Below are 46,910 nucleotides of genomic sequence, written 5' to 3'. Positions count from 1 at the left end.
TTGCCGGCCGCCCCCGCCCCGGGGGGGGGGGGCGGGGCGGCGGCGGGGGGGGGGGGGGGGGGGGGGTGTGCGGGCCGGGGGCGCTGCCCCCGGACCCCCGGGATTCGCCCCGGTCCCGCCCCTTTCCCTAAAGCGCTTGCCGCGCGGCTTGTTGTTTGGTTGCTCGCGCAGTTCCTCGCGCCCCTGACGGGGCGCTCCTGGTGGAGCGTTCCTGTTACCCAGACGTTGTCGGGTGGGTTGTCTTCGGTCGTGGTCGGCAGGGTAGCGTCGACTCCGTCATGAACCTTGCCTTCATTCCCAGCCCGGCGGCCGGTGAGATCCACCTCGGACCCCTCCCGCTGCGCGGCTACGCGCTCTGCATCATCATCGGCGTCTTCGTGGCCGTCTGGTACGGCAACAAGCGCTGGATCGCCCGCGGCGGCAAGCCCGGGACGGTTGCCGACATCGCCGTCTGGGCGGTGCCCTTCGGGCTCGTCGGCGGGCGGCTGTACCACGTCGTCACCGACTACCAGCTCTACTTCAGCGAAGGCAAGAACTGGGTCAACGCCTTCAAGATCTGGGAGGGCGGCCTCGGCATCTGGGGTGCCGTGGCGCTCGGTGCGGTGGGTGCCTGGATCGGGTGCCGCAGGCGCGGGATTCCGCTTCCCGCCTGGGCCGATGCCATGGCCCCCGCGCTCGTCATCGCGCAGGCCATCGGCCGCTGGGGCAACTGGTTCAACCAGGAGCTGTACGGCCGGGCGACCGACCTGCCCTGGGCGCTGAAGATCACCAAGGGCGACGAGCCGGGGCTCTACCACCCGACGTTCCTGTACGAGTCGCTGTGGTGCCTCGGTGTCGCCGCCGTGATCGTGTGGGCCGACCGCCGGTTCAAGCTCGGACACGGGCGGGTCTTCGCGCTGTACGTCGCCCTGTACTGCGCCGGGCGCGGCTGGATCGAGTACATGCGCATCGACGACGCGCACCACATCCTGGGGCTGCGCCTCAACGTGTGGACGGCGATCATCATCTTCGTCCTCGCCATCGTCTACTTCGTGCTGTCGTCGCGACTGCGCCCCGGCCGCGAGGAGATCGTGGAGCCGGACCGTGAGGGTGCGGAGGCGGCCGGTGCTGGTGCCGGTGCGGATGCGGCTGTCACGGCCGATGCGGAAACCGTGGAAGCCAAGGACGGGGCCAAGGACGCGGGCAAGGACGAGGGCGGTTCGCTCCTGACCAAGGAGAAGAAGGACGTCAAGGTCAAGAAGGCCCGGGCGTCCGAGGAAGCCGAGGAGACCAAGACCGTCGACCTGAAGAAGGGCGACGGCGAGGACGTCAAGGACGAGGCCGGTTCGGCCAAGAAGAGCTGACGTACCGCGCATCGCGTTCATCGCGTACATCGCGTACGAGGATGGGCCGTCGGGACCGCAGGGTTCCGGCGGCCCTTCCTCGTGCACGGGGGCGGTCAGCGGTTCCGGTTCGCGACCTCCAGCGTGCGGCGTGCGCCCGCCACCACCGCCGCGTCCACGAAGCGGCCGTCGGGCAGCATCAGCGCGCCCTCCGCGGTGGCCGCGGCCTTGAGGATCTGTTCGGCGTCCTCGATCTCCGCCGGGGTGGGGAGGTACATCCGCTCGATGACCGGGAGTTGGCGCGGGTGCAGGGCGGCGCGGCCGAAGAAGCCGAGGGCGCGGCCCCGGGCGCAGGACGCGGCGAGGCCTTCGAGGTCGGTGATGTCCGGGTGGACGGACTGGGCGGGGGCGGGCAGGCCCGCCGCCCTGGCCGCCACCACGATCCGGCTGCGGGCCCAGGTCAGGCCCTCCTCGTCCCGTACACCCAGGTCGGCACGGAGGTCCACCTCGCCGAGCGCGATGCCCGCGAGGCAGGGGTGGGCCGTGGCGATGTGGTGCGCGTGCTCGATGCCCAGGGCGGATTCCAGGAGGGCGTAGAGCGGGGTCTCGGGGGTGTGGTTGGCGATGCGGCGGATCTCGGCGGAGTCGGTGATCTTGGGCAGGCGCAGGCCCGTCAGGCCCGGGCAGGGGGCGAGGGCGTGCAGGTCGGCCTGGGCGTGGGGGGAGTCCAGGGCGTTCAGGCGGACGTGGACGGGAGTGGGGTGGGTGTCGGCGAGGAGGTCGGCGGTGGCCGCGCGGGCGTAGTCCTTGCGGTCGGGGGCGACCGAGTCCTCCAGGTCGACGATGACGACGTCGGCGCCGGAGGCGAGGGCCTTGGTGACCCGGTCGGGTCGGTCCCCGGGGACGTACAACCAGGTCAGGGGGGTGCTGGGCATCAGGCGGTGGCTCCGGATTCGCGCAGGGCGGTGAGGTCGGCGGGGGTCAGGCCGAGTTCGGTGAGGACCGCTTCGGTGTCGGCGTTGTGCGGGCGGCCCGTCCAGGCGATGGCGCCCGGGGTCTCGGACAGGCGGAAGAGGACGTTCTGCATGCGCAGCGGGCCGAGTTCCGGGTCGGGGACGGTGGTGATGGTGTCCAGGGCCGTGTACTGGGGGTCGGTCAGGACGTCGCGGATGTCCTGGATGGGGGCGACGGCCGCTTCGGCCTGCTCGAAGGCGGCGATCGCCTCGTCGCGGGTGTGACGGGCGATCCAGGAGCCGACCGCCTCGTCCAGGAGGTCGGTGTGCTCGGCGCGGCCGGTGCCCGTCGCGAACCAGGGCTCGGTGATCAGCTCCGGGCGGCCGACCAGGCGCATCACGCGTTCCGCGATGGACTGGGCGGAGGTGGAGACGGCGAGCCAACTGCCGTCCGCCGTGCGGTAGGTGTTGCGCGGGGCGTTGTTGCGGGAGCGGTTGCCGGTGCGCGGCTGGACGTAACCGAGCTGGTCGTACCAGAGGGACTGGGGGCCGAGGGCGAGGAGGATCGGCTCGATGATGGCCAGGTCGACGACTTGGCCGCGGTGCGTGGTGTCGCGGGCGCGCAGGGCCGTCATGACGGCGTACGAGGTGGCCAGGGCGGCGATGGAGTCGGCGAGGCCGAACGGGGGGAGCGTCGGGGGGCCGTCGGGCTCGCCCGTGTACGCGGCGAAGCCGCTCAGGGCCTCGGCGAGGGTGCCGAAGCCGGGGCGGCGGGCGTACGGGCCGTACTGACCGAAGCCGGTGACCCGGGCGAGGATCAGGCGGGGGTTGGCGGCGGAGAGTTCCGGCCAGCCGAGGTCCCATCTTTCGAGGGTGCCGGGGCGGAAGTTCTCGATGATCACGTCGGCGGTGGCGGCGAGGCGCAGGAGGGTGGTGCGGCCGTCGGGGTGGGAGAGGTCGAGGGTGATCGTGCGTTTGCCCCGGCCGAGGAGCTTCCACCAGAGGCCGATGCCGTCCTTGGCGGGGCCGTGGCCCCGGGAGGGGTCGGGGCGGGTGGGGTGTTCGACCTTGATGACCTCGGCGCCGAAGTCGGCCAGCAGGGTGGCGGCGAGGGGTCCGGCGAAGAGGGTGGCGAGGTCGAGGACGCGCAGGCCCGCGAGGGGTGGGGCGGGGTGCGGGGGTTCGGGGGCTCGGGTCACAGGGCATCGATCTCCTGGCGGTAGGGCATGGAGGTGGAGGCGCCGGGGCGTTGGACGGAGAGTGCGGCTGCGGCGGAGGCCCAGGGGAGGGCGTCGTGCAGGGGGCGGCCCTCGGCGAGGGCGACGGCCAGCGCGCCCACGAAGGTGTCGCCCGCGGCGGTGGTGTCGACCGGGGTGGCGGGGACGGCGGGGACGAAGAGGGGGTCGGGGGTGTCGCGGCTGACGTAGGCGCACCCGGCGGCCCCCAGGGTGACGACCACCGCCGGGACGTGCTCCAGGAGGGCGCGGGCGGCGAGCAGGGGGTCGTGCAGGCCGGTGAGGGCGGCGGCCTCGTGCTCGTTGGGGACCAGCAGGTCGGTGGCGGCGAAGAGTTCGGCCGGGATGGTGGTGGCGGGGGCCGGGGTCAGGATCGTACGGACGCCGTGGCGGCGGGCGGCCTCGGCGCCCTCGGTGACGGCGGACAGCGGGAGTTCGAGTTGGAGCAGCAGGGCGTGGGCCTGGGAGATGACGGTCTCGTCGCCGGGCGAGAGGCCGGTGACGGTGCCGTTGGCGCCCGGGATGACGACGATGGAGTTGCCGCCGTCGTCGTCCACGACGATGTGCGCGGTGCCGGAGGGGCCCTCGGAGGTGCGGAGGGAGTTCGTGTCCACGCCCGAGTGTTCGAGGGCGGCGCGGAGTTGCAGGCCGAAGGAGTCGGCGCCGACCGCGCCGATCATCGTGACGTCGGCCCCCGCGCGGGCGGCGGCGATCGCCTGGTTGGCGCCCTTGCCGCCGGGGACCGTGGTGAAGGACCGGCCGGACACCGTCTCGCCGCCGGCCGGGGCCTTGGCGACGTACACGACGAGATCCATGTTGGTGCTGCCCAGGACGGTGAGGGTGGGGACGGGCGGAGGGGTCATCTATCTCGTGGCCTCTCGGTGGGTGAGACGGGCGAGGGTGTCGAAACCGATGCCGTCGAGGTGGGGGAGGGAGGTGGCGAGGCGGTTGTGGAGGGGGGCCGTCCAGCGGGTGGGGACGGGCGTGGGGGAGACCAGGGCGGCGAGGGAGCCCGCGGTGGCTCCGTTGGAGTCGGTGTCCCAACCCCCGGACACCGCACGGCAGATGGAGTGCGTGAAGTCGCCGTCGGCGTGGGTGAGGGCGGCGGCCAGGAGCGCGGTGTTGGGCAGGACGTGCACCCAGTGGTGGTGGCCGAGGGCCGCGTGGAGGTGGTCGACGGCGGCGTCGAAGTCGTCGTGGCGTTCGGCGGTGTCGATGCCGAGGCGGACGGCGTCGGCGAGGCGCGAGCGGGGCGGTACGTGGGCGAGGCCGGTGCGCAGGGCGTGGTGGATGTCGACGGTGCCGGTGGCCGCTTCGGCGATCGCGGCGGCGACGAACATCGCTCCGTAGACGCCGTTGCCGGTGTGGGTGAGGGTCGCGTCGCGGTGGGCCTGGTCGGCGGCGGCGGTGGGGTCGCCGGGGTTGGTCCAGCCGTGCATGTCGGCGCGGATCGAGGCGCCGATCCACTCGCGGAACGGGTTGCGGTGGGTGGCCGTGTGCGGGGGTTCGATGCCGTCGAGGAGGTTGCGGTACGCGATGCGCTCGGCGGTGAAGGTGCGGCCCGCGGGGAGTTCGTCGAGCCAGAGGCGGGCGACGTCGTGGGTGGTGAAGTCGCGGGTGTGGCGTTGGAGGAGGAGCAGGTTGAGGAGGGCGTAGTTGAGGTCGTCGTCCTCGGGCATGCCGTCGATGTTCTCGGCGAGGGAGGTGGGGGCGGAGCGTTTGTTCCAGGGGTGGGCCCGGAGGAGGGCGTCGGGGACGCCGACGGCGGTGAAGTAGGTGGTGAGGGGCCAGTTGCCGGCGGCTTGGGCGAGGGTGCGGATGGCGGGGAGGGGGAGCTTTTCGACGGGTTTGCCGAGGAGGCAGCCGGTGGCTCTGCCGAGCCAGGCGTGGTGGAGGCGGGTGGGGTAGGAGGTGGGGGTGGGTGCGGGCTCTTGTGGCGGGTGGGGGGTGGTTGCTGTTGCCTGCGGCGCCTGCCCCTCCCCTTCCCCAAGCTCTCGGCTCCGCTCGAGCAGGGGAGACCCCATGCTTCCCGAAACCCTGAGGGGCTGTGGAGGGGTTTGTGCGGGTGTGTTGTGGCTGGGTGCGCAGTTCCCCGCGCCCCTGAGGGGCGTCGGGAGGGTGGCGAGTTCGTCGAGGAGGGATTCGGCGAGGGTGCGCAGGGTGGGTGGGGGGACGGTCGGGGAGGCGCCTGCGCGGTCCGGGGCCAGGTGGCCGCCCGCGGCAAGCCACCGGGTGCGGATGGAGCGTACGGAGGAGGGGTCGCGGCCGTCCTCCTCCGCCTGGCGGAGTTCGTGGCCGACGAGGTCCTCGGGCTGGACCCAGGTCAGGCGGAGCGGCCCGTTCATCGCGGGTCCGTGAGGAGGGCGAACGCCGACTCGTGGGCGCGGCGGCGGGTCAGGTCCCGGGTGTGGATCTCGACGGCCACCTCGGTGAGGGCGCGGGCCGGGGCGTGCAGGTCCAGGCGGCTCGCCTCCGCGACCTGCTTCGCCCAGTCGTCGGGGATGCCCCGGCCGCCGTCCAGGGCACCGGAGATCGCCCCCGCCATTGTCGCGATCGAGTCGCAGTCCCGGCCGTAGTTGACCGCGCCGAGCACCGCCGGGCGGTACGCGCCGTCCGCGACCAGCAGCATGCCGAGGGCGACCGGGAGTTCCTCGATGGCGTGCAGGCGGGAGGGGCGGCGGGCGCCCAGGGATGGGGCGCGGTAGTCCGGGCCGACCGTGTCGAAGGGGGCGACGGCGGCCCGGAGGAGGGGGATCGCGGACTCGAAGTCCCGTACGGACAGGGCGACTTCGGCGACCGCCTCGATGGCGGAGCGGGTGCCGTCCTGGGCGAGCGAGAGGCAGCTGTCGAGGACGGAGGCGGGGGTGGCGCCGGGGGTGCAGGCCGCCGCGACCGCCGCCGCGAAGACTCCGGCGGCCTCGCGTCCGTACGAGGACTGATGGGCGCCCGCGACGTCGAGTGCCTCCGCGTACGCGGCCTGCGGGTTCGCCGCGTTGACCAGGCCGACCGGGGCCATGTACATCGCCGCACCGCAGTTGACGATGTTGCCCGTGCCCGCCTCGCGGGGGTCGACATGGCCGTAGTGGAGGCGGGCGACGATCCACTTCTCGGCGAGGAAGACGCGCTGGAGGGGGAGCGCCTCCGACTCCAACTCCGGGATCCAGACCGGGTGTTGGATCATTTCCGGGACGAGGTGGTCGGCGACCGAGTAGGCGGTGAGGTGGTCGCGGGCCTTCGTGTAGACCCGGATCAGCGCGTGCGTCATCAAGGTGTCGTCCGTGACGTGGCCGTCGCCCTTGTGGTACGGGGCGATCGGGCGTGCGGTGCGCCAGTCGTCGCCGTACCAGGGGCCGACGATGCCCCGGACCGTGCCGCCGTGCCGCTCCTGGATCTGCTCCGGGGTCCAGCCCTCGACCGGCCCGCCCAGCGCGTCGCCGACGGCGGCTCCGACGAGGCTGCCGGTGATGCGGTCGCCGAGGGTGGGGGTGTCGGAAGGGATTCCGGTGGGGTCCGTGGGTGTCGTCATGGGGGAATCATCCCTTTTGGGGGGTTGGTTGGGGAGAGTGCGGCGGTCCGGCGAGTTGCGCGGCGAGGGCGACCAGGTCCGTGCCCGCCAGGCGGGGGAGGGCGCAGCCGACCAGGGTTCGGCAGGTCTCGCGCCAGGCGGTGGGGAGGAGCGCGCCTCCGCCGAGTGCTCCGGTCAGTGCTCCGGCCAGGGCGGGGGCCGAGTCCGCGACCCGGGAGAGGCAGGCGGCGGCCGGTACCGCCTCGGTGGCGTGGCCGTGGGCGGCGACGGTGAGGGCGAGGGCGACCGGGACGGTTTCGGCGGCGGCGATTCCGTAGCTGTAGACGTGGTCGACGATGAGGTGCTCCAGCGCCGGTACGAGGGCGAACGCGCCCTCCGCGTCGCGGGCCAGGCGCAGGGCGTGGTGCGCGTTGCGGGCGATCTCGGTGCCCGGGGGGAGCTGGGCGAGCGCGGCGCCCACCGCGTCGTCCACGCCGCCTCCGCCGAGGGCGGTCGCGACGGCCGCCGCCATGGCGCGGGCGCCGTGCACACCGTCGCCGTCCTGGGTGAACCGGGCGTCGTACGCGGCGAGTTCGGCGGCGGCGACGGGGTTGCCGGGGTGGACGACGGCGAGGACCGAGGCCCGGACGCAGGCGGCGTCGTCGAAGAAGTGGGGGTTGTCGTGGCCGGTGGCGGGGGGCCGCAGCCCGGCGGCGAGGTTGCCGAGTCCGGCGCGGACGGAGATGCGGGCGCGCAGGGGGAGGACGGCGGACTCGACCTCGGGGGCGCGGGCGCTGGCGGCGGCGACCTCGGCGGCGAGGGAGTTCCAGGCGCGGGTGAGGGCGCGGCGGGCGGCCGCGTCGGCCTCGGCGCGGTCCTCGATGCGGGGTACGCCTGCGCCGATGAGGGTCAGGGCGGTGAACGCGGCCCACTCGGCGTCGTCGGAGGGGCCCAGGCGGAGGGGCTCCGGGGGCTGGTTGAGGGCGATGGGGACGGGGAGGGTGGTGGTGGCGTTCAGCTCGGCGAAGGTGTCGAGTTCGCGGGTGAGGCGGCGGGTCCAGTCGGGCATGCGGGAGGCGCGGTGGCGGGCGGAGGGCCAGCCGGCGGCGTCGCCGGAGGCGAGGCCGAGGAGGAGGCCTTCGAGGTGGGTGGGGGGTGGTGTGTTGCGGGGCGGTGGTTGGTGCGGGGTGCCCAAGGGGGCGGGAGGTGGTTGTGGTGTGGTGCGGGACGGTGGGTGGTTGCTGTTGCCTGCGGCGCCTGCCCCTCCCCGCCCCTTCCCGAAAGCGCTCGCCGCGCGGCTGGGGATTGTCTGTGCGGGTGCGTCGTGGCTGGGCGCGCAGTTCCCCGCGCCCCTGAGGGCGGGGGACGTGTGGTTCCCCGTGCTCCTGAGGGACGTCAGCAGGTCTGCCACCTTCAGGACGTGGTGGCCTCGCATCGTGGGGAGGCACGTGCCGCGGGCCGGGGCGATGGCCGAGGCCCATTCCGGGGGGATGGCCGAGGCCCCGCCCAGCGCCCCGGCCAGTGCGCCCGCCACCGCTGCCGTGGTGTCCGCGTCGCGGCCCATGTTGACGGCCGTCAGGACCGAGGCGCGGAAGTCGCCCCGGGCTGCGGTGAACGCCCCGAAGGCGAGGCCCACCGCCTCGGGGGCCAGGTCGGTCCAGGGGTAGCCGCCGATGACGACCGCCGTGCGGACCGCGCGTTCGCCCCGGTCGGCCGCCGCCACCGCGCGGCGCAGCGAACGGGCGGTCCAGGAGTCCATGGGGATGACCGAGAGGGCCGCGGCGATGATCGAGGCGAGGCCGGAGCCGGTCATCGCGGCGGCCACGCCCGCCGCCACCGCCTGGCCGCCGTAGATGCCCTCGCCCTCGTGGCTGACCGTGCCGTCGATCGCGACCAGGCGGGCGGCCTCGGCGGGATCGCCCGCCGCGTACACGCCGAAGGGGGCGGCGCGCATGGCGAGCCCGTCGCTCCAGGCGTGCCGGTGCTGGGCGGAGATGGGGGCGGCGAGACCCCGGCGGAGGTTCTCCAGCGTGCCGCGTTCGCTGAAGCCCGCGCCCCGGAACGGGCCCTCGTCCAGGTCGGCGATCCAGTGGTGCCAGGCGCGTTCGACGTGGGAGACGGTGAGCGCGGAGCCGTGCTGGGCGAGGAGGAGGCCGGAGAAGATCGCGTACTCCGTGTCGTCCGTACCGGCGGGGTCGTCCGAGACGAAGCCTTCGATACGTCCCCAACGCCGCCGGATCTCCGAGGGCTTGAGGTTCTCCGCCGGAGCCCCGAGCGCATCGCCGACGGCCAGCCCCAGAAGCGCCCCCCGCGCCCGGTCGAGCGGGGAACGGGCGGGCGCCGCGGCCGGGGAGGGCGGGGGCGTCGCGGGGCGTGTGGTCAGGTCCATGCGAAATCTGTGCCACACCGGGGCCGTGCCGGGGCTCGGCCACGCCCCACGTGTCACCCGGTCGACCGCCGGGCGGGGGCGCGGCGGCCCGGGCTGGTGAGGGAAGGCTTGCCTTGGAAAGGGCGGGTCAACTCCCCCTCGTACCAAGTAAGTACGGCCTTCCTTGCTAGCGCGAGCTTTGAATCGTGCGTATTTTCGATCTCGTCGGGGCGCACCCCGACCGCAGGACCGAAGAGGGGCACGGGGAAGACGAGCATGGCGATCATCGAGACCGAAGCGACACTGCACGAGGCGCACCGCGACAACCACACCCACCGGGATGTGAACGGCGGCTGGCTGCGGCCCGCCGTGTTCGGGGCGATGGACGGGCTGGTGTCCAACCTGGCGCTGATGACCGGTGTGGCCGGTGGCGCCGTCTCGCAGCAGACGATCGTCATCACCGGGCTGGCGGGCCTCGCGGCCGGTGCCTTCTCCATGGCGGCGGGCGAGTACACCTCCGTCGCCTCCCAGCGGGAACTCGTCCAGGCCGAACTCGACGTCGAGCGCGAGGAGCTGAAGAAGCACCCCGCCGACGAGGAGCGGGAGTTGGCCGCGCTGTACGTGTCGCGCGGTGTCGAGCCCGAACTCGCCCGCGAGGTCGCCCGGCAGCTGTCCGTCGACCCCGAGCAGGCGCTGGAGATCCATGCGCGGGAGGAGCTGGGGATCGACCCCGACGATCTGCCGTCGCCGCTGGTGGCCGCCGTGTCGTCGTTCGGGGCGTTCGCGCTGGGTGCGCTGCTGCCCGTACTCCCGTATCTGCTGGGTGCGACCTCGCTGCTGCCCGCGGTGCTGCTGGCGCTGGTGGGGCTGTTCGGGTGCGGGGCCGTGGTGGCGCGGGTGACGGCGCGGACCTGGTGGTTCAGCGGGCTGCGTCAGCTCGCGCTCGGCGGGGCCGCCGCGGCGGTGACGTACGGGCTCGGTGCGCTCTTCGGGGCGGCGCTCTGACGCTGTCGCACGCCCCCGTTACGGGGTGGAAACCCCTGGTGGCAAGGGCTGCCGGGGGTTTCGTCGTACCGGGGGAGAGTGTGACGTACGCCCCGGCGCGAATCCGGGACTCTCCCCGTAGGATGTGGCTATATGCAAGGTGTCGCATAAGTAGTCGTTACTCATCGGTTTCGTCTAGTTGACCGCCGGGCATGAGCCGTAAGCGCCGCAGGCAACGAAGCTTGCTTCGCTACGGTCCGGAGAATGGCGATCTGTCCGCCTCCGCACCACATCCACCGCTCTGCGCGGTGTCCGCATGGTGGAATGAGCCTTCCGCTTCCCGAGAAGCCAGCCATCATGTAACCTGCACGAAATTTCGCGGAGGGCCAGTGTCGTCCCTCGGTATCTGCATATGCCACGACGACGACGGGAGTGCCGATGCGTACCCACGCCTGGTCGCCCATGGACGGTCGCCCCGCCCAGCAGGGGCTGTACGACCCCCGCAACGAGCACGACGCATGCGGCGTCGGCTTTGTCGCCACCCTTACCGGTGTGGCCTCCCATGAGCTGGTCGAGCAGGCGCTGACCGTACTGCGCAACCTCGAACACCGCGGTGCCACCGGCTCCGAGCCCGACTCCGGCGACGGTGCCGGAATCCTGCTCCAGGTCCCGGACGCCTTCCTCCGGGACGTGGTGGAATTCGAGCTTCCGGCAGCTGGGGCATATGCCGTCGGCATTGCGTTCCTGCCCTCCGACGACGCGCTCGCCGCCGACGCCGTCTCGCAGATCGAGACGATCGCGGGCGAAGAGGGCCTCACCGTCCTCGGGTGGCGTGAAGTCCCCGTCACCCCCGCCCTGTTGGGCAACGGCGCACGCGCCACCATGCCGACCTTCAAGCAGCTCTTCGTCTCGGACGGTGAGAGCACGGGCATCGTGCTCGACCGCAAGGCGTTCGTCCTGCGCAAGCGCGCCGAGCGTGAGGCCGGTGTGTACTTCCCGTCGCTCTCCGCGCGCACCCTCGTCTACAAGGGCATGCTCACCACCGGACAGCTGGAGCCGTTCTTCCCGGACCTCTCCGACCGCCGCTGCGCCACCACCGTGGCCCTCGTGCACTCCCGGTTCTCCACCAACACCTTCCCCAGCTGGCCGCTGGCCCACCCGTACCGGTTCGTCGCGCACAACGGCGAGATCAACACGGTCAAGGGCAACCGCAACTGGATGAAGGCCCGCGAGTCCCAGCTCGCCTCCGACCTCTTCGGTGCGGAGAAGCTCGACCGGATCTTCCCCGTCTGTACGCCGGACGCCTCCGACTCGGCGTCCTTCGACGAGGTGCTGGAACTCCTGCACCTGGGCGGCCGTTCGCTGCCGCACTCGGTGCTGATGATGGTCCCCGAGGCGTGGGAGAACCACGACTCCATGGACCCGGCCCGCCGCGCGTTCTACCAGTACCACGCCACGATGATGGAGCCCTGGGACGGCCCGGCCTGCGTCACCTTCACCGACGGCACCCAGGTCGGCGCGGTCCTCGACCGCAACGGCCTGCGCCCCGGCCGCTACTGGGTCACCGACGACGGCCTCGTCGTCCTGTCCTCCGAGGTCGGCGTCCTGGACATCGACCCCGCGAAGGTCGTCCGCAAGGGCCGCCTCCAGCCCGGCAAGATGTTCCTCGTCGACACCGCCGAGCGCCGCATCGTCGAGGACGACGAGATCAAGGCGGGCCTCGCCGCCGAGAACCCGTACCAGCAGTGGCTCGAAACCGGCGAGATCGAGCTCGAAGACCTCCCCGAGCGCGAGCACATCGTGCACACCCACGCCTCGGTCACCCGCCGCCAGCAGACCTTCGGCTACACCGAGGAAGAGCTGCGCATCATCCTCGCCCCCATGGCCCGCACCGGCGGCGAGCCGCTCGGCTCCATGGGCACGGACTCCCCGATCGCGGCCCTCTCCGAGCGCCCCCGGCTGCTCTTCGACTACTTCACCCAGCTCTTCGCGCAGGTCACCAACCCGCCGCTGGACGCCATCCGCGAGGAACTCGTCACCTCGCTGCGCTCCTCGCTGGGCCCGGCCGGCAACCTCCTGGAGCCGACCGCCGCGTCCTGCCGCTCGGTCACCCTCCCCTTCCCGGTGATCGACAACGACGAGCTGGCCAAGCTCATCCACATCAACGCCGACGGCGACATGCCCGGCATGAAGGCCGCGACCCTCTCCGGCCTGTACCGGGTGAGCGGCGGCGGCGACGCCCTGGCCGCCCGGATCGCGGAGATCCGCACCGAGGTCGACGCCGCCATCGAGGCGGGCGCACGCCTGATCGTGCTCTCCGACCGGCACTCCGACGCCGAGCACGCGCCGATCCCCTCGCTGCTGCTCACCTCGGCCGTCCACCACCACCTCATCCGCACCAAGCAGCGCACCCAGGTGGGCCTGCTGGTCGAGGCCGGAGACGTCCGCGAGGTGCACCACGTCGCGCTGCTCATCGGGTACGGGGCCGCGGCCGTCAACCCGTACCTCGCGATGGAGTCCGTCGAGGACCTGGTCCGCGCGGGCACCTTCATCGAGACGGACGACGCCGAGCAGGCCATCCGCAACCTGATTTACGCCCTCGGCAAGGGCGTCCTGAAGGTCATGTCCAAGATGGGCATCTCCACCGTCGCCTCCTACCGGGGCGCGCAGGTCTTCGAAGCGGTCGGCCTGGACGAGGAGTTCGTCGCCACGTACTTCAACGGCACCGCCACCAAGATCGGCGGCGCGGGCCTGGACGTCATCGCCAAGGAGGTCGCCGCCCGGCACGCCAAGGCGTACCCCGCCTCCGGCATCGCCGCCTCGCACCGCCGCCTGGAGATCGGCGGCGAGTACCAGTGGCGCCGCGAGGGTGAGCCGCACCTGTTCGACCCGGAGACGGTCTTCCGCCTCCAGCACGCCACCCGCAACCGGCGCTACGACATCTTCAAGCAGTACACGGACCGGGTGAACGAGCAGTCCGAGCGGCTGATGACACTGCGCGGCCTCTTCGGCTTCGCGGGCGACCGTGAGTCGATCTCCATCGACGAGGTCGAGCCCGCGTCCGAGATCGTCAAGCGCTTCTCCACCGGAGCCATGTCGTACGGCTCCATCTCGCAGGAGGCGCACGAGACCCTCGCCATCGCCATGAACCAGCTGGGCGGCAAGTCCAACACCGGTGAGGGCGGCGAGGACCCGGAGCGTCTGTACGACCCGGCGCGCCGCTCCTCCATCAAGCAGGTCGCCTCCGGCCGCTTCGGCGTCACCAGCGAGTACCTGGTCAACGCGGACGACATCCAGATCAAGATGGCGCAGGGCGCGAAGCCCGGCGAGGGCGGCCAGCTGCCCGGCCACAAGGTCTACCCGTGGGTCGCCAAGACGCGTCACTCGACGCCGGGCGTGGGCCTCATCTCCCCGCCGCCGCACCACGACATCTACTCCATCGAAGACCTCGCCCAGCTGATCCACGACCTCAAGAACGCCAACCCGCAGGCCCGCATCCACGTGAAGCTGGTCTCCGAGGTCGGCGTCGGCACGGTCGCGGCGGGCGTCTCCAAGGCCCACGCGGACGTCGTCCTGATCTCCGGCCACGACGGCGGAACGGGCGCCTCCCCGCTCACCTCGCTCAAGCACGCGGGCGGCCCCTGGGAGCTCGGCCTCGCCGAGACCCAGCAGACGCTGCTGCTCAACGGCCTGCGCGACCGCATCGTCGTGCAGACCGACGGCCAGCTGAAGACCGGCCGCGACGTCGTCATCGCCGCCCTGCTGGGCGCCGAGGAGTTCGGTTTCGCGACCGCGCCGCTCGTCGTCTCCGGCTGCGTCATGATGCGCGTCTGCCACCTCGACACCTGCCCCGTCGGCATCGCCACCCAGAACCCGGTGCTGCGCGAGCGCTTCTCCGGCAAGGCCGAGTACATCGTCAACTTCTTCCAGTACATCGCGGAGGAAGTCCGGGAGATCCTGGCCGAGCTGGGCTTCCGTACCCTCGAAGAGGCCGTCGGTCACGCCGAGTTGCTCAACACCGACCGGGCCGTGCAGCACTGGAAGGCGCAGGGCCTCGACCTGGCCCCCCTCTTCCACGTGCCCGAGCTGCCCGAGGGCGCGGTCCGCCACCAGGTCACCGTCCAGGACCACGCCCTGGAGAAGGCCCTGGACAACCAGCTGATCAAGCTGGCCGCCGACGCCCTGAGCGCCGACTCCGCCGAGGCCGCCCAGCCGGTCCGCGCGCAGATCGCCATCCGCAACATCAACCGCACCGTCGGTACGATGCTGGGCCACGAGGTGACCAAGAAGTTCGGCGGCGGCGGCCTGCCCGACGACACCATCGACATCACCTTCACCGGCTCGGCCGGCCAGTCCTTCGGCGCCTTCGTCCCCAGCGGCGTGACCCTGCGCCTGGAGGGCGACGCCAACGACTACGTCGGCAAGGGCCTCTCGGGCGGGCGGATCGTCGTCCGCCCGGACCGGGGCGCCGACCACCTCGCCGAGTACTCCACCATCGCGGGCAACACGATCGGCTACGGCGCCACCGGCGGCGAGCTGTTCCTGCGCGGCCGCACCGGCGAACGCTTCTGCGTCCGCAACTCCGGTGCGACGGTCGTCTCGGAGGGCGTGGGCGACCACGGCTGCGAGTACATGACCGGCGGCCACGCCGTCGTCCTCGGCGAGACGGGACGCAACTTCGCAGCCGGCATGTCCGGCGGCATCGCGTACGTCATCGACCTCGACCGCAACAACGTCAACGCGGGCAACCTGGGCGCGATCGAGGCCCCGTCCACCTCCGACCAGCAGTGGCTGCACGACGTCGTGCGCCGCCACCAGGAGGAGACCGGCTCGACCGTCGCGGCGAAGCTGCTGGCCGACTGGCCCGCAGCGGCAGCCCGCTTCAGCAAGATCATTCCTTCCACGTACAAGGCAGTGCTCGCCGCCAAGGACGCCGCTGAGACCGCCGGGCTCTCCGAGCAGGAGACCACCGAGAAGATGATGGAGGCGGCGACCAATGGCTGACCCCAAGGGCTTTCTGACCACCGGGCGCGAAGTCGCCCAGTCCCGCCCCGTCGAGGACCGGGTGAAGGACTGGAACGAGGTCTACGTTCCCAAGTCCCTGCTCCCCATCATCAGCAAGCAGGCCGGACGCTGCATGGACTGCGGCATCCCGTTCTGCCACAACGGCTGCCCGCTCGGGAACCTCATCCCCGAGTGGAACGACTACGCCTACCGCGAGGACTGGCGGGCCGCCTCCGAGCGCCTGCACGCCACGAACAACTTCCCGGAGTTCACCGGCCGCCTCTGCCCGGCCCCCTGCGAGTCGGCGTGCGTCCTCGGGATCAACCAGCCCGCCGTCACCATCAAGAACGTCGAAGTCACCATCATCGACAAAGCCTGGGACAGCGGCGACGTCACCCCGCAGCCCCCGGAGCGCCTCTCCGGCAAGACCGTCGCCGTCATCGGCTCCGGCCCCGCCGGTCTGGCCGCCGCCCAGCAGCTCACCCGGGCCGGCCACACGGTCGCCGTGTACGAGCGCGCCGACCGCATCGGCGGCCTGCTGCGCTACGGCATCCCCGAGTTCAAGATGGAGAAGTCGCACATCAACCGCCGCATCGAGCAGATGCGGGCGGAGGGCACCAAGTTCCGTACGGAGGTGGAGATCGGCCGCGACGTCGACGCGGCGAAGCTGCGCCGCCGCTACGACGCGGTGGTCGTCGCCGCCGGTGCGACGGTCTCCCGCGACCTCCCGGTCCCGGGCCGCTCCCTGAACGGCATCCACTTCGCGATGGAGTACCTCCCCCTCGCCAACAAGGTGCAGGAGGGCGACCTGACCGTGGCCCCCATCACCGCCGAGGGCAAGCACGTCGTGGTCATCGGCGGCGGCGACACGGGCGCGGACTGCGTGGGCACGGCCCACCGCCAGGGCGCCGCCTCGGTCACCCAGCTCGAAATCATGCCGAAGCCGGGCGAGGACCGTAACCCGGGCCAGCCCTGGCCGACCTTCCCCATGCTGTACAAGGTCACCTCCGCGCACGAGGAGGGCGGCGAGCGGGTCTACTCCGTCTCCACCACCCACTTCGAGGGCGACGAGGACGGCAACGTGCAGGAGCTGCACCTCATCGAGGTGGAGTTCAAGGACGGCAAGCTGGAGCAGAAGGCGGGCACCGAGCGGGTCATCCCGGCCCAGCTGGTCACCCTCGCGATGGGCTTCACGGGCACCGACCAGTCGAACGGCCTGGTCGAGCAGTTCGGGCTCGCCCTGGACGAGCGGGGCAACATCGCCCGTGACTCCCACTACGCCACCAACGTCGACGGCGTCTTCGTCGCCGGTGACGCGGGCCGCGGCCAGTCGCTCATCGTCTGGGCCATCGCCGAGGGCCGCTCGGCCGCCCGAGGCGTGGACCGCTACCTGACCGGGGTCAGCGCGCTCCCGGCCCCGGTGAAGCCGACGGACCGGGCGCTGACCGTCTGATCCCGGGGCACTGTGCGCCGCCGTTATGACCTGGCGTACGGTGTCCTGAGTACAAACCCCACATTCGTCCCGCCCAGCGTCGTGCGGAACTGAACGCGGCGCCTGCCCCACCTCGTCCCCGACCGGACAAGGGGCAGGCGCCGCGGCGCGTTCACGTACTGGGCGCGACCCACGTGACGAGCACGGCGGCGGCCACCGCCAGCACCCCGAAGAGGGCCAGCCAGCGCGCCCACTCCACCATCCGCCAGATGGCCCGCACCCTCCTGACCTCGCCCGCCAGCAGCTCATGGGCGACCATCACCCGCTGCCGTCCCGGCTTCCCGTCCACCGCCGAGACCATCAGCCACGACGCGGTGATCAGCGCGACGAACGCGGCGACGAGCAGACCGATGACCGTCCAGCGCCAGGTGCCGGGCAGTTTGCTCAGGTTCTCCTGCCCCTTCAGGACGAACACGGCCGTGAGCAGGCCGGTCAGCGAGGAGAGGAAGTTCCGGTAGCCGGTGGCCTGCTGCTGGGCGAGCCTCAGCTGCTGCTCGGGCTCCGCCGCCTCGGCGGCCCGGCGGGTGGCCCGCCGCAGCTGCTCCTCGGTGAAGCCGCCGCCCGGGTTCACCGCGGCAGCCCGGCGGTCGGTACCGCGATCGTCACCCAGGCCCCGCAGCCCGAGGTGATTCCGGCGGGGCGGCCCAGGTGCGGGGCGCGGCAGACGCAGAAGTGCGCCCACGGCTGGGCGGTGTCGGGTGCTTCCCGGCGGCGGTCGAAGCCGCCCTTGCCGGTCACCGACTGCCCCCAGGGCCAGCGGGCGGTGAAGGTGCAGCCGCAGACCGGGCAGGGGCCGGTGGCCTCGTACCGCTCCTGGCCGTCGGTGCGGTAGGTCCACGCGAAGGCGGTCTGCGGGGGGTGCGTGGCGGCGGATTCGTCGTAGTGGGTGGCGGGGGTCATGAGAACGGGCCTTCCTCCGAAGGGAGTTGGAACGAGAGCAGGTCGGCGTAGGAGGCGAGGCGGAGACGGACCTCGACGGGGAAGAGGCCGGTCTCCTCGGAGCAGAGGGCGATGTGGTCGGGGTCCACGGGCCCGGACAGGGCGGGGGCGCGGCCGGTCAGCTCGGCGGTCAGGAGGATCACGTCCCGCCAGTCGGGTTCGAGGGCGGCTTCGGCGGAGGTGGGCTCGCGGACGGTGACATGCAGGCCGAGGCGGTGGAAGGGGACGTACCGGTCGTACGTCCGGCCCAGCGACCACCCCAACCGGCCTGCCGTCAGGACGAGTTCGAGGGGGCCGAGCGTGCCGGGGCCGAGGAGGGTGCGGTCGAAGGCGGCGAGGTCGAGGGCGTCGGGCCGGAGGCCGGCGAGCGGGCCCAGGGTGTCGGGTGCGGGGAGCGGCGGCGGGTTCGGGAGATCGAGGGGAGTGTAGGGGAGGAGGGTGCGGATGCTCGCGGCGAGCGGGCGGCCGGTGTCCGCCGCGTGGGAGAGCAGGCGGGCGAGGGGGAGGACGCGATCGGTCTCGCAGAAGTCGTCTTCGGGGGCCAGGGCCGCCTCGATGTCCTTCGAAGGCGTCAACCGGCTGGTTCCCGCAGGGAGTTCCGGTGTGTCCAGCCCTAGGGCGGAGCTGGCCTGCGTGAAGAGCCCGACAGCCTCGCCCAGGGAGACCCTGTGGGAGGAGCTGAACCGGACGAGGTCGGCATGCGTGATCGTGAAATCGTTCGCGCTCCGCGACTTCTCGGCCAGGAATGCCAGGACCGGTGCCAGGCCCAGCCGTAGTTCCCCGCGCAGGACCTTCGTCGCCCGCGTCCACGCCTGCGGGGTGCTGTCGGCGACGATGCCGCAGCGGCCCAGCATGCGCAGGTCGCGTGCGAAGGTGCCGCGGTCCGGGAGGGTGCGGTCGTTCGTCCAGAAGTCGAGGATGATGTGCAGGGGGCGGAGGCGGCCTTGCGGAGCGGCGCCGAGGAAGTCCGCGACCCATTTGGAGGCGGTCCAGCGTGCCGCCTCCCTGGGAGGTGCCGGTACGTTCAGGCCGGTGCCCAGGAGCGCCTTGCGGGTCATAGCGGCCAGCCGTCCCAGCGGTTCGCACAGCTGTCCGGAGCCCCGGGCGAGATCGCGCAGCGAGGGTGCCTCGTGCCACCACGGGGATTCGCCGTTGAAGCCTTCGGACAGAAGACGCCGATCGATCGGGGCGCGGCCGGGGCGGCTCAGCGCGCCGACGTCGAGTCCGGGAGGGACGGAGAGGCCGAGGGGGGCGAGACGCAGATGAAGCTGGATGCGGAAGGTCGAATCGTGGTGCGGGGTGGCGAGCGTCTCGACGATGGGGAGCATGCCGGACGCCCACGACTGGTCGTCGTAGCTCATGCCGTCGAGCACCCACGCGGAGGCCTCGGGGGCCAGGCGCTCCGCCGCGAGTGAGTCGTCCAGGTGTGGCGGACTCGGCAGTGCCGGGTCCAGGCGACGCAACCGTTCCAGGAGCGACGCGGCCTCACCCAGCGTGAACCCGTAGTTCGCCGATGCCATGACGAGCGGTGCGTGGCGGGCGGGCCGCTCGTGTGCGGGGCGTTCACACATCAGCCGTTCGATGTCCCGGTAGTGCTGGTGCAGCTTGACCATGGCGAGGGTGGGGCGCAGCTCGCGTAGCGCGCGGATCTGGGCGGCGGCCGGAATCGGAACGCCCGCGACGGCGTACCTGCGCAGTGCGCGCAGGGCCGCACCGAGGGTGATTTCCGCGTCGGCGGCAGTCTCCAGCGCCGTGCAGGGAGTGTGGGGGAGGGAGCGGAACAGCAGGGCGTCGAGGGCTTCGGGCTCCGGGTAGCCCGCGAAACGGAAGCGTTCGGTGTCGTCCAGGTTCAGGTCCTGCTCCAGCAGGGTTCTCCGCCACAGACGCAGGAGGTGAAACCTGGGACCGTGGTGAGTGTGGGAGAGGAAGCGATCCCAACGGATGTCCCCCGCGTCCAGCGGGAAGCAGCCGGCGGAGGAGAGCGGTATCCGGTGGACGGCTGTGTCATCCTGCCCCCAGGTGTCTATCACGGCCGTTGCCGTCGGCAGCAGGGCAGCCGTCACCGCCAGGCCCAGCAGGGGCTCGTCGGACACGAGAGCCCACAACGACGGCATCCAGACCTCTTCCCACCCCGGGAGTTCCGTCCGTACCCCGTCTATCACCTCCATGAGGACAAGTTCCTTGTCGTACGAGAGCAGGCTGTTGCGATCCACGCTGGGCTGCGGCCGATGGCGTTCCCGGACATTGACCACACGGCCGTACGCGCCCAGGGTGTTGGGCACCAGAATTCCGTCGAGGAGCATCCGGCCGTCGCCCTGGACCAGCCAGGCGTCCTTGGTCACCTTCCACGGGGAACCGAACCAGTCGTCGGACGACATGAGTTCACCGGACTTCCATTCCCGGACCCACGCCAGGTCGGCCCAGGGGTTGTCCTCGGTGACCGTCACCTCGTAGTCGCTCACCTGAAGGTGGTCTTGCAAGGTCTCCGCCACCGACACCCGCTGTGTGACCTCCGCGCTCAGGTACAGCCGCACCCGCGTACCCCCCTGCCGCAGCAGCGACGGCTCCGGCGGCCGGAACTGGATCAGCCCCGACCCCGCCCGGATCTCCGCGCGGATGCTCTCCCGGGGCAGCGGACTGCCGTGCACGTCCACCGGGGTGCTCCAGACCACGACCTCCTCCGCGAGCATGAAGTAGCTGAACACCCCGATGCCGAAACGGCTGTTGAGCGGGATCACCTCGATCCCGGCCCGCCGCCAGTCCCGCCGTTCCTGGATGAACCGGGCGTCCTGCTCGTGCCGCTTCCCGGCCCGCGCGAACATCGACGTCAGCGCGGCCCGGTCCATGCCGATGCCGGTGTCCTCGCACTCGATGTACGGGCGGCCCCGCTCGTCCGCGCCCTGCGCGAACCGGATCGTCGGCTCTCCCCACGGCGGCGGCGCGCCGCCCCTGCTGCCGTACGCGTTGCGCATCGTCCGGTAGCGGCAGGCGTCCAGCGCGTTCTGGTACAGCTCCCGCACGGCCAGCATCCGGTCGCCGTACAGCTGGACGCCCATCAGCAGCGGCCGGATCTCCTCCTCCGCCAGGCGGAACCGCGCCAGCGGCGCCTCGTACCTGTCGTTCTGGTACGCGTCCCGCTCGGGCCGCAGTTCCGCCGTGCCCACCGCTCGCGGCACCCCGCGCAGCAGGGGCGGCACCGGCCCGGCCGCGTGCAGGGTCCGCACCGTGCTGTCGGCCCGGGCGGCCAGCTCCTCGACGGCGGCGTGCAGGGCCGGATGCGGGCAGGCGAAGTGCACGTCGAGCCGGTCGCCGTCCTCGTCCGGCGCATAGGCGAGTCCGGAGGACAGGGAGGCCAGCACCTCGGCGGGGCGCAGTGGACTGTGCGCGGCGAGGTGCTCGACCAGATCGCCGGACATCAGACGCGGATCGCCCGCCAACAGGCCTGCCGTCCACAGGAGTTGGGCGAGCTGCGGGCCCCGCCAGTACTGGCCGGGAACGGGCTGGGCGGTGTCCCAGCCGTCGGCGGGACGCCGGCGGGCGTCGTTGATGCGGGGGCTGTCGGCGGGCCGTACGGTCAGATGGCCCGCCACCTGCCTGATCTGGAGCCGAAGGCGCTGCCGCGGCCCTGTCCCGGCAGGGCACACCGCGTCGGCCGCGAGGCCGATCAGCTCCTCGACCTCCGGGTAGTCGCCGGTCTGCTCCCAGGGCAGGTCCCAGTCCGCGATGAACCGGTGCCGCAGCCAGTGGTCGGCGGCGCGTGCCGCGTCGTGCAGGCCGCGGGCCCGCAGGGTGTCGGCGGTGGCCGCGAGCTGGCCGTGCGCCCGGTGCACGTCCACCGCGTCGGCGTACACGTGCGCCAGACGGCCGGGCAGCGTGTGCGGGGCCGCGGCGGCGTACGCGGTGCGCAGGTCGTGCAGCACCAGCGTGACGATCCCCTCGTGCAGTGCGGGCGCGGCCAGCAGCACCGCCGTCTCGGCGGGCGACAGCCGGTCCGCTCCCTGTGGCGCGGCCCGTCCGACCAGTTCGCCGAGCCGGGCGTAGACCCGCTCGGCCACCGCCCCCGGGTTCGCGGCGTCCGTCCACGGGTCCTCGTGGCGGGCCTCGGAGTCCGCACCCAGCCGGACCACCTCCCCGACCAGGACACCCAGTGCGGCCACGGCCCGCTCCCGCTCCTCGGCCGTGCCCCGCGTGTGCCGCCACAGCGGACTGTCCCGTACGGCCGCCTCCCAGCGGGAGATCTGCTCCGAGCCCTCGCACAGCGCCGGCCGGTCGGCGGACTCCCGGTCCAGGTGGTGCACCAGGGACTGGAGTTCGGGCCGCTCGTGGGTCCGGCCGGAGAGTGAGCCGCGCAGCACCGTCTCTGTGTGCCGGGCGATCGCGTGGAAGGTCGTCGGCGGGGTGTGCGGGGCGAGGGCGTCCGCCAGGGCGCGGGCGAAGAAGCTGCCCGCGACGGGGTCGGCGTGCGCCGCCCGGCCCAGCCCCGCTCCGTACAGCCAGAACACCCCGGAGTGCCCCGACAGCACCGTCCGGGGCGGGCCGAGCCGCGGCCCCCGGGTGCGGCACATGTCGAGGAAGACGGCGACCGTCGTGCCCTCGGGCACCCCCGCGTCCAGCAGTCCGAGCGGGTCGGCGGCCAGCAGGGTGCCGGGGTCGAGCGGCAGGCTGCCGTCGGGGAGCGGGCGGCCGGGCTGGGCGTCCTCGGGCAGGAGGTAGTCCCGGCCGTCGATGTGCTCGCCGTGGCCGGTGAGGTAGATCAGCGCGGTGTCGCCCGCCGTGCAGGACGCGAGGAACGCGGACAGCCTCCCCAGCAGCTTGCCGCGCGTCACCGGCCGCAGGGCGGGGTCCGGGTGCCCCGGGTGGCAGGCGGTGACCTCGTACCGCGACTTCTCCAGCACCCGGCGCAGCAGGTCCACGTCCGTGTCGGCGAAGGGCAGCGGCGGGAAGGCGTCGGCGAGTTCCGGGCGGCCGGTCACGTCCGGTGTTGCGGTGATCCCGATCAGCAGGGCCCGCCGCCGTGCTCCGTCCCGTTCGCCCACCTCGCAGCCCCCTCGCCCCGGAGAAGTGGTGACGACATGGTTCCAGAAGAGGGCGTGGCGGGCGACCTGTTCGACAGGTCCGTACGGTGTGCCCCCAACCGCCCACCGTGCCCCCTGGCGCCCCCGCCCTCCCCCTCCCTACGATCGAGTAATCAGGGGGAATCACGGGGGAGTTGAGAGCATGGAGGCCCGCACATGACCGTGCCCGCGAGACGGATCGAGCGGTTCGTCACCTGGGTCATGAAGAACATCGACGTCGTCGTCGCGGCCGCCATCGCGCTCACCATCGGCCTCCTCGACATCTTCGGCGACGTCCTCACCGACGACGTGGTGTCCGGGGCGACGCTGCTCGTCCTCGGCGCGCTCGCCATCGGGTCGATCGTGGAGCGTGTACGGCAGCCCGCCAGCATCCAGGAGGCGCTGGCCGGGACCCGGCAGGCGCTGGAGGACCAGGCGATGGTCACGTCGCTGCTGGGCAACGAGGTGGCGGAGGCGCTCAGGGACGCCCGCCGGGGGACCCACCTCTGGTACTTCAAGGGCGGTACCGGGACCTATCTGCGGGCCGTCACCCTTCCGAGTTGCGTTGAGTACGCCAAGCAGCAGCGCTCCCAGCTCAACATCAAAATCGACATCGTGAATCCGGCGGACGACCGCGCCTGCGCCGCCTACTCCCGCTTCCGGCAGATGTTCGCCGGTGAGCGGGCCGCCGCCACCGCCGCCCTGTGGACCCGCGACCGGGTCAAGAAGGAGGCGTACGCCACCGTGCTGGCGGCGGCCTGTTACCGGCAGCAGCTCGCCACGCTGGAGATCGGCGTCCATCTGTCGTCGGTGGTGTCCACGCTGCGGTTCGACCTGTCCGAGACGTGCCTGGTGATCACGCAGGACGACCCGTCCCGCACCAACCTGCTGATCCGCAAGGGCCAGCCGCTCTACGACTACTACGTCACCGAACTCCACCAGAGCCGCGAGCAGGCCACCGAGCTCGACCTGCGCCGGGCCCCGCAGCTCGCCCCCGAGCCCACCGTCGACGAGGTCCGGGCCCTGTTCGACGCGCTCGGGATCGGGCTGCCCCGCGCGTTCACCGAGGGCGACGTCGGCGAGATCATCGTGAAGGCCCTGCACGCGGAGGACCCCTATCGGAGGTGAGGCGTCCCCGCGGGGGCGCACCGGCATGGACGCAATCCTGGATTACGACGAACTCGAAACCGCCCTCGACGACCACCACACCACCCTCCTGCGGGACCGCGCCCGCACCGCACTCCTCGACATCGCCACCGGGAAGAGGGAGTTGCCCGCCGTCCGGCACCCGCTCGGCTTCCTGTGCCTGCCGTTGCTGCGGGAGGGGCCGCGCGGCGTGTGCGTGCACCTCTTCGAGGAGGGCGCCGCACCCGAGCCGGGCATCTCTCCGCTGCACTCGCACAGTTGGGACCTGCACAGCCATGTGCTGTACGGGCAGGTGGCCAACCTGCTGGTGCACACGGAAGACGGCGGCGACCGGCCCACCCACCGCGTCTTCGAGGTCAGGAGCGACCCGGACGGGACGGACGAGATCCTCCCGACCGCGACGGTCGTACGCAGTGCCCCGGGACCGCGCCGGATCAGTTCCGGCGGCGAGAGCTACACCCTGCCCGCCGGGGAGTTCCACGCCACCGTCGTCCAGGCCGGGCGGCCCGCCGCCACACTGGTGCTGGGGCTGGTCCGGCCCGGCCGCGCCGACCTGTCGCTGGGGCCGCTCGACGGCCGCGCCACCCGTTCGGCCCGCCGCCTGTGCGACGCCCGCCGGACCGCCCGCACCGTCGGCACCGCGCTCGGGAGGATGGACCGCCGTGGCCCCTGAGGCACCTACGTACGCGTACCCGTACGAGGACGAGCGGAAGGTCGCCGTCGCGGCGGTCGAGGAAGCCGGTGACCTGCTGCGCGGGCGCTACGGCGACCTGCGCACCGTCACCGGCAAGGGCGACACGGGCGATGTCGTCACCGACCTCGACCTCGCCTCCGAGCGCATCGTCCTGGACCGCATCCGCCGCCGGTTTCCGGCCGACCGGATTCTGTCGGAGGAGGCCGGGGAGGCGGGCGTGCTGTCCGGCGCGGGCGAACGGACCTGGCTGGTCGATCCGCTCGACGGCACCAACAACATCGCCATCGGGCTCTGCGTGTACGTCGTCGGGGTCGGCCTGTGCCTCGGCGAGCGGCCCGTGGTCGGCGTCGTCCACGAGCCCGTCACCCGGCAGACCTGGCACGCCGTCGCCGGGCGGGGGGCCCACGGGCCGCGCGGCCCGCTCACCGGACCCCCGGCCCGGCTGCCCGCCGCCGGACCCGTCGTCGCCTGGACACAGGGGTACGAGGTGGCGCGCGCCGATCCCGTCGCCGCCGCCCTGCGCGGGGTGCTGGAGCAGCGGTGCCGCCGGGTGCTCCAGCTGTGGGCGCCGCTCATGGGGTGGAGCCTGCTCGCCCGGGGGGCCATCGACGCCTTCGTCGGCTACCGGGCCGAGGGCGTCGACCTGCCCGCCGGGGCGCTGCTCGCCGCCGAGGCGGGGGTGGAGCTGCGGACGCTGGACGGGGGGCCGTTCCGGCCCGGGTTCAGCGGGCCGGGGAGCGGGCGGAGCTTCGTCGCGGGGCGCGGGGCGACCTTGGACCACGTACTCGAAGAGGTGGGGAGGGCGACGGCCCGTTGATCAGGTGGTGGCGGCCAGAGCCTCAGGTGGTGGCGGCCAGTGCCAGCGTCGAGGCCAGTGTCGCCGTCACTGCCAGCACGAAGCCCGTGCCCAGGAAGCGGCCGAGCGCGATCTGCGTGCCGTGCCACCGGCAGCGCTCGAACCACAGGAGGGTGGCCAGGGACGCCCACGGGGTGATGACCGGGCCGACGTTGACGCCGATGAGCAGGGCCAGGAGCTGGTGGGAGTTGCCGGAGGGGATGGCGGCCTCCCCGGCGACGTAGGCCGGGAGGTTGTTCAGGACGTTGGAGACGCCCGCTCCGACGCCCGCCGACCGCAGCATTCCCAGCAGCCCGTCGTCCGAGCCCAGGGCGGCCGAGAGGAGGGCGTGCAGGCCGTTGGAGTTGATGGTCTCCACGACCAGGAACATCCCCGGAACCAGGATGAGGAGCCGGTAGGGGATCAGCGACCACTTCAGCTCGGCGCGCCTGCGCACCGCGAAGACCACCACCACGACCAGCGCCGCCGCCCCCGACGCCATCCACAGCTCCACGTCCGCCACCAGGATGGCGAGGAGGAAGCCCGCGCACGCGACCGCGCTCACCCGGAACAGCACCGGGTCCGCCGGGACCGGTGTCGTCGGCGGCTCGTAGCGGTCCGCGCCCCGCTTGCCGCGCCGCCAGTAGAAGCCCCACAGGCACGCCATCGTCACCGCGATGGAGGCCAGCTGCGCCGCCCACAGGGTCGCCGCCAGGCCCGAGGCGGAGAGCGCGATGCGGTCGGCGGCCAGGAGGTTGGTGAGGTTGGAGGCGGGGAGCAGCAGGCTCGCGGTGTTGGCCAGCCACACCGTCGTCATCGCCATCGGGAGCGCCGCGATGCCCACCCGGGTGGCGAGCGCCAGCATGACCGGCGTGAGGAGCACCGCCGTCGTGTCCAGGTTCAGGGCGATCGTCGTGACGGACGCGAAGGCCACGCACAGGCCGAACAGTGCCAGGTAGTTGCCGCGTGCCGTGCGCGCCACCCAGGAGGCGATCACGTCGAAGACGCCCGCCTTGCCGGTCAGCTCACCCAGCACGATCACCGTGGCCAGGAACAGGAGCAGGGGGCCGATGCGCTCCATGACGTCACCCGCGGGACCCGTCGGCAGCAGCCCGGTCGCCACGGCGAGCAGCCCGAGCGCGAGCAGCCCGAAGGCCACCCAGTCCAGTGGGTGAAGACGTCTGAGGCGGTGCATGCGGGACACATTAATTCCCCCGTCAGCCGCTTTACCATGGGGCGTATGGCCACCCACGGGGAACTCGGGGACGGGGCAAGCGAGTTGGACTTCTTCATCAGTTATTCGCCGGCCGACGAACAGTGGGCGTCCTGGATCGCCTGGACCCTGGAGGACGCGGGATACCGCACGGTCGTCCAGGCCTGGGACTTCGTGGCGGGCACCAATTTCATCGACTTCATGGACCGGGGGGTCAGCGAGTCCGCCGCCGTCATCGCCGTCCTCTCCCGCCACTACGCCCGCTCCACGTACGGGCGGATGGAGTGGCAGGCCGCCCTGCGGTCCTCCCCGCAGGCCCCCGAGCGCAAGCTGCTGACCGTACGGGTCGAGGACACGCCCATCGAAGGGCTGCTGGCCACGCTCACCTACGTCGACCTGGTGGGCGTCGCCGACCCGCAGACCGCGCGCGGGCTGCTCCTGACCCGTATCGAGCAGGCCCTCGAAGGCACTGCCCGGCCTTCGGTACGACCCGGCTTCCCCGGCCGGGCCACCCCCCGGCCCGCCGCCCCCGACCTGCCCGAGGCACCCGGGCCCGGCAGGCTCGGCGGACCCGGCTGGGCCGGGCGCAGACGGCCCGTCACCGCCCCCGCCTACCCCCTGTCCGGCGGCGGTACGACCGGGCAGGGCGAGGGCGCCGTCAACGTGCTGCACCTGGCGGGACCCGACTTCGGGCGCGGCCGTGAACCCGATTCCCTGGCCCGGGAGATCCGCGGCGACCTGATCGAGCTGCGCGACGCGGGCGCGCCCGCCCCCGACCTCCTCGTGGTGACGGGCGACCTCACCGCGTCCGGCAGCCCCCGCGAGTGCGACCAGGCGCTGACCTTCCTCACCGCCCTGCGCTCCCAGCTGGAGCTGCCCCCGCAGCGGGTGATGATCGTGCCCGGCGGGCAGGACGTCAGCCGGGCCGCGTGCCTGGGGTACTTCCACACCTGCGAGGCCGACGAGGTCGCCCCGCAGCCCCCGTACTGGCCCAAGTGGCGGCACTACACCCGCCTCTTCCGCAGCTTCTACCAGGGGCTCGACACCGTCTTCGACAGCGACCAGCCGTGGACCCTGTTTCCGGTGCCGGAGCTGAACACGGTCGTCGCCGGGTTCAACTCCTCGATCGGGTTCAGCCACCGCCCCGAGGAGCAGTTCGGGCTCATCGGCCGCGACCAGGCGGCCTGGTTCTCCGAGGCGCTGCGCCGGTACGAGACCGAGGGCTGGCTCCGGATCGGGGCCCTGCGGCATCCGCTGAGCGGGGCCTCCCGGCCCGGCGACGCGGCAGGCGGACCCGGTGCGCTGCGCGACGCCGACACCTTCGCCCGGCTCGCCGCACCCCGGCTGAACCTGCTGCTGCACGGGCCGACCGGAGGGCCGCGCACGGCCACCGGGCGGCCCAGCAGGGCGGAGCTGGCGGGGGCCTCCGGGGTCTCTGAGGCTTCCGGACGCGGCGCCGCCGGGCAGACCGGTGCCGGACGCGCCGGTGACCGTACGGGAGAGACCCCGGGCGGCAAGGGTTCCGCCGTACGGACCGTGCCGCTCCAGCTCTTCGGGGCCGCCGCCCCCGCCCGCTTCCAGCTCCTGCGCGTCACCGCCGAGGGGGCCGAACGCTGGAGCGACCGGCCCGCCGCCGACCCCGAGTCCTACCCCGTCGCCTGGCACCGCACCGGGCGCGTCTTCCCCGTACCCGACCTGCCCGACCTCGGGTTCCCGGCGGCCACGACCGAGCCCGTGCCCGCCGAGGACCCCGTCGACTCCCTGGTCGAGCGGGTCAAGGAGATCTGCCGGGTCAAACGCGAGGGGGTGAGCCTGCGCGACGCCGTCCGCCGCTCGCCCGACGACATGGCGCAGATCCTCGCCACCTGGCAGGAGGAGGGCGTCGTACGGCAGCAGCGCATCGCCGTGCACCCCGGCACGCCCACCGAGGACGACCTCGACCGGTTCACCGCCCAGGTGCACGCCACCGACACCGACGCCGAAGCGGTGCTCGTGTACGCCGGGGACGCGCCCGGGCGCGGGCTGCGCGAGCGGGCCGCCCGGCACGGGGTGCGGGTGCAGGTGCGCAGCTTCCTCCAGTTCCAGGGGCTCCTCGACCTGCGGGCGCACGTCGCCGCGCAGACCGCCGCCCTGCACGAGGGCGGCCAGTACGCCCCCGACCTCTACCTCCCGCAGCGCTACCGCGACACCTCCCGCCGCGATGGCCAGGGCTCCACCGAACGCGACGGGCTCCTGGAAGCACTCCTGGAACTCCTCGACGACGACCACGGCCGCTTCGTGCTCCTCCTCGGCGACTTCGGCCACGGCAAGACCTTCGCCCTGCGCGAGCTGGCCCGTCGTATCCCCGAACAACTCCCGCACCTGATCCCGCTGTTGATCCCCCTCAACACCCTCGACCGGGCCCAGTCCCTGGAAGGTCTGGTCGCCGCGCACCTGGCGAGCCACCACGTCGACACCATCGACCTGCGCGCCCTGCGCTACATGCTGGCCCAGGGGCGGGTCGTGCTCCTCTTCGACGGCTTCGACGAACTGGTCAACCGGGTCTCCTACGACAGCGCGGCCGACCACCTCAAGGTCCTCATCGACGCCTGCGTCGGCAACACCAAGATCATCGTCAGCTCCCGCACCCAGCACTTCAAGAACCAGCAGCAGGTCCTCACCGCCCTCGGCGAGCAGGTCGGCCTCCTCCCGCAGCGCAAGGTCCTGTCCGTGGAGGGCTTCACCCCCCGCCAGATCCACGCCTACCTGCGCAACACCTACGGCGACGAGCGCGTCGCCGACCAGCGCTTCCACCTCCTCGAAGGCATCCCCGACCTGCTCGCCCTGTGCCGCAACCCCCGGCTGCTGTCCTTCGTCGCCGACCTCTCCGCCGACCAGCTGCGCACCGTCGCGGGCGCCGGGCGGGCGCTCAGTCCGGCACGGCTGTACGAGGACGTCTTCACGGCCTGGCTGAGTTACGAGGAAACCCGCGCCCAGGGCGGGCCGGGAGCCCCGCCGGGACTCAACATCGACGCCCTGTGGAAGGCCGTCACCGCACTCGCCCTGCGGCTGTGGGAGTCGGGGCGCACCGCGCTGCGGCTGGACGAGCTGACCGAGATGTCCGGGCGCACCCTCACCGGGCTCACCGCCTCCCCGATGACCGTCCACGAGTCGGCGCAGGCCGTCGGCGCGGGCACACTGCTGGTGCGCAGCGACGACGGGGTGTTCCAGTTCATCCACGGCTCCGTGGTGGAGTGGCTCGTCGCCCGGGAGGCCGCCGCCCAACTCGGCCGGGGACAGCACGGGTTGCTGGCGTCGGGGCTGCTCAGTCAGCTCTCCGTGGAGTTCCTGTGCGACCTCGCCGACCACGAGAAGTGCATCCGCTGGGTACGCAACGTCCTCGACGCGCCGGGCCACGGCGGCGGCGACGCGGCCCGCGCCAACGCCCTGCGCATCAGCAACCGCCTCAAGGTCCCCTCCCACGCCGACCTGCGCGGCGCCCGCCTCGCCGGGGAGGACCTCTCGCACCGCGACTTCTCCGGCGTCGACCTCACCGGCGCCGACCTCACCGACGCCACCCTCGTCGGCGCCAACCTCACCCGCGCCGACCTCACCGACGCCCGCCTCACCGGCGCCCGCCTGGACCGTGCCGACCTCACCGGCGCGAACCTCACCCGCGCCGACCTGTCCCGCGCCCGCCTCACCCGGGCCCGCGTCGCGGACGTCACGCTCACCGGCAGCCGCTGGGTGAGGGCCGCGCTCATCGACGTCGATGCCGACGAACAGGTGCGCGGCGCACCGGAGTTGCGGTGGGCGGCCGTCGCGCCCGGCATGCCCGTGGAGGCGGGTTTCCGGCCCTCCGCCGTGGGCGTCCCGTACGGCTTCGACATGCGCACCAGCCGCCTCCCCGAGCCCATCGCGTACAGCCCCGACGGGGAACTCCTCGCCGTCGGCAGCGAGGACGGCGGCGTCCTGCTCTGCGGCACCGACAACGGCCTCGCCCTGCGCACCCTCCAGGGCCACGTGGGACGCGTGTACGCCGTCAAGTTCCGCCCCGACACCATTGCCACCGGCGGCTCCGACGGGACCGTCCGCCTGTGGGACCCGGTCACCGGCCGCTGCCGCCACCGCATCGACGTGCACCCGGACGGGGTGTGGCCGGTCTCCCTCGACGTCGAGGGCACCCGGCTGGCGACCGGCGACCGCGAAGGACTCGTCACGGTCTGGGACACGGCCACCGGACGGCCCCTGCACCGCCTGCCCGGACACACCGCGCCCGTCTACACCACCGTCTTCAGCCCGGACGGCACCCTCCTGGTCACCGGCGACGCGGCCGCCCGGGTGCGGGTGTGGGACCTGGCGACGGGGGAGTGCGCGTACGAGGCGGGCGGGCACCGGGGAGCCGTCTACCGGGCCCGGTTCAGCCCGGACGGCACCCTGCTGGCCACCGCCGACATGGGGGAGGAGGAACGCGGGACGGTACGGATCTGGCGGGCCTCGGACGGAGCCCTGCTGCACGAACTGACCGGCCACGCGGGCCGCGTCTACACCCTCGACTTCCACCCCTCCGGAACCCTCCTGGCCAGCGGCGACACCGAGGGCCGCGTCAAACTCTGGGACCCCGTCGTCGGCACCCCGGCGGGCTCCCTGGAGAGCTTCACCGGGGCGGTCTACCAGGTCCTCTTCGGCGACGAGGGACGGCTGCTGGCCGCCTGCGACAGCGACGGCGCGGTACGGGTGTGGACGGTCGCCGACCGCCGCAGCGGCGGCCACACCGTCACCCTGCGCCCCCGGCAGCCCGCCGAGCACCGGGGCTCCGCCTGGGCCTGCGCCTTCCGTCCCGGCGACAGCCAGCTCCTGACCGTCGGCAACGACGGCGGCGCCCGCATCTGGGACGCCGCCACCGGCCAGGGCAAACGCATCCTGCGCGGGCACGGGCGGCGCGTGGTGTCGGTCCGCTTCAACGCGGACGGCTCCCAGCTCGCCGCCACCGGCAACGACGGCGTCGTACGGCTCTGGGACACCCGCACCGGGCAGCGCACCCACGAACTCACCGGCCGGGGCGACCGGTTGGTCTCCGCGGTCTACAGCCCCGCCGAATCCGTCCTCGCCACGGCGAGCAACGACGGCGACGTCTACCTCTGGAATCCGGGCGGCGGCGAGTACCTCCGCGAGTTCGACGCGGAGACCGAACACGTGTGGGCGGCCGCCTTCACCACCGACGGCACCCTGCTGGCCACCGCCAACGACGACGACACGGTCCGGCTCTGGTACCGGTCGACGGGGGCCCAGGTGAGCGTCCTGGACCAACACCGGGGACGCGTACGGTCGATAGCGTTCCGGCGCGGCTCGGACGTCCTCGCCACCGGCTGCGACGACAGCCACGTACGGGTCTGCGAGGGCCGGACGGGCACCCTCCTCGCCGACCTGACGGGCCATCAGGACCGGGTGTACGGGGTCGCCTTCGGCTCCGGGGAGCGCGGCGAGTGGCTGGCGAGCGCGGGGTGGGACGGGGCGGTGCTGGTGTGGCGCGACGGCGAGATCGCCCACCGCCTGGAGGGCCTCGGCGGCCGCCTCTGGACGGTCGCCGCCCACCCCACCCGCCCGCTCATCGCCTCCGCCGGGGACGACCGGCGGGTCCTGCTCTGGGACGCGGAGACCGGCGAACAGCTCGCGGACCTGGCGGCCCACACCGGCCGGGTGCTGTCGGTGGGCTTCTCCCCGGACGGCCACCTGCTCGCCAGCGCGGGCGAAGACGGGACGGTCCGCCTCTGGACGATCCCCCCGACCGGCTCCCCAACCCTGCGCGCGACGCTGGTCGGCGTCCCGGGAGCGTGGGCGGCGCTGACGCCGGGCGGCGGCTACAAGAGTGAGGGCGACGTGGAGGGCGAGTTCTGGCACGTGGTGGGAATGGCCCGCTTCACCCCGGGCGAACTCGACGAATACCTCCCCGGAGCGCACAGGCTGCCCCTGGCCGAAGACCTCTGACCCCTGCGGGCTCGGTGCAGGGTTGCTGTTCCTGCCGGGGCTACGCCCCTTGCCCCCTGCACGGGCTGCGCCCGCGCGTCCTCAAACGCCGGACGGGCTGATATGCCTGGCGCGGGCCGAGTTGCTGACGCGCGGGCTGTGCGCGGACCCGCGGGCTGTGACGCTGGCGCGCCCCTGATATGCCGCCCGAAGGGCAGGCACATCAGGGGCGCGGGGAACTGCGCGACCAGCCACGACGCACCCGCACGGAACCGTGCAACTGCCCCGCAGGGTTACGGGAAGGGGCGGGTAGGGGAGAAACCCGCCCCGGCACTGGGTGCCGCCCCGACCGAGCCCCCGCGCAGCACCCCACCAAGCCCCCGGCTGCCGCCCCGACCCGACCCCCGCGCAGCGCCCCCGCACCGGGTGCCGCCCACCCACCCCTCACCGCCCCACACCCACCCGCTCCCGCGCAGGAACCACCGTCGCCCCGTCCTCCACCCGGCCCCGCCCCCGCAACATCCACCCCACGAGAGCCCCCGCCCCCACCAGTGCCACCGCGACCGCCCCCACCGCCACCTGCCACACCCCCGCAAACTCGACCCCGTGGCCCGCCCCGGGCCGCCCCGCCGCCACCTCCGCCGCCAACGCCCCGTCCCCCAGCCGCATCCCGAGCACCCCCACCAGCACCGCCCCGAAGACCGCCATCATCATGGCGTTGGACCCCGCTCGCACCGTGTTCAGCAGCCCGGACGCCATCCCCACCCGCGACGGGTCCACGAGCCCCATCGCCTGACCGTCCACCAGCCCCATCGCCAGCCCGTTGGCCACGCCGATCAGCGCGAGCGGCACCGCCAGCCCCGCAGCACCGATCCCCGGGTGCAGGACCACCGCCAGTACCGCGTTCCCCGCAGCGGACAGGCCCAGCGCCGCCACCAGCAGGTGCCGGGGCTGCACTCCCCGGTTCACCAGCCGTGCCGTCACCTGCGGCACCACGAACACCGGTGCCGTCATCAGCAGCATGACCAGCCCCGCCCCGCCCGCCGACAGCCCGCCCGCACCCTGGAGGAAGGTGGGGAAGTAGATCATTACGCCCGAGGAGCCCATCCCGATCGCCGTCCCGCCCACGATCCAGCCCATGAACCTCCGGTTCCGCACCAGCGCCAGGTCCAACAGGGCATGGTCGCTCCGCCGCTCGATCCGGACGAAGAGCGCGAGAAGCGCCAGTCCGGCCGCCAGGCCCACCCACCGCACCGTCCCCGTCTGGGTGATCGAGAACATCGTCAGCGCCAGGCCCGCCATGAACGTCACCGCACCCGGCCGGTCCACCCTCGGCCGCACCTGTGCCCGCGACTCCTGCATCAGCAGGGTCGCCGCGAGGATGACGATCCCCGCGACCCCGAACACCAGGAACGTCGTCCGCCAGCCGAAGGAGCCCACCAGTAGTCCGGACAGGGAGGGCCCCGCCGCGATGCCGATGCCCGCCACCGTGCCGATCGCCGCGAACGCCCGGGTGCGGGCCGCGCCCTGGAAGGTCGAGGCGAGGATCGCGCCGCCGCCCGCCATCACTCCGGCCGCCCCCGCGCCCGCGACCGTACGGGCCGCGTCCAGGAGCAGGATGTCGTGCGCGGTCGACGCGACGAGCGTGCCCGCGGTGTAGACGGCGGCCCCGGTCGCGTACACCTTCCGGCGGCCGAACAGGTCGCCCAGCGAGCCCGCCACCAGCATCACCGCCGACGCGGTGAGGAAGTAGCCCGTCACCACCCACTGGAGGCCGGGGCCGGACGCGTTCAGGTCGCGGCCGATCTCCGGGAGGGCGATCGTCGTGCCGGTCATCGACATGGGGAGGGTGAGGTATCCGAGCAGGATGATCGCCAGCGTGAGGGCGGGGCGGGAGAGTCGTATCGGCTTCATGGCTCATACCCTCCGACCTGAAGCGGACTTGAGGTCAAGAGTGATCCAGGTCTCCAGCCACGGGGACCGCCAACTCCCTTTCCTGCAAGGCCTATTGACTAAAAGTCAATTCCGCTCCACGCTCGCTACCCATCCGTAGCAAACGGGAGGCCCCCCTTGAGCGACGCATCTGCCGACCCGGCCGGCCAGGCCCTCGCCCGGCTCGCCGCCGAACTCCACGCCCCGCCGCCCGCCGGGGTCGCCGAACACCTCGACGCCGGTCAACTCGACCTGCTGGCCGGGGCGTTGCAGCGCGAGCACGCCCGCCGGGCCGCCGGGCTCGACCAGGCCGCCGAGGAGGCCCTCGCCCTGGTTCCCGCCCTCGCCCGTGGACCCGTACGCCGCATCCTGTTCAAGCAGTGAGGTGACCGCAGCCATGGACAAGCTCCGCAACCGTGCCGAGATCCAGAAGACCGCCGCCCTCCTCGGCGAGGAGCCCGAGAACCTCGCCTTCCTCGCCGCCCTGCCCGCCGACGACCTGCGTCGCCTGCGCGAACAGGCCGCCGCCGCCCTCTTCGACTCCCTGCCCGACATGCTGGACCGGATCGCGAAGGCCACCAAGCTGGTGCCGGTCGCCGTCGCCGCCGCGATCTCGCAGAAGGCGCTCGGCCCGCGCCTGGCCGCCGCCGTCGCCGGACGGCTGGAACCGCACCGGGCCGCCGCCATCATCGAGAAGCTGCCCGTCCCCTTCACCGCGGAGTCCTGCCCGCACCTGGACCCGCGCCGCATTCCGGGCATCGTCGAGAGCCTGGACGAGGACCTGGTCGTACGGATCGCGGTCGCCCTCGCCGAGCGCGGCGACCACCTCACCATGGGCCGCTTCGTCGGGGAGATCCGCGAGTCGGCCCTCGTGCGGATACTGCCGCAGGTCCCGGACGTGCTGGTGCTGCGCACGGGGGCCGTCGTGGACCGGCCCGAACGGCTGGGCAGGATCGTGGAGTTGATGGGGGAGGAGCGCCTCGGGCAGGTCGTCGCCGCCGCCTCCGCCGCCGGGTGCTGGCCCGAGGCGCTCGCCGTGGCCGGTCTGGTGGAGGGCGAACAGCGGGTCCGTATCGCCCGGCTGACGGCCGCCCGGCCGCAGGAGGAACTGGACGCGCTGGTACGGGCCACGGCCGAGCAGGACCTGTGGGAGGCACTGCTGCCGCTGGTGGCCCTGCTGGACGAGAAGGAGCGGCTCGCCGTCGCCGGGCTCGCGGCGCTGCGGCCGCCCGAGGTGCTGCGACAGGCGGTGCGGGCCGTCGTGGACACCGGGCTGTGGGGTGTGTTCCTGCCGCTGGTGGAGGTGCTGCCGCCGGAGTCCCGGCAGGTCGTCGCCGACACCGTGGGCGAGCTGGACGACGTACGACTGGACGCGCTGGCCCGCGAGGTCGACGTACAGAATCTGTGGGAACTGGTGCTGCCGCTCGTGGAGTTGACGGACGACACGGCCAAGCAGCGCCTCTTCGCCCTCCCCGCCTTCCGGGAACGGTCCGGAGCCTGACCGGGGACGGTCCGGAACCCGACCGCCCTCCTCCTCCCGCCCCGTCCCGACGCTGGACAGAACGCTCCCCGGCGAGTACACCGAGTGACAAGGCTCGCGCACATTCACCGGGGGGACGAGGAGATGAGGGCGAAATGGCGTCGCAGGGAGATGGATATACCCCGGTCTGCACCGAATCGGCCGAAGTGCGTTCGGCTACGAAGAGTGACCTTCCGCAGGTGATGGCCCTGGGTCTCGCCGCGTACGGAGGCGATGCCTACAGTCCCCATGTGCTGCGCCAGCTCCTGGACGTGCACGGCGAGGGCGTCCTCGTCCTCGAAGGCCGGGAGGGCTTCGAGGAGGGCGACGGGGCCGTCCTCGGCTACGTGCTCGTCGCGAACTCGACCCGCACCCAGGTGAGTTGGGTGCTGGACCTGGTGGTCGACAAGCGGTACCAGGGGCTCGGCCTCGGGCGGCGGCTGCTGTCCGCCGCCGTGCGCCGGGCCGAGCGCGACGGGGTGCACGCCGTCCGTGTGACGGTGGAGCCCGGCAACCGGGCTGCCGTCGGGCTCCACCGTTCGCTGGACTTCGTCGTGGAGGCCGACGACCCCGACTACTTCGGCCCCGGCGAGCGCCGGCTCGTCATGACCCGGCTCGCCACCCGCTACCCCATGCGCTGAGAGGGCGGCCGTGTCGTCCAGGGTGATACTCACGTGCCCTCCAGGGCGCGGAAGTGCGGGATGACGGTCTCGCCCCAGTGGCGGATGGTCTCCATGCAGGCCTCCTGCGGCACCGTGCCCATCTGGATCAGGCACATCACCTCGTCCACGCCGATCGCGCGGAGCTGCTCGACGTAGGCGATGGCCGCCTGCGGGTCGCCGTAGGCGTGATCGGCGTTGAAGGTGCCGGTGTCGACCGGGCGGGCCGGGATGTGCGCCTCGTGCAGCCTGGCGACCAGTGCGTCGCGCTGGTGGGCGAGGGCGGCGGCGTGGTCCTCGTCCTCGGCCCAACCGGTGGGGGCGGGCCCGTTGCCGTACCAGTGGGCGATGGACTCGGCGAAGAAGCGCTGGCCTCGGGTGCCCAGGTGCAGGGCACGGTCCGCGTCGTCCAGCACGATCGTCGGGCAGAGCGCAGAGAGGTGGTCGTTGACCTCGCTGGAGACGAAGCGCTCGCCGGTGCGGGTGGCACGCGCCTCGTCGTACACCTTGCGCATCTCGCGCACGTCGTCGGCGCCCGCGAAGCCCATCACCAGGGCGCCGATGCCGAGTTCGGCGGCCAGTTTGAGGGTGTCGTGCTTGGAACAGGCCATGAACAGGGGCGGGTGCGGGCCCTGCACGGGGCGCGGCAGGACCGCGCCGGGGCCGATGTCGAGGGTGCCGTGCCACTCGAATGCGTCCTCGCGCCAGGCGGCCGAGACGATCCGCAGGGCCTCCTCCATCTGCGGATACGTGTCCTGGGGCCGCACCCCGAACATCGACAGCTCCTGCCGGGTGGCCCCACGCCCCGCACCGATGTCCACCCGCCCGCCGGAGAGCACGTCCAGCATCGCGGCCCGCTCCGCGACACGCACCGGGTGCTGGTAGCCGAAGGGCATCGTGACGACGCCGTGGCCGATGCGGATCCGCTCGGTCCGGGCGGCGACCCAGGTCAGGAAGATCTCCGAGGCGCTCATGTGCGCGTACTGGGTGAGGGAGTGGTGCTCCACGGCCCAGATGCGGTCGAAGCCCATCTCCTCGGCGTACACGGCCTGTTCGACGCAGTCGTGGATGACCTGGCGTTCGCGTGCGGGAGTCGGATCGGCGAGCTGCGCCTCGAAGATCATCGAGAACTTCATGCGGGGTCCTCTCCTTGCTATACCTAATAGAAATACTTCTAGCAGGCATAGCCAAGAGGGGGAAGGGTTCGGACGGGGTGCGCCCGTAGACTGCCGGGCGTGGCGAAGAAGGAAGCAGAAGCGGCGGACGCGGGCGTGCCCGGCGGCAGTACGGGCGACGGGGAACTCCCCGCGCTGCCCGCGACCAGTTGGGCGGTGCTCGGACTGCTCTCCTTCGGTGAGGAACTGTCCGGCTACGACCTGAAGAAGTGGTCGGACTGGTCGCTGCGCTTCTTCTACTGGAGCCCTTCCTTCAGCCAGATCTACAGCGAGCTGAAGCGGCTGGAGAAGGCCGGGTTCGCGACGTCGCGGCTGGTCGCCCAGGAGACCGGCACCCGCGACAAGCGGGTCTACCGGATCACCGACGAGGGGATGGCCGCGGTCCGCAGGTGGGCCCGCGAGGCCCCGGTGGACCCGCCGGTCCTCAAGCACGGCCCGATGCTGCGCCTGTGGCTGGGCCACCTCCTGGAACCCGAGCAGATGCGCGAAGTCCTCGCCCAGCACCGGGAGTTCGCGGAGAAGATGCGCCGCCGCGCGGTCGCCGACGTGGAGGGCTCCAAGGACGAACCGGCCTGGGCCTACCCGGCCCTGACCCTGAAATGGGCCGAACGCTACTACGCCTCGGAACGCGACCTGGCCGACGCGATGCTGTCCGACATCGAGTCCCTGAAACGCGGAAAGGGCCTCTGACCCGGAGAGCCTCTCAGGGGTACACGTCTCCGATCGGCGACGCGGTGAGGGCGCAATTCAGGGGCGCGGGGAACTGCGCGAGCAACCACAACGCACCCGCACATCCGCAACGACCGCGAGACCGCCCCACAGGAGCTCCGCTGCCCCGGGCGGCAAGGGGGCCATTCAGGGGCGCGGCGCCGTATCCGATGTACGGCACCTCCGCGTGGGCGCGAGCACCCGCAACGCACCCGCACGGTCAGTACGGCCGAACCCCCACACCCAAGCTCACTGCGGCACCCGCCCATACGCCCGCCGAAAGAAGACCAGCGGCTCCCCCTCCCGCCGCACCTCCATCCCCGTGACCCGCCCCAGCGCAATCGCATGGTCGCCCCCGTCGAGCACGTCCGCCAGCTCGCACTCGATCGTCGCCAGCACCCCCGCGATCAACGGCACCCCCTGCGCCCCCGGCGTCCAGTCGACCCCCGCGAACTTGTCCGCCCCCGGCACCGCGAACTGCCGGCACAGCTCCTGCTGGTCGTGGCCCAGGATGTTCACCGCGAAGCGCCCCGCGGCCCGGATCTTCGGCCAGGTCGAGGACGTGTGCGCGGGGCAGAAGCAGATCAGCGGCGGGTCGAGCGAGACCGACGAGAAGGACTGCACGGCCATCCCGGTCGGGCGGCCGTCCGGCTCCAGCGCGGTGATCAGGGCGACCCCGGTGCAGAAAGAGCTCATCGCGCTGCGCATGTCCGCGCCCTGGACCCGGTGGTCCGGGTCGGCGAGGCTGGGGCGGGAACTGGGGCGGGAGGCGTGCTGGGCGGGGGCGAAGGCAGTGGTCACGGGGGGAGTCCTCTCGTGGGTGCGGGTCCGCGGAGTGTTCCGAGTTTGTTTCTACTAGGTATATGCCTAACCGAAACCCCTGTGATTGGATACCGGCCACGCCCACACGTCAAGTAGGCACCGAGGAGGGTTCCTTGACCGGTGACCCGCAGCAGCGGTCCCCGCTCCCCGCGACCCTGGCCGGTCTCCCGCAGTACGCCGCCGACGCGTTCGGGCAGCGCGAGGCACTGGCGGACGGCGAGGTCCGGTGGAGCTTCGCCCGGCTGAACGAGGAGATCGCCGCCGCCTCCCGGGCCGCCATCGCGCACGGCCTGCGCCCCGGCGACCGGGTCGCGATCTGGGCCCCGAACAGCCGCCGCTGGATCGCCGCGGCCCTCGGCGCGGTGGGCGCGGGCGGGGTCCTCGTCCCGGTCAACACCCGCTACAAGGCGGCGGAGGCCGCCGACATCCTGCGCCGCAGCGGCACCACCCTCCTCTTCGCCGAACGCGACTTCCTCGGCACGGACTACGTCGCCGCACTCCACGACTCCGGCGAGGACCTGGGCGCCCTCCGTTCCACGGTGGTCCTCCCCGAAGGGAACGCCGACGGGTCCCGCACACCCCAGGACGCCCCCGCCCCCCGCACCACCGTCCCCTGGGCCGACTACCTCGCCGCCGGCACCCGCGTCCCCGAGGCCGAGCGCCTCGCCCGCGCCGCCGCCGTCCGCCCCGACGACCTCTGCGACATCCTCTACACCTCCGGCACCACCGGCCGCCCCAAGGGCGCCATGACCACGCACGCCCAGACCCTGCGCCTGTACGACTCCTGGTCCCGCCTGGTCACCCTCCGCGAAGGCGACCGCTACCTCCTGGTCAACCCCTTCTTCCACGCCTTCGGCTACAAGGCCGGAGTCCTCGCCTGCCTGCTGCGCGGCGCGACCATGCTCCCCGAGACCGTGTACGACGCCGACCGCGTCCTGCACCGCATGGCCGCCGAACGCGTCACCTGCCTGATGGGCCCGCCGACCGTCTTCCACGGCCTGCTGCACCACCCCGAACGCGCCACCCACGACCTCCGCGCACTCCGCCTCGTCGGCACCGGCGCCGCCACCGTCCCCGCCGAACTCGTCGAGCGGATCCGGAACTCCCTCGGCGCACCGCACGTTTTCACGGCGTACGGACTGACCGAGACCGGCGGTGTCGTCTCCGTCTGCCCCCCGGACGCCGACGCCCGCACCGTCGCGCACACGGTGGGGCTGCCCCTGCCCGACACCGAGGTGCGCGTCGTCTCACCGCTCGGCGAGGTGCTGCCGGTGGGCGAGCCCGGCGAGGTCCAGGTGCGCGGATACCACGTGATGCGCGGATACCTGGACGATCCGGCCGCCACCGCGGAATCCGTCCTGCCCGACGGCTGGCTGCGCACGGGAGACGTGGGCATCCTTGATGCCCGCGGTTATCTGTCCCTCACCGACCGGCTCACGGACATGTACGTCGTCGGCGGCTTCAACGCCTACCCGGCGGAGGTCGAGAACGTCCTCCTCGGCCACCCGGCCGTCGCCGACGTGGCGGTGGTCGGCGCCCCCGACGACCGCCTCGGCGAGGTGGGAGTCGCCTTCGTCGTCCCCGAACACACCAGCACGGCAAGCCCGTTGACACCCGAAGCCCTCACCGCCTGGACGCGGGAGAGGCTCGCCAACTTCAAGGTTCCGCGCCGCTTCGTCCTCGTCGAGTCCCTGCCGCGCAACGCGGGCGGCAAGCTCCTCAAGGCCCGACTGCGCCGCGCCGCACGAGGAGAGGAAACCCCACCCGCATGAACGCGCGCACCACCGGCCACCCGGCAGGCACCCTGAACCCCACCGAGGAGCAGGAGGAGCTGAGGGTCGCGATACGATCCGTCCTCGCCCGGCACGAGGGCCCCGCCGCCTGGAAGCCCCTCACCCGCGACATCGGCGTCGCCGCGCTGACGATCCCCGAGGAGTACGGCGGCCTCGGCTGCCCGGGACGCACCGAAGTGCACGTCGTCATGGAGGAGTTGGGCCGCGCGCTCAGCCCCGTCCCCTACCTCGGCTCCGCCGTCCTCGCCACCGAGGCCCTGATCGCCTCCGGCAACGACGAGGTGTGCGCCCGCCTGCTCCCGCCGCTGGCCGACGGCGCGTCCGTCGCCGCCCTCGCCTGGGCGGAGGCCGGGGAGGAGCACCCGCGCGGCACCTGGGAGGCCGCCGACCTGGCGACGTACGCCGAAGAGAGCACGACCACCGGCGACTGGCTGCTGACGGGCACCAAGGAGTACGTCCCGGCCGCCGACGCCCCCGACGTGCTCCTCGCCCTCGCGCGCACCCCCGCAGGCCTCGCCCTCTTCGAAGTCCTGCACCCCGAGGGCCTGTTCGTCCCCCTGCCCGCCATGGACCGCACCCGCCCGCTCGCCCGGATCGTCCTGGACGCCGCCCCGGCCCGGCTGATCAGCACGGACGGCGCGCGCATCCTCGCCCACGTCCGCGACCTGGCGATCACGGCGCTCGCCGCCGAGCAGGTCGGGGCCGCCGACCGCGCGCTGGAGATCACCGTCCAGTACGCCAAGGACCGCGTCCAGTTCGGCCGCCCCATCGGCTCCTTCCAGGCCGTCAAGCACCGCATCGCCGACGCGTACGTCCTCCTGGAGGCCGCCCGCTCGCTGGCCCTGGCCGCCGCCGACGCGGCCGCCGCCCCCGGCCCGGCCGCCGCAGCGAAGGCCGCCTGCTCGGAGGCGTACCAGCAGATCACGGGCGAGATGATCCAGCTGCACGGCGGCATCGGCATCACCTGGGAGCACCCGGCGCACGACTTCTTCAAACGCGCCCACGGCACGGCCCACTTCCTCGGCTCCCCGGACACCCACCGCCGCCGCCTGGCCGCCCTGCTGGGCTTCACCCCGCAATCCCGCTCGGAGGCCCTCGCGTAACCTCGGGCGGACCGCTGATCCCCACCCGGAAGGCCCTCGTCCGATGAAGCTCCTGCGCGCGGCGGACCGCGTCGCCGTCCCCTGGAAGAACGGCGGCGGCATCACCCGCGAGATCGCCGCACGGCCCCAGGAGGCGACGGGGGAGGGCTTCGGGTGGCGGGTCAGCCTCGCGGAGGTGGCGGCGGACGGCCCGTTCTCCGCCTTCCCCGGCGTGGACCGGGTCCTGACCATGGTCGAGGGCGACGGCATGGACCTCGCCCTGGAGGGCATCGGCCCGCGCCGGGTGGACACCCGCTTCGTCCCGCAGCACTTCCCGGGCGACGTCCCCACCGGCTGCCGCCTGCTCGGCGGCTCCGTCGTGAACCTCAACGTCATGCACCGCAGGGGGAGTTCGTACGGTGCGGAGGTCGAGGTCGTGACGGGCGACGTGGTGATCGGCGCCCCGCAGGACGGCGGCACCCGTCTCGCACTGCCGCTGGACCCCGGCGCGGACTTCCTCCGGCAGGCGGCCACGCCTCTGGAGCGGTACGACGCCCTGGCGTTCACCGGCACCGACCCCGGCGGCCTGCTCCGCACAACGGGCCGCACGGCGGTCATCACGCTGCGCCACCCCTGACCGGGCCCGCGCTCACACCCAGTCCGGGTCGACCTCCAGACCCGAGATGCGGGCGAACTGCGCCTCGCTGAGCGGGAGTTCCCGGGCGCGTACGTTCTCGGCCAGGTGGGCCGGGGAGGACGTGCCCGGCAGCGGCACGACGTTCGGCGCGCGGTGCAGCTGCCAGGCCAGCGCCACCTGGGCCGCAGTGGCGTCCAGCTCCTTCGCGACGGCCGCCACCGGACTGTCGGCTGCGGTGTGCGCGCCCATCGCCACCGGGTGGTACGGCAGGAACGCGATGCCGCGCGCCGCCGTGTGGTCGACGACGTCCTCGTGCTGCCGGGCGGCGAGGTTGAACACGTTCTGCACGGCGGCCACCGGCGCGACCTCCTCGGCCGCCGTCAACTCCGCCACGGTCACCTCGGACAGCCCGATGTGCCGGACCTTCCCCTCCTCCTGGAGCTGCTTCAGCGCGCCCACCTGGTCGGCGAGCGGGTACGCGGGGTCGATGCGGTGCAGGTAGAGCAGGTCGATCCGCTCGGTGCGCAGGCGACGCAGGCTCAGCTCGGCCTGCTGGCGCAGGTAGGCGGGGTGCCCGTGGGTCACCCACTCGAAGGGCGCGGGCCGCACCACCCCGACCTTCGTCGCGATCGTCACCCGGTCCCGGAACGGGGCGAGGGCCTCGGCGAGCAGCTCCTCGTTGGAGCCGAGCGCGTAGGCGTCGGCGGTGTCGAAGAGGTCGACGCCGAGTTCGACGGCCCGCCGCAGGAGGGCGACGCTGTCCGCGCGGTCGGTGACCGGCCCCCACACGGGCGCGGTGATGCCGCTGCGGGCGTCGGGGGCGTCGGTCAGGCGCATGGCCCCGTACCCGATGCGGTGGACGGGGAGGTCGCCGCCGAGGGCGAAGATGGGGGAAGAAGCGCTGGTGAGGGTGTTGTTGTCGGTGCTCTTGGTGTTCGTCATGAGGGGAACGCTAGGAGCTCACACCGGTGTGAGGTTCAAGCGACTGTGAGGGGGATCACGTTGAAGATCGGTGAGCTGTCCCGGGCGACCGGGGTGAGCGTCAGGCTGCTGCGCTACTACGAGGAGCAGGACCTGCTCGCCGCCACGCGCACCGCCGGAGGCCATCGCTCGTACGGGGACGACGCCCCCGAGCGGGTGCGGCGCGTCCGCGCGTTCCTCGGGGCGGGCCTGCCGACCCGGGTCATCCGGCAGATCCTGGACTGTGCGTGCGGGGCGGCGTCGGAGGTCGAACCGTGCCTGAGCGGGCTGCTGCACGAGCAGTTGCGGGCGGTGGAGCAGAAGGTCGCGGACCTGGAGGTGGCGCGGGAGGCGCTGGTGGGGCTGCTGGTGGAGATGGGGGAGGCGGAGCCGCCGGTACGGGAGCTGGCCGCCTAGGAGTTCGTTTACGTACGTGTGCTCGTACGTACGTGTGCCCGCGCCCCCTGTCGATCCGGGGAGCGCGGGCACACGCACACAGGGTGCGGGGCGTGACTACTGCGGGGCCGAAGGAACGGTGCCGGTCGCCGTCTGGGCGGTGTTGGCGGCGTTGCCGGTGACCGTGCCGGTGGCGGTCTCGGTCACCTCGTCGAGCAGTTCGCCCGAGACGGGGAGCTGGGTGAGCTGGTCCGCGGGCTCCGCCGCGTGCGCGCCCGGGGCGGGGGAGACCAGGGCGGCGACGAACCCGGCGGCGAGGGAGGCGGCTGCGGCCATGCTGCGCTTCTTCATACCGGTATCAACGTACGAGCGCCCAATGGGTCACGCCGGTACGGGAGTTCAGTGCCTGACCAGGCAGAACGGGTGGCCCGCCGGATCGGCGTACACCTGGAACGAGCGCCCGTCGCCGACGTGGTCCAGGACTCGCGCGCCGAGCGCGAGCACCTGCGGATGCGCGGCCTCCAGGTCCGGGACCCGCAGGTCGAGGTGCAGCTGCTGCGGGTGCGCGGGGTGGGGCCAGCGCGGCGGCCGGAAGTCGGCGGCCCGCTGGAAGGCGAGCACCTGACCGTTCGGCGCGTGTACGGTCGCCCAGTCGTCGTCCAGGGACCACTGCGGGTCCGGCTGATTGACCCGCCCGCCGAGCAGGGCCGCGTAGAACTCGGCGAGGAGGATCGGTTCGGGGCAGTCGAGACCGGTGCACTGGAGGCTGGCGATCATGCGCCGAGGGTAGCCGGGGCGGGGACCGCCCCCGGGGCCTTCCGGGTGGCTTCCCGTGCCAGCAGAGGGGCGAAGGCCCACCACAGCAGCAGGGTCGTGCCGGCCCCGGCGAGGGCGCCGGCGGCGGTGTCCGAGAGCCAGTGCGCGTGCAGCCAGGTGCGGCTCCACATCATCGTCAGCACCAGGAGGGCGGCCACCGGCCACCACCAGCGGCGGGCGGCGCGCGGCACGCACAGCACACCGATCACGACGACCACCATGGCCATGGTCGCCACGTGCCCGGAGGGGAACGACCCGTGGTCGACGGTGACCAGGGGGTTGGCCGGGCGCGGCCGGTCGACGATGTGCTTCATGCCCTGGATGGCGAGCTGCCCGCCGATCGCGGCGGCGAAGAGGAACAGCGCGGAACGCCAGCGCCGGACCGCGAACAGCACCAGCACGGCGGCGAGCTGGACGAGGGCGCCGTACGGCCCGCCGAACCAGTTCAGCGCTCCGGCGACGACCTGGGGGAACCCGTCGTGGGGCCCGCCCATCCAGCGGAGCCAGGTGGTGTCGAGCCCCTGGAAGGGCGGGTTCGCGACGTTACCGCGGACGAGTACGCCGACGAGCACGGGCAGCACGAGGAGCACCCCGGCGGCGGGGAGCAGCGCCCGGGGACGGCGCGGGGCGGCGGACGTGGGCATGAGGGTGCCTCCGAGGGGCGGGGAGGGGGGATTCCGAACCCCGCGCGAACCGATGCACCGCTCGTGACGCGGCCGCCGGTTCACACGGTGTTCACGCCGGATGCTGACACGTGTAACCGCCGGAGGCAAGGGGTAGGTCGCACAGGGTGCGGGGCCGCGTCGCCCGTGCGGCTCCACCGCGCCTTCAGGGGCGCGGGGAACTGCGCGACCAGCCACGACGGATCTGCACGTCCCCGTGCAATGGCTGCGCGGCGAGCGCTTTAGGGAAAGGGGCGGGTCCGGGGCCTCTCTGCCCGAGCCGGGCGGGGCCGCATGTCCGGTACGGGGGTGGGCCGGGCCCTTTGGACGTGCGTCCGGTGCCGGGGCTGGGCCATGGGGCGGCACCCGGGTGGGCCGGGAGCGGGAGGGGCCGCCCCCTTGCCCGCCCGTCCCGCCCCCGGGGGGCGGCCCCGCCGCCCAAGGGGGCTACGGGGGGGAAGCGAGGGAGGGCGGCCCCGCCGCCCAAGGCGGCTGGGGAGAGGTGGTGAGGCGGCCCCGCCGTCCAAGGGGGCTAGGGCGGCAAAGGGCGAAGCCCAATGGGGTTAGAGGGAAGGGGAGTGCGGCCCCGCCGCCCAAGGGGGCGGGGGGCGGCAAAGGGTGAAGCCCGAAGGGGCTGGGGGAAGCGGAGGGCGGCCCCGTCGCCCACGGGAGCTCTGCCCGAGGGGGGCAGGGGGAGGTGGTCGTTGCCCGAGAGGGTGAAGGGGGCGGGTCAGCCCTCCAGTGCCCGGCCCCGGCACGCCGCCGGAGTCCCCCACGCATCCCGCAGCGGCCGCGCCTTGCGCAGCCACAGGGAGAGGTCCAGCTCCTGGGTGTAGCCCACCGCCCCGTGCAACTGGAGGGCCGTGCGCGCCGCCGCGTACGCAGCCTCGCCCGCCGTCACCTTCGCCGCCGCGACGTCCGCCCCGGACATGCTCAGCGCCGCCCCGTACAGCAGCGGCCGCGCGAACTCCAGCCCCACCAGTGTGTCCGCCAGTCGGTGCTTCACCGCCTGGAAGGATCCGATCGGCGTCCCGAACTGGGTGCGCTGCTTCACGTACG

General features: G+C 73.0%; 34 protein-coding genes and 1 pseudogene (1 of these 35 running past the window's edge). 16 read left to right on the top strand and 19 right to left on the bottom strand.

Annotated features, from left to right (window positions below):
• Positions 1 to 278: 278 nt before the first annotated feature.
• Entirely contained in the window at positions 279 to 1,343 is a 1,065-nt protein-coding gene (gene lgt / locus ACIO3O_RS21650; RefSeq protein ID WP_401748219.1) for a prolipoprotein diacylglyceryl transferase, read from the top strand.
• A gap of 95 nt (positions 1,344 to 1,438) precedes the next feature.
• Here lgt and ACIO3O_RS21645 read toward each other — a convergent pair whose 3' ends face one another.
• From ACIO3O_RS21645 to ACIO3O_RS21615, 7 genes and pseudogenes are all read right to left on the bottom strand, one after another.
• On the bottom strand, positions 1,439 to 2,257 hold the full coding sequence (locus ACIO3O_RS21645) for an HpcH/HpaI aldolase/citrate lyase family protein (protein WP_401748218.1): 819 nt from the start codon (positions 2,255 to 2,257) through the stop codon (positions 1,439 to 1,441).
• Positions 2,257 to 3,474 carry a CaiB/BaiF CoA transferase family protein gene (locus ACIO3O_RS21640; RefSeq protein ID WP_401748216.1) on the bottom strand — a complete coding sequence of 406 codons (1,218 nt, stop codon included), beginning with the start codon at positions 3,472 to 3,474 and terminating at the stop codon, positions 2,257 to 2,259. The genes ACIO3O_RS21645 and ACIO3O_RS21640 overlap by 1 nt, the downstream gene beginning before the upstream one ends.
• Positions 3,471 to 4,373, bottom strand: coding sequence for a ribokinase (gene rbsK / locus ACIO3O_RS21635; protein ID WP_401748215.1), 903 nt, complete (start codon positions 4,371 to 4,373; stop codon positions 3,471 to 3,473). The genes ACIO3O_RS21640 and rbsK overlap by 4 nt, the downstream gene beginning before the upstream one ends.
• On the bottom strand, positions 4,374 to 5,855 hold the full coding sequence (locus ACIO3O_RS21630; protein ID WP_401748214.1) for an ADP-ribosylglycohydrolase family protein: 1,482 nt from the start codon (positions 5,853 to 5,855) through the stop codon (positions 4,374 to 4,376).
• Positions 5,852 to 7,036 carry an ADP-ribosylglycohydrolase family protein gene (locus ACIO3O_RS21625; RefSeq protein WP_401748212.1) on the bottom strand — a complete coding sequence of 395 codons (1,185 nt, stop codon included), beginning with the start codon at positions 7,034 to 7,036 and terminating at the stop codon, positions 5,852 to 5,854. The genes ACIO3O_RS21630 and ACIO3O_RS21625 overlap by 4 nt, the downstream gene beginning before the upstream one ends.
• A gap of 7 nt (positions 7,037 to 7,043) precedes the next feature.
• Entirely contained in the window at positions 7,044 to 8,210 is a 1,167-nt protein-coding gene (locus ACIO3O_RS21620) for an ADP-ribosylglycohydrolase family protein (RefSeq protein ID WP_401748275.1), read from the bottom strand.
• 345 nt (positions 8,211 to 8,555) lie between these two features.
• Positions 8,556 to 9,404: pseudogene (locus tag ACIO3O_RS21615) on the bottom strand (ADP-ribosylglycohydrolase family protein); the annotation flags it as partial.
• A 255-nt stretch (positions 9,405 to 9,659) separates the two neighbouring features.
• On the opposite strand from ACIO3O_RS21615, the gene ACIO3O_RS21610 reads away from it, so the two are divergent.
• From ACIO3O_RS21610 to ACIO3O_RS21600, 3 genes are all read left to right on the top strand, one after another.
• Positions 9,660 to 10,388: a VIT1/CCC1 transporter family protein gene (locus ACIO3O_RS21610; RefSeq protein ID WP_189821664.1), complete on the top strand. Its 729-nt coding sequence runs from the start codon at positions 9,660 to 9,662 to the stop codon at positions 10,386 to 10,388.
• Positions 10,389 to 10,805: 417 nt separating this feature from the next.
• The gene (gene gltB, locus ACIO3O_RS21605; RefSeq protein ID WP_401748211.1) at positions 10,806 to 15,371 is read left to right on the top strand and encodes a glutamate synthase large subunit; all 4,566 of its coding nucleotides are present in this window, start codon (positions 10,806 to 10,808) and stop codon (positions 15,369 to 15,371) included.
• Positions 15,364 to 16,824 carry a glutamate synthase subunit beta gene (locus tag ACIO3O_RS21600; protein ID WP_401748209.1) on the top strand — a complete coding sequence of 487 codons (1,461 nt, stop codon included), beginning with the start codon at positions 15,364 to 15,366 and terminating at the stop codon, positions 16,822 to 16,824. Before gltB ends, ACIO3O_RS21600 begins: the two co-directional genes overlap by 8 nt.
• A 151-nt stretch (positions 16,825 to 16,975) precedes the next feature.
• On the opposite strand, the gene ACIO3O_RS21595 is transcribed toward ACIO3O_RS21600, so the two are convergent.
• From ACIO3O_RS21595 to ACIO3O_RS21585, 3 genes are read right to left on the bottom strand one after another with little or no spacing between them, the layout of a single operon-like run.
• Positions 16,976 to 17,434: a hypothetical protein gene (locus ACIO3O_RS21595; protein WP_401748208.1), complete on the bottom strand. Its 459-nt coding sequence runs from the start codon at positions 17,432 to 17,434 to the stop codon at positions 16,976 to 16,978.
• Complete coding sequence (locus ACIO3O_RS21590; protein WP_401748207.1) at positions 17,431 to 17,763, bottom strand: hypothetical protein; 333 nt, start codon at positions 17,761 to 17,763, stop codon at positions 17,431 to 17,433. Before ACIO3O_RS21590 ends, ACIO3O_RS21595 begins: the two co-directional genes overlap by 4 nt.
• Positions 17,760 to 22,838 (bottom strand): caspase family protein, encoded by a 5,079-nt coding sequence (locus tag ACIO3O_RS21585; protein WP_401748205.1) that lies wholly within the window; start codon positions 22,836 to 22,838, stop codon positions 17,760 to 17,762. Before ACIO3O_RS21585 ends, ACIO3O_RS21590 begins: the two co-directional genes overlap by 4 nt.
• Positions 22,839 to 23,033: 195 nt before the next feature.
• Between ACIO3O_RS21585 and ACIO3O_RS21580 the strand changes: the two genes are divergently transcribed.
• Genes ACIO3O_RS21580 through ACIO3O_RS21570 form a run of 3 tightly spaced genes read left to right on the top strand, consistent with a single transcriptional unit; the run spans position 23,034 to position 25,513 of the window.
• On the top strand, positions 23,034 to 23,984 hold the full coding sequence (locus ACIO3O_RS21580) for a hypothetical protein (protein WP_401748203.1): 951 nt from the start codon (positions 23,034 to 23,036) through the stop codon (positions 23,982 to 23,984).
• A 25-nt stretch (positions 23,985 to 24,009) separates the two neighbouring features.
• Positions 24,010 to 24,675, top strand: a complete 666-nt coding sequence (locus ACIO3O_RS21575) for a hypothetical protein (RefSeq protein ID WP_401748202.1) — start codon at positions 24,010 to 24,012, stop codon at positions 24,673 to 24,675.
• Positions 24,665 to 25,513: an inositol monophosphatase family protein gene (locus tag ACIO3O_RS21570; protein ID WP_401748200.1), complete on the top strand. Its 849-nt coding sequence runs from the start codon at positions 24,665 to 24,667 to the stop codon at positions 25,511 to 25,513. The genes ACIO3O_RS21575 and ACIO3O_RS21570 overlap by 11 nt, the downstream gene beginning before the upstream one ends.
• 22 nt (positions 25,514 to 25,535) lie before the next feature.
• Here the strand turns inward: ACIO3O_RS21570 and ACIO3O_RS21565 are convergent, their stop codons facing one another.
• A complete protein-coding gene (locus ACIO3O_RS21565; protein WP_401748198.1) occupies positions 25,536 to 26,726 on the bottom strand; it encodes an SLC13 family permease in 1,191 nt (396 codons plus the stop codon).
• 45 nt (positions 26,727 to 26,771) lie between these two features.
• Here ACIO3O_RS21565 and ACIO3O_RS21560 point away from each other — a divergent pair, with 45 nt between their 5' ends.
• Entirely contained in the window at positions 26,772 to 32,711 is a 5,940-nt protein-coding gene (locus ACIO3O_RS21560; RefSeq protein WP_401748196.1) for a TIR domain-containing protein, read from the top strand.
• Between the two features lie 423 nt (positions 32,712 to 33,134).
• Here the strand turns inward: ACIO3O_RS21560 and ACIO3O_RS21555 are convergent, their stop codons facing one another.
• Positions 33,135 to 34,604 carry an MFS transporter gene (locus tag ACIO3O_RS21555; RefSeq protein WP_401748194.1) on the bottom strand — a complete coding sequence of 490 codons (1,470 nt, stop codon included), beginning with the start codon at positions 34,602 to 34,604 and terminating at the stop codon, positions 33,135 to 33,137.
• Between the two features lie 156 nt (positions 34,605 to 34,760).
• Here ACIO3O_RS21555 and ACIO3O_RS21550 point away from each other — a divergent pair, with 156 nt between their 5' ends.
• The 3 genes from ACIO3O_RS21550 to ACIO3O_RS21540 all read left to right on the top strand — a co-directional run bounded on the left by ACIO3O_RS21550 (position 34,761) and on the right by ACIO3O_RS21540 (position 36,782).
• Positions 34,761 to 35,006, top strand: coding sequence for a hypothetical protein (locus ACIO3O_RS21550; RefSeq protein WP_401748193.1), 246 nt, complete (start codon positions 34,761 to 34,763; stop codon positions 35,004 to 35,006).
• Between the two features lie 13 nt (positions 35,007 to 35,019).
• Positions 35,020 to 36,123, top strand: coding sequence for a hypothetical protein (locus ACIO3O_RS21545; protein WP_401748191.1), 1,104 nt, complete (start codon positions 35,020 to 35,022; stop codon positions 36,121 to 36,123).
• 269 nt (positions 36,124 to 36,392) lie between these two features.
• On the top strand, positions 36,393 to 36,782 hold the full coding sequence (locus tag ACIO3O_RS21540) for a GNAT family N-acetyltransferase (protein WP_401748190.1): 390 nt from the start codon (positions 36,393 to 36,395) through the stop codon (positions 36,780 to 36,782).
• A gap of 29 nt (positions 36,783 to 36,811) precedes the next feature.
• Here ACIO3O_RS21540 and ACIO3O_RS21535 read toward each other — a convergent pair whose 3' ends face one another.
• Positions 36,812 to 37,936, bottom strand: a complete 1,125-nt coding sequence (locus tag ACIO3O_RS21535; RefSeq protein ID WP_401748188.1) for an LLM class flavin-dependent oxidoreductase — start codon at positions 37,934 to 37,936, stop codon at positions 36,812 to 36,814.
• Positions 37,937 to 38,035: 99 nt separating this feature from the next.
• Here ACIO3O_RS21535 and ACIO3O_RS21530 point away from each other — a divergent pair, with 99 nt between their 5' ends.
• The gene (locus ACIO3O_RS21530) at positions 38,036 to 38,665 is read left to right on the top strand and encodes a PadR family transcriptional regulator (RefSeq protein WP_401748185.1); all 630 of its coding nucleotides are present in this window, start codon (positions 38,036 to 38,038) and stop codon (positions 38,663 to 38,665) included.
• Positions 38,666 to 38,932: 267 nt separating this feature from the next.
• Here ACIO3O_RS21530 and ACIO3O_RS21525 read toward each other — a convergent pair whose 3' ends face one another.
• Positions 38,933 to 39,484 (bottom strand): flavin reductase family protein, encoded by a 552-nt coding sequence (locus tag ACIO3O_RS21525; RefSeq protein WP_401748182.1) that lies wholly within the window; start codon positions 39,482 to 39,484, stop codon positions 38,933 to 38,935.
• Between the two features lie 134 nt (positions 39,485 to 39,618).
• Here ACIO3O_RS21525 and ACIO3O_RS21520 point away from each other — a divergent pair, with 134 nt between their 5' ends.
• Genes ACIO3O_RS21520 through ACIO3O_RS21510 form a run of 3 tightly spaced genes read left to right on the top strand, consistent with a single transcriptional unit; the run spans position 39,619 to position 43,017 of the window.
• A complete protein-coding gene (locus ACIO3O_RS21520; RefSeq protein WP_401748179.1) occupies positions 39,619 to 41,277 on the top strand; it encodes a FadD3 family acyl-CoA ligase in 1,659 nt (552 codons plus the stop codon).
• Entirely contained in the window at positions 41,274 to 42,401 is a 1,128-nt protein-coding gene (locus tag ACIO3O_RS21515; protein WP_401748176.1) for an acyl-CoA dehydrogenase family protein, read from the top strand. The genes ACIO3O_RS21520 and ACIO3O_RS21515 overlap by 4 nt, the downstream gene beginning before the upstream one ends.
• 43 nt (positions 42,402 to 42,444) lie before the next feature.
• Positions 42,445 to 43,017: a HutD family protein gene (locus ACIO3O_RS21510; protein ID WP_401748174.1), complete on the top strand. Its 573-nt coding sequence runs from the start codon at positions 42,445 to 42,447 to the stop codon at positions 43,015 to 43,017.
• Between the two features lie 12 nt (positions 43,018 to 43,029).
• Here the strand turns inward: ACIO3O_RS21510 and ACIO3O_RS21505 are convergent, their stop codons facing one another.
• Positions 43,030 to 43,959 carry an aldo/keto reductase gene (locus ACIO3O_RS21505; RefSeq protein ID WP_401748171.1) on the bottom strand — a complete coding sequence of 310 codons (930 nt, stop codon included), beginning with the start codon at positions 43,957 to 43,959 and terminating at the stop codon, positions 43,030 to 43,032.
• A gap of 60 nt (positions 43,960 to 44,019) precedes the next feature.
• On the opposite strand from ACIO3O_RS21505, the gene ACIO3O_RS21500 reads away from it, so the two are divergent.
• A complete protein-coding gene (locus ACIO3O_RS21500) occupies positions 44,020 to 44,394 on the top strand; it encodes a MerR family transcriptional regulator (RefSeq protein ID WP_401748168.1) in 375 nt (124 codons plus the stop codon).
• A gap of 96 nt (positions 44,395 to 44,490) precedes the next feature.
• Here ACIO3O_RS21500 and ACIO3O_RS21495 read toward each other — a convergent pair whose 3' ends face one another.
• From ACIO3O_RS21495 to ACIO3O_RS21480, 4 genes are all read right to left on the bottom strand, one after another.
• Entirely contained in the window at positions 44,491 to 44,724 is a 234-nt protein-coding gene (locus ACIO3O_RS21495) for a hypothetical protein (protein WP_401748165.1), read from the bottom strand.
• Positions 44,725 to 44,772: 48 nt separating this feature from the next.
• Complete coding sequence (locus ACIO3O_RS21490) at positions 44,773 to 45,150, bottom strand: VOC family protein (RefSeq protein WP_401748163.1); 378 nt, start codon at positions 45,148 to 45,150, stop codon at positions 44,773 to 44,775.
• Positions 45,147 to 45,833: a phosphatase PAP2 family protein gene (locus tag ACIO3O_RS21485; protein WP_401748160.1), complete on the bottom strand. Its 687-nt coding sequence runs from the start codon at positions 45,831 to 45,833 to the stop codon at positions 45,147 to 45,149. Before ACIO3O_RS21485 ends, ACIO3O_RS21490 begins: the two co-directional genes overlap by 4 nt.
• A gap of 748 nt (positions 45,834 to 46,581) precedes the next feature.
• Positions 46,582 to 46,910 carry the final stretch of an acyl-CoA dehydrogenase family protein gene (locus ACIO3O_RS21480; RefSeq protein WP_401748158.1) on the bottom strand. Its footprint extends 613 nt past the window's final position, so 329 of the gene's 942 nt are visible here — the last part of the coding sequence; the start codon falls outside the window, past its right edge; it ends in the stop codon at positions 46,582 to 46,584.

It is taken from the genome of Streptomyces sp. NPDC087440 (assembly GCF_044744005.1).
Classification (GTDB): domain Bacteria; phylum Actinomycetota; class Actinomycetes; order Streptomycetales; family Streptomycetaceae; genus Streptomyces.
The sequence above is the reverse complement of the archived record's forward strand: the minus strand, read 5'-3'. Positions and strand labels throughout refer to the sequence as shown.

Bases quoted from the DNA above. Each gene is read 5' to 3' on its own strand.
- lgt (WP_401748219.1), top strand. From the start codon at position 279: ATGAACCTTGCCTTCATTCCCAGCCCGGCGGCCGGTGAGATCCACCTC.
- ACIO3O_RS21645 (WP_401748218.1), bottom strand. From the start codon at position 2,257: ATGCCCAGCACCCCCCTGACCTGGTTGTACGTCCCCGGGGACCGACCC.
- rbsK (WP_401748215.1), bottom strand. From the start codon at position 4,373: ATGACCCCTCCGCCCGTCCCCACCCTCACCGTCCTGGGCAGCACCAAC.
- ACIO3O_RS21630 (WP_401748214.1), bottom strand. From the start codon at position 5,855: ATGAACGGGCCGCTCCGCCTGACCTGGGTCCAGCCCGAGGACCTCGTC.
- ACIO3O_RS21625 (WP_401748212.1), bottom strand. From the start codon at position 7,036: ATGACGACACCCACGGACCCCACCGGAATCCCTTCCGACACCCCCACC.
- ACIO3O_RS21610 (WP_189821664.1), top strand. From the start codon at position 9,660: ATGGCGATCATCGAGACCGAAGCGACACTGCACGAGGCGCACCGCGAC.
- gltB (WP_401748211.1), top strand. From the start codon at position 10,806: ATGCGTACCCACGCCTGGTCGCCCATGGACGGTCGCCCCGCCCAGCAG.
- ACIO3O_RS21600 (WP_401748209.1), top strand. From the start codon at position 15,364: ATGGCTGACCCCAAGGGCTTTCTGACCACCGGGCGCGAAGTCGCCCAG.
- ACIO3O_RS21590 (WP_401748207.1), bottom strand. From the start codon at position 17,763: ATGACCCCCGCCACCCACTACGACGAATCCGCCGCCACGCACCCCCCG.
- ACIO3O_RS21580 (WP_401748203.1), top strand. From the start codon at position 23,034: ATGACCGTGCCCGCGAGACGGATCGAGCGGTTCGTCACCTGGGTCATG.
- ACIO3O_RS21575 (WP_401748202.1), top strand. From the start codon at position 24,010: ATGGACGCAATCCTGGATTACGACGAACTCGAAACCGCCCTCGACGAC.
- ACIO3O_RS21565 (WP_401748198.1), bottom strand. From the start codon at position 26,726: ATGCACCGCCTCAGACGTCTTCACCCACTGGACTGGGTGGCCTTCGGG.
- ACIO3O_RS21560 (WP_401748196.1), top strand. From the start codon at position 26,772: ATGGCCACCCACGGGGAACTCGGGGACGGGGCAAGCGAGTTGGACTTC.
- ACIO3O_RS21555 (WP_401748194.1), bottom strand. From the start codon at position 34,604: ATGAAGCCGATACGACTCTCCCGCCCCGCCCTCACGCTGGCGATCATC.
- ACIO3O_RS21545 (WP_401748191.1), top strand. From the start codon at position 35,020: ATGGACAAGCTCCGCAACCGTGCCGAGATCCAGAAGACCGCCGCCCTC.
- ACIO3O_RS21535 (WP_401748188.1), bottom strand. From the start codon at position 37,936: ATGAAGTTCTCGATGATCTTCGAGGCGCAGCTCGCCGATCCGACTCCC.
- ACIO3O_RS21515 (WP_401748176.1), top strand. From the start codon at position 41,274: ATGAACGCGCGCACCACCGGCCACCCGGCAGGCACCCTGAACCCCACC.
- ACIO3O_RS21510 (WP_401748174.1), top strand. From the start codon at position 42,445: ATGAAGCTCCTGCGCGCGGCGGACCGCGTCGCCGTCCCCTGGAAGAAC.
- ACIO3O_RS21505 (WP_401748171.1), bottom strand. From the start codon at position 43,959: ATGACGAACACCAAGAGCACCGACAACAACACCCTCACCAGCGCTTCT.
- ACIO3O_RS21495 (WP_401748165.1), bottom strand. From the start codon at position 44,724: ATGAAGAAGCGCAGCATGGCCGCAGCCGCCTCCCTCGCCGCCGGGTTC.
- ACIO3O_RS21490 (WP_401748163.1), bottom strand. From the start codon at position 45,150: ATGATCGCCAGCCTCCAGTGCACCGGTCTCGACTGCCCCGAACCGATC.
- ACIO3O_RS21485 (WP_401748160.1), bottom strand. From the start codon at position 45,833: ATGCCCACGTCCGCCGCCCCGCGCCGTCCCCGGGCGCTGCTCCCCGCC.